The sequence below is a fragment of the Pseudomonas sp. NEEL19 genome (assembly GCF_028751975.1).
Classification (GTDB): domain Bacteria; phylum Pseudomonadota; class Gammaproteobacteria; order Pseudomonadales; family Pseudomonadaceae; genus Aquipseudomonas; species Aquipseudomonas juntendi.
Map to the genome: position 1 here is coordinate 4,387,380 of NZ_CP081491.1, position 57,671 is coordinate 4,445,050.

Sequence of the window (57,671 nt, forward strand, 5' to 3'; positions counted from 1 at the left end):
CCAGCCAGCGAGCACTGGCAGGGCCCGTTCGACCGGGTGCTGCTGCGCGTGCCTAAAACCCTGGCCCTGCTCGAAGAGCAACTGATTCGCCTGCAGGGGCAGCTGGCACCCGCTGCGCAGGTGATTGCCGGGGCAATGGTCAAGCACTTGCCACGCGCGGCCGGTGACCTGTTGGAGAAATACATCGGCCCGGTGCAGGCTTCGCTGGCGCAAAAGAAGGCCCGCCTGCTCACCGCGACGCTGGCAGAGCGGCCCCTGGCCCGCTCGCCCTACCCTAGCCGTTACCGCCTGGACACGCCGGCGCTGGAATTGCTCAACCATGCCAACGTGTTCTGCCGTGAGGGCCTGGATATCGGCACACGGGCGTTCCTGCCGCACCTGCCACGCAATCTCGGCCGCGCGCGGGTAGCAGACCTGGGCTGTGGCAACGGGGTGCTGGCCATTGCCAGTGCCCTGGCCAACCCGGATGCCGAGTACAGCTTGGTCGACGAGTCGTACATGGCGGTGCAATCGGCACGGGAGAACTGGCGCGCCGCCTTGGGTGAGCGGCCGGCCACCTTCGAAGCAGCCGACGGTTTGGCCGGGGTCGAGAAACAGTCGCTGGATGTGGTGCTCTGCAACCCGCCGTTCCACCAGCAACAGGTGGTTGGCGATTTTCTTGCCTGGCGCATGTTCCAGCAGGCACGCGAAGCGTTGGTGGTGGGCGGGGCCCTGTACATCGTGGGCAACCGCCACCTGGGCTATCACAGCAAGCTGGCGCGGTTGTTCCGTGGGGTCGAGCAGGTAGCGGCTACGCCCAAGTTTGTAATCCTCAAAGCGCGCAAGTAAGCCTGTACCGGCCCTATCGCCGGCAAGCCGGCTCCCACAGGTACTGCACAAGGCGCGATGCAGATGCGACCCTGTGGGAGCTGGCTTGCCGGCGATAGGGCCAAAGCAGGCTTACCTCAATGGGTGGTCAGGCCCGCAGCCCCCATGAACAAGCGCATCACCCAGGCCGCCACACCCAGTGCGGCCACGCTCAACGCCCAGATCAGCACCAGCCAACCCAGCCGCTGCCACAGCGGTTTCTTCTCTTCCAGGCCATGCTTGCCAGCCATCATGCGGGCCTCCTAGTGATAGCCGTCGTCATGGGTCACCTTGCCGCGGAACACGTAGTAGCTCCAGAAGGTATACCCGAGGATGAACGGCAGGATGAACAGGGTGCCAACCAGCATGAAGCCCTGGCTTTGTGCTGGCGCTGCGGCATCCCAGATCGAGATCGACGGCGGGATGATGTTCGGCCACAGGCTGATGCCCAAGCCGCTGTAGCCAAGGAATATCAGCACCAGCGTGAGCAGGAACGGCGTGTAGTGCGCGTTGCGGGCCACGGCCTTGAGCAAGCCATAGAACGTTACCAGCACCAGCAACGGCACCGGCATGAACCACAGCAGGTTAGGCATGCTGAACCAGCGGTCGGCGATCTGCGGGTAGGCAATCGGCGTCCACAGGCTGACGATACCAATCACCACCAGTAGCACCAGCGCCAAGGGCCGGGCGATTTCGTGCATTTTCTGCTGCAGCGGCCCTTCGGTTTTCATGATCAACCAGGTGCAACCCAGCAGCGTGTATGCCACGATCAGCCCCACCCCGCAGAACAGGCTGAACGGGGTCAACCAGTCGAGGGTGCCCCCGGCAAAATGCCGATCGACCACCTTGAACCCTTCCAGGAACGCGCCCAGCGCCACACCCTGGAAGAAGGTGGCGATCAGCGAACCCCAGATGAATGCCTTGTCCCAGATGTGCCGCTTGCGGGCGGTGGCCTTGAAGCGGAATTCAAAGGCCACCCCCCGGAAGATCAAGCCGATCAGCATCAGGATCAACGGCAAGTACAACGCTTCCAGCACCACCGAGTAGGCCATCGGGAAGGCCCCGAACAGCCCGGCCCCCCCGAGCACCAGCCAGGTTTCGTTGCCGTCCCACACCGGGGCGACGGTGTTCATCATCACATCACGGTCATGCTCGCCCTTCACGAACGGGAAAAGCATGCCGATGCCCAGGTCGAAACCATCCATCACTACGTACATCATCACGCCGAAGATGATGATCACCGCCCAGATCAGCGGAAGGTCGATACCCATGGCTCAGTTCCCCTTGTTCAGGCTGGCGGTGTTGGCCTCGTGGCCATCATCGGCGGCGGACAGCGGCCGCGCCGGGGTGCGTTTGGTGCCGGGGCCACCTGGGTTGATTTCATCACCCTCACCGGTCTGCGGGCCCTTGCGCACCAGGCGCAGCATGTAGCCAAGGCCGGTGCCGAACAGGGCGAAATACACCACCACGAACGCCACCAGGGTAAAGCCAAGCTGCGCATAGCTGTGGTTGGACACCCCGTCTGCGGTGCGCAGCAAGCCGTACACCACCCAGGGCTGACGGCCAATTTCAGTGGTGAACCAGCCGGCCAGCAGCGCCACCAGGCCGGAGGGCCCCATCCACACTGCCATGTGCAGGAACGGCCGCGAGGTGTACAGCGTGCCCCGCTTGCGTAGCCAGAGGCTCCACAGGCCAACGAAGATCATCAGCAAGCCCAGGCCGACCATGATGCGGAACGACCAGAACACAATGGTCGAGTTGGGCCGGTCTTCTGGCGGGAAGTCCTTCATCGCCGGCACCTGCTTGTCCAGGCTGTGGGTCAGGATCAGGCTGCCAAGCGCCGGGATCTCAAGCTTGAAGCGGGTGGTTTCGGCCTGCATGTCAGGAATGCCGAAAAGGATCAGCGGCGTCGGCTCACCGGGCACGTTCTCCCAGTGGCCTTCGATCGCGGCGATCTTCACCGGTTGGTGCTTGAGCGTGTTGAGGCCGTGGAAGTCGCCGATCACCGCCTGGATCGGGGCGACGATCAGTGCCATCCACATGGCCATCGACAGCATCTTGCGCACCGCCGGGTTGTCCCGCCCGCGCAGCAGGTGCCAGGCGGCCGAGGCGCCGACGAAGAACGCGGTGGACACGAACGCGGCCGTGGCCATGTGCATCAGGCGGTACGGGAACGAGGGGTTGAACACCACGGCCAGCCAGTCTACCGGCACTACCCGGCCATCGATGATCTCGTGGCCTTGCGGGGTTTGCATCCAGCTGTTGGAGGCCAGGATCCAGAACGTGGACACCAGCGTACCCAGTGCCACCATCAGCGTGGAGAAGAAGTGCAGCCCTCTGCCCACACGATTCCAGCCGAACAGCATGACCCCGAGGAAACCGGCCTCGAGGAAGAAGGCGGTGAGCACCTCGTAGGTGAGCAGTGGGCCGGTAACCGCGCCGGCGAAGTCGGAGAAGCGGCTCCAGTTGGTACCGAACTGGTAAGCCATGACCAACCCCGAGACCACCCCCATGCCGAAGTTCACTGCGAAGATCTTCGACCAGAAATGGTAGAGGTCGCGGTAGACCTGGTTGTGGGTGCGCAACCACAGGCCTTCGAGCACCGCCAGGTAGCTGGCCAGGCCAATGGTAATGGCCGGGAACAGGATGTGGAACGACACGGTAAAGGCGAACTGCATTCGGGCGAGCTCTAAGGCTTCTATTCCGAACATGGTGCTTCCTCTTCAGATAATCCGGCGTACGGGCTCGTGGCACCGTCGCCCACTGCCCCCACTGGGTCGAGTACGGCGCGTTGGAATTGTTCTGTTCGATCGCAGGGATTCCGGCCCATCGGGCCCATTCGTTAGTTCTGGAACGATTGATCCAGATCAACGACTGCTAGGAAGCATAGTCCTGAATGCACGGTTGGGCCGTGCGGTGGATTGCCGCGTGACCGGTTGCCCCACCGGCTTTCATGACGCGTGAAAAAGTGCCCACCCGGGCAAACAGTAACTGTTTGTTACAAACAGATGATACGCTGCGCCCCCCTCCACTGCGCCGAGGCTCCAGGGTTCCGATGTCCGATTCCGCACCGCAGTTGTTGCGCCAGCACCGCCCGTTTCTGGCCTTCTGGCTGGCCCGTGTATTCACCGCCAGTGGCTTCCAGATGCTCACCGTGGCCATTGGCTGGCACCTCTACCAATTGACCGGCAATGTTCTGGACCTGGGCCTGGTAGGCCTGGTCGAATTCGCCCCTCGGGTGCTGTTCATGCTGCACACCGGGCATGTCGCCGACCGCTATGACAGGCGCAAGGTCGCAGCGCTGTGCCAGAGCCTGCAGGGGCTGATTGCCCTGGCGCTGGCCGTGGGCAGCGCCACCGACAACGTTACCCGGGAACTGATTTTTGCCCTGGCCTTCCTGCTGGGCGCCACGCGCTCGTTCGAAATGCCAGCCACCCAGGCGCTGCTACCCAACGTGGTACCGCCAGGGCTGTTCCCACGGGCGGTGGCCGCTTCGGCCTCGGCCACCCAGTCGGCGACCATCGTCGCCCCGGCGGTGGGCGGTTTTCTGTACGCCTTTGGCAGCATCTGGGTGTATGGCCCGACGGTGGCCCTGTACGCCATCGCCTGCATCCTGACCCTGAGCCTGCAGGCACGCGGCCAGGTTACCCAGCGTGGGCGTGCGAGCATCGAGTCGCTGCTGGCAGGGATCCGCTTCATTCGTAGCCGCCCGGACATTCTTGGGGCCATTTCGCTGGACCTGTTCGCTGTGCTGCTGGGCGGTGCCACGGCGCTGCTGCCGGTGTTCGCCAAGGACATACTGCTCACTGGCCCACTGGGCCTGGGCCTGTTGCGCTCGGCGCCAGCGGTGGGGGCGTTGCTGATGTCGCTGTGGCTCGCGCGTTTTCCATTCGAGCGCAATGTCGGGCGGACCATGTTCACCGCAGTGGGTATTTTTGGCGTGGCCACCATTGCCTTCGGCCTGTCCACCTCGTTCTGGTTTTCGCTGGCGGTGCTGGTGGTACTGGGCGCGGCAGACATGATCAGCATGGTCATCCGCAGTTCGTTCGTGCAACTGGAAACCCCCGATGAGATGCGCGGGCGGGTGAGCGCGGTGAACGGGCTGTTCATTGGTGCCTCAAATCAGCTCGGCGAGTTCGAGTCGGGGGTGACGGCGCACTGGTTTGGCACAGTGCCGGCAGTGGTGATGGGTGGGGTGGGCACGTTGCTGGTGACCGGGGTATGGATAAAACTGTTCCCTACACTGGCCAAGCGGGATCGGTTGCACAGCGGTTGATGGGTTGCCGGCCACAGGGCCAATACAGGCTACAGCGAACCCATTCCCCAACGGCCATAGGCCACCGCCGAGCATGCTGGTATGATGCGCGGCTTTTTTCCGCCCCACACAAAACCACGGCAAGCGGTACGGTCTGTGCTTTGCTGTTGGGGTCGATATATTCGTGGCGCCGGGCGCCTTGGGAGCGGGAATGCTGGAAAGGCTGTTTCAACTAAAAGCACACAACACCAACGTGCGCACCGAGATTCTTGCGGGCGTCACCACCTTCCTGGCCATGGCCTACATCCTGTTCGTCAACCCGAGCATCCTCGGCGAGACCGGCATGGACAAGGGGGCGATCTTTGTCGCCACCTGCCTGGCAGCCGCCATCGGCTCCACCACCATGGGCCTGATCGCCAACTACCCGATCGCCCTGGCCCCGGGCATGGGCCTGAACGCGTTCTTCACCTATACCGTGGTGCTGCACATGGGCCACACCTGGCAGGTGGCATTGGGTGCAGTTTTCCTGTCGGCAGTGATGTTCTTCCTGCTGTCGATCTTCCGTATCCGTGAATGGATCGTGAACAGCATCCCACTGCCGCTGCGCTCAGCGATTGCTGCCGGTATCGGCCTGTTCCTGGCGCTGATCGCCCTGCATAATGCCGGCATCGTCGTCGATAACCCGGCAACCCTGGTGGGCTTGGGTGACCTCAAGCAACCGGCCCCGATTCTCGCCACGCTGGGCTTCTTCCTGATTGTCGGCCTGGAAGCACTGAAAGTGCGCGGCGCCGTGCTGATCGGCATCCTGGCGGTGACCGTCGCGGCGATCGTGATGGGCGTGACGCCGTTCGGCGGCATCGTCTCCATGCCGCCATCGCTGGCCCCGACCTTCCTGCAGCTGGATATCGCCGGCGCGCTGGATGTGGGCCTGGTAAGCGTGATCTTCGCCTTCCTGTTCGTCGATCTGTTCGACAACTCCGGCACCCTGATTGGCGTGGCCAAGCGCGCCGGGCTGATGGGCAAGGACGGCCACATGCCGAAAATGGGCCGTGCGCTGATCGCTGACAGCACCGCGGCCATGGCCGGTTCGCTGCTGGGCACCTCGACCACCACCAGCTACATCGAATCCGCTGCCGGCGTCAGCGCCGGTGGCCGTACCGGCCTGACGGCCATCGTGGTCGCCGTACTGTTCCTGCTGGCGCTGTTCTTCGCACCGTTGGCCGGCAGCGTGCCGGCCTTCGCCACGGCCCCGGCGCTGTTGTTCGTTGCGGTGCTGATGGCCTCGGGCCTGGCGGAGATAAACTGGGACGACGTTACCGAAGCCGCACCGGTGGTGGTGACTGCCCTGGCCATGCCGCTGACCTACTCGATTGCCAACGGTATTGCCTTCGGCTTCATCGCCTGGACTGCAGTCAAGCTGATTTCCGGCCGCTACCGCGACCTGAACCCGGCGCTGGTGATCCTTTCCATCCTGTTCGTCATCAAGCTGGGCTGGTTCAACGCATGAGTGCTGCTTTCGACCCCTCCTCCTACGCCACCCAGCTGGACGCCAAGGTCGCCCGGCTGCGCGAGCTGCTGGCACCGTTCGGCGCACCAGAGCCGGCTGTTTTCGACTCGCCACGCGAGCACTACCGCCTGCGCGCCGAGTTTCGCCTGTGGCGCGAGGATGGCCAGCGCCACTACGCCATGTTCGCCCCGGGCGAGAAGCACAAGGCGATCCTGATCGACGACTTCCCGATTGCCAGCCTGCGCATCAACGAACTGATGCCGCGCCTGAAGGCAGCCTGGCAGGCCAGCGAAGCGCTGGGCAACCGCCTGTTCCAAGTGGAGTTCCTTACCACCCTGGCTGGCGACGCCATGATTACCCTGTGCTACCACCGCCCGCTGGATGAGGCCTGGGAAGTGGCTGCACGGCAGCTGTCCGAGGCGCTGGGCGTGAGCGTGATTGGCCGCTCCAAAGGCAAGCGCCTGGTGATCGGCCGCGACTACGCGGTGGAAAAACTCGACGTGGCTGGCCGTGTGTTCAGCTACCGCCAGCCAGAAGGCGCGTTCACCCAGCCTAACGGTGCCGTGAACCAGAAGATGCTGAGCTGGGCGTTCGAGGCAATGGGCGAGCGTGAGGACGACCTGCTGGAGCTGTATTGCGGCAACGGCAATTTCACCCTGCCACTGGCCACCCGCGTGCGCCAGGTGCTGGCCACCGAGATCAGCAAGACGTCGGTCAATGCCGCGTTGAGCAACCTCGACGAAAACGCTGTGGATAACGTGCGGCTGGTGCGCTTGTCGGCTGAAGAGCTGACCCAGGCGCTGAACGAGGTGCGGCCGTTCCGCCGGCTGGAAGGCATTGACCTGAAAGCCTATGACTTCGGTACGGTGTTCGTCGACCCGCCGCGTGCGGGTATGGACCCGGATACCTGCGAGTTGACCCGGCGTTTCGAGCGGATCCTGTACATCTCGTGCAACCCGGAAACGCTGGCGCAGAACATCGCTCAGCTGCAAGATACCCACCGTATCGAACGCTGCGCGCTGTTCGATCAATTCCCGTACACGCACCATATGGAAAGCGGCGTGCTGCTGGTCCGGCGCTGATCTGCGCTGCACTGGGGCCTGGCTGGCCCCAGCGCAGCTTGCCAGGAGAGTGATGCCGATGGACCAGTTCAGTGCCATGCAGTCTTTCCGCCGGGTGGTCGATCTCGGCAGTTTCAGCGCCGCTGCCAGTCAGGCGGGGGTCTCGCATACCGTCCTGTCACGCCAGGTAAAGCAGCTTGAACGCCACCTCGGCGCGCAATTGCTCACCAGAACCACGCGCCGGTTGCACCTCACCGAAGCCGGCGCATTGTTCTATCGCCATTGCGTGCAGATTCTCGAACAGATGCAGGCGATGAGCCTGGAATTGTCGGAGCATCAGCAACAGCCCACTGGCACCTTGCGCCTGGGCGTGGCCACAGCCTTTGGTGAATTGGAGCTGGGTCGCTGGCTACCGGATTTCGTCGAGCGCCATCCCCTGTTGCAGATCGAGCTGCACTGCAGCGACCGCTTCGTCGACCTTCTCGAGGCGGAAATTGATGTCTGCTTGCGGGTCACCGACCAGTTACCGAACTCCAGCCTGGTGGCGCGCCGGCTGACGGGCAGCGAGGTGTTGCTGGTAGCAGCCCCGGGTTATCTGCAGCGACACGGCACACCGGCTACGCCCGACGAACTCACTGGCCACCCCCTGCTCGGCTATAGCCAGCTACCGCACCCACAGCGCCTGCAACTGACCAACACCCAAGGCGAACAGCGCGACATACTCATGCCCCGACGCCTGAGTGCGAATTCGCCGATGGCCCTGCGCGCTGCCGCCATAGGCGCCCTCGGCATCGCCAGCTTCGACCGCTTCATCGTCCACGATGCCCTGCTGAACGGTCGGCTGGTACCGGTGCTGGAAGGCTGGAAACTGCCAGCACGCACGCTTTACGCGGTTTATCCACAGAACCGCTACCTGCCGCCAAAGGTGCGAGCATTGCTGGATTACGTACAGGCGTACTATTCACAAGCGAGGTGGGAATATTGATTTGTGCGCGATTGACACAAGTCATGGCTGGTTCTGCCCGTATTTGTGCCCTGAACGGTGAGTTAGCCTTTTGTTGATCATCACTCAACAAAGGTATTCCAGTATGAAAGCAGTGCAGGCATTCATCGCAGCGTTGGCACTCGGCACCTTGGCAGTTGGCGCCAACGGGGCACAACCACTCGTTTCAGTCACCGACCACACGGCCTTGAACTGGCAGGACGTGCCCAATACCAATGGCGCTGTCAGCTTCGCCAACGTTGAAGGCGATATCTTCGGCAAGGGGCCCTACTCGGCCTATGTGAAATTCAGCAAAGGCACCGACAACGGCCTGCACCAGCACAGCCAGGCACTGCCGACGGTCGTGCTGAAGGGGACCTTCTATGCGGTGATCGACGGCAAGCGCATCGAGTATCCGGCAGGCGCCTATTACAATCTGCCGGCCGGGTTGATACATGAAAGTGGCTGCACGGCGGCTGCCGATTGCCTGCTGTTTCAACATCAGGCCGGTGCGTTCGACCTCAAACCCGTTGCAGGCTGAGGCATCGGGGCCGCTTGGCGGCCCCGACGTCTACATCAAAAGTCGAAGAACACCGTCTCGCCTTCCCCCTGAATACGGATATCAAAGCGATACGCCGTTTTCCCGTCCACTTCGCAACGCTTGGCAATCAGCGTCTCGCGGCGCTGCGGCTGCTCGATCAGGTTGAGCACCGGGCACTTGGCATTGAGCGGCGCTTCATCATCGAAATACAGGCGCGTGTGCAGGTGGATGTTGATGCCACGGGCAAACAGGCTGATGTTGATGTGCGGCGCCATCGGTACGCCAGCGGCATTGTTCACCACGCCGGGCTTGACCGTGTACAGCGTCCACTCACCGGCGTCGAAGGTGGTGGCGGTGCGGCCGAAGCTGTTGAACGCGTTTTCCAGGTTGTAGGCATCCTGGTACTCGCCGTTGGCATCGGCTTGCCACACTTCCAGGAACGAGTCGCGCACCAGGTGGCCGTTGCCGTCGTAGACATGGCCGATCAGCTGAATGTGCTCACCCGGGGCGTCGGGCTTGGCCAGGCGGTTCCAGATTTCCTGGTCACGGGTAGGGTTGCCGGCCGCTTCCAGGGCCAGGCCGATGTGCACGTAGGGGCCGGCGGTCTGCGAAGGGGTTTCCGGCAGCAGTTCGATTGGCATGGCGGGGTCCTCAGCAGTTTTCGAAGTGGGTCTTGCGCTGGCCGCGCAGCACGATGTCGAAGCGGTAGGCCAGGCAGTCCATCGGGTTGGCGTTGCTCATGTCGAGCTTGGCAATCAACTGCTGCACGGCTTGCGGGTTGGCGATCGACTTGACGATCGGGCACATCGGGATCAGCGGGTCGCCTTCGAAGTACAGCTGGGTGATCAGCTTGGTGGCGATCGACGGGCCGCTGATGGCGAAGTGGATGTGCGCCGGGCGCCAGTCGTTCGGGCCGTTGCGCCACGGGTACGGGCCCGGCTTGATGGTGCGGAAGCTGTAGTAGCCGTCACGGTCGGTCAGGCAGCGGCCGACACCGCCGAAGTTGGGGTCCAGCGGTGCCAGGTAGCGGTCGTTCTTGTGGCGGTAGCGGCCACCGGCGTTGGCTTGCCACATTTCCACCAGGGTATTGGGCACAGGCTTGCCGTACTGGTCCACAACGCGGCCGGCAACGATGATGCGCTCACCGATCGGCAGGCCACCGTTGTTGAAATTCAGCAGCAGGTCATGGTCATGGGCACCAAAGCCCAGGTGGGAAAAATCCGGGCCGGTGGTTTCGCTGATCGACTGCGGAATGCTGACCAGCGCCTGGCGCGGCGAGCGGGCAACGGAGGTCTTGTAGTCGGGGGTGAGGGCTTTGGGGTGCCAGTTGCGATCACGGATCACGAAGCGGCTGTTGTCCTGGGCGGGCATGCCGGTTTCCTCTCTTGGAATTATGGAGATGCACAGGCGGGCTTATTGAACCCTTCGCGGGCAAGCCCGCTCCTACATACAGTTTCCGGCATGTCGCGCGCGGTGAATATTGAAATGAGACACCTCAAACATATCCATTTGGTTATGCATGAGCACCTGGACCTGACACCAACCGCGGTCGTGAACTAATCTTTTACTTCTTGTTTCACGCTCGGGAGAGCACTCATGGAATGGCGAAAAGGCCGACGCAGCGACAACGTGGTCGATGCCCGGGGCGAAGGTGGCGGTGGGGGCGGCATGCGCTTTGGCGGCGGCAAGGGCCTGGGCCTGGGGGCGATCCTGCTGATCGTCGGCATCGGCTGGTTGACCGGGCAGGACCCGCTGCAGATCCTCGGCCAGTTGGCCGGCCAGGTGGAGCAGCAGCAGACCCAGACCGCGCCAAGCGGTGCTGGCGCCAAGGCGCCACCGGCCAACGACGAACAGGCCCAGTTCGTGGCCTCGATCCTGGGCGATACCGAGGACACCTGGAAGGCATTGTTCGCCGAAGCAGGCAAACAGTACCGCGACCCCAAGCTGGTGCTGTTCAGTGGCCAGGTCAATTCGGCCTGCGGCGCTGCCTCTGCGGCCGTGGGGCCGTTCTATTGCCCGGCCGACCAGCGCGTGTACCTGGACATGTCGTTCTTCCGCGAAATGGAAACCCGTTTCGCCGCGGCCGGCGACTTTGCCCAGGCCTACGTCATCGCCCACGAAATTGGCCACCACGTGCAGACCTTGCTGGGGGTTTCGGCCAAGGTCGACGCCGCCCGCCGCAGTGGCCAGCGCATGGAGGGCGACAATGGGTTGCTGGTACGCCAGGAACTGCAGGCGGACTGCCTGGCGGGTGTCTGGGCCTACCAGGCACAGAAGCGCCTGAACTGGCTGGAGCCGGGCGATGTAGAGGAGGCGCTGAACGCCGCCAACGCCATTGGCGATGACCGCCTGCAACAGCAAGGGCGCGGCCGTGTGGTGCCGGACTCCTTTACCCATGGCACCTCGGCCCAGCGCGTACGCTGGTTCAAGACCGGGTTTGCCGAAGGTGAAGTGGACCGCTGCGACACCTTCAGTGCCCGTAGCCTCTGACACCTCGCCAACAGGCTGATGCGTCACCGCTGGAACCCTGGGGCCGCTTCGCGGCCCTTTCCGACCGGTCCGGCGCACCGGCAAGGCCGCGCCTACAAAAACCCGCACGCTGTTTTTGCTGAAAAAGCGTTTCAGCTTCCCGCAGCATTGCCGATAACCCCTGCATGAATCAGCGGGCATCCAGAACAATAACGCCTGGCGATCGAACATCAAAAGAGCGAAAACTATTTCTGGAGTGCGTGCATGAACAGCTGGTTTGCCAACATCAGCGTCAACCTCAAACTCGGCCTGGGCTTCGGCCTGGTGCTTGTCCTCACCGGCCTGCTGGCCCTGACTGGCTGGACCAGCCTGGGCAGCCTGATCGACCGTAGCAACTGGATGAGCGACATCGGCCAGTTGAACAAAGACCTGACCGACCTGCGCGTGGCCCGCCTGCAGTACATGATCGCCAATGGCGACGATGCCGCGGCCGCCAACACCCAGGCCAAGCTGAACGCCTTCAGCAAGCAGCAGGCCTACCTGGCCAGTACCTTCAAAAGCCCCGAGAACGTCAAGCTGCTGGGGGAGCTGGGGGAAACCATCAGCGCCTACAAGCTGTCGCTGAACAAGATGCGCCAAGGCTACGACGCCACGCGCGCAGCGCGTAGCACCATGGACAGCTCGGCCGCCGGCGCCGACCAGGCCATGGACCTGCTCAGCCAGGAAGTCATGGCCCGCCCGGAAGCCGACAGCGTGCGCCTGGCCCAGTACCAACTGATCAGCCAGGCGCGCCAGCAGTTGCTGCAGGTGCGCATCGACGTGCGCGGCTACATTGCCGACAACAGTGCCAGCAACGAGCAGGCCGCCCTGCGCCAGCTGGATGCGGCACTGGCCAATGTCGACAACCTCAAAGGCCAGATGCCGGGTGAAAGCACACGCCTGCAGCAACTGGAAAGCGCGGTACGGGCCTACCGTGATGCCGTACGCCAGTTCCGCGATGCGGTCGCCAGCATCACCACCGCGCGTGCGGAAATGACCGTACAGGGTGCCGATATCGTCAAGCGCAGCGATGCGCTGTACCAGATCCAGCTGCAGCGTCGCGACGTCGAAAGCAGCCAGGCACGCAGCCTGCAGGCCATCGCCACGCTGCTGGCGTTGCTGGTCGGCGTGCTGGGCGCGGTGTTGATCACCCGGCAGATCACCCGCCCGTTGCGCGAAACGCTGCTGGCGGTGGAAAAGATCGCCAGTGGCGACCTGACCCAGCAACTGCGCGTCACCCGCCGCGACGAATTGGGCGTGCTGCAGCAAGGCATCGCGCGCATGGGTACCACCTTGCGCGAGCTGATCAGCGGCATCCGCGACGGCGTGACCCAGATCGCCAGCGCTGCCGAAGAACTTTCGGCAGTGACCGAACAGACCAGCGCCGGGGCCAATAGCCAGAAGGTCGAAACCGACCAGGTGGCCACCGCCATGCACGAAATGGCCGCCACCGTGCAAGAAGTGGCGCGCAATGCCGAACAGGCTTCGCACGCCGCCACCGGTGCCGACGAACAAGCCCGCGCCGGCGACCGTGTGGTCGGTGAAGCGATCGGCCAGATCGAGCGCCTGGCCCAGGACATGCACCGCTCCACTGAAGCCATGAGCCTGCTGCAACAGGAAAGCCAGAAAATCGGCAGCGTGATGGACGTGATCAAGTCGGTGGCAGAACAGACCAACCTGCTGGCGCTGAACGCGGCGATCGAGGCGGCGCGGGCGGGTGAAGCCGGGCGCGGCTTCGCCGTAGTGGCCGATGAAGTCCGCGGCCTGGCGCAGCGTACGCAAAAGTCCACCGAAGAAATCGAAGAGCTGATTGCTGGCCTGCAGCAGGGTACCCAGCAAGTGGCCAGCGCCATGCAAGGCAGCCGCACCCTGACCGACAGCAGCGTGGAACTGGCGCGCAAGGCCGGGGCCTCGCTGGAGAGCATTACCAGCACGGTGTCGGGCATTCAGTCGATGAACCAGCAGATTGCCGCGGCCGCAGAGCAGCAGAGTGCGGTGGCCGAGGAGATCAGCCGCAGCATCCTCAATGTGCGCGATGTGTCTGAGCAGACGGCGGCGGCCAGCAATGAAACGGCAGCGTCCAGCGTCGAACTGGCGCGCCTGGGTGGGCAGTTGCAGACGCTGGTCAGCCAGTTCCGCGTCTGACTGCAAGCCCTGGGGCCGCTGAGCGGCCCAGCGCCGGCAAGCCAGGCTGCCACAGCAACGGTGCAGGATCAGAAACAGCGCCGTACCTGTGGGAGCTGACTTGCCGGCGATCTGGCCAACACAGGCGACAGCCTATTTGACGATCATGCCCACCCCACGCCCCCGTGGATCAGAGGCCGTCTCCAGCTTTGCCCCTTCCACCCGGATCGCCTGGATATCACCCATCTCCCAGCCCTGGGCTTCCAGCACATATCCCATCTTCTTCAGGCCGTCAGCCACAGGCCCGGTCAACGGTGCATAGCTGTCGAAGTAGATGGTGTCCTTGGGCAGCAACTGATGGTGCACACGCTGGGCCGCCACCGCTTTGTCCAATGGCATGCCGTAGTCATACAGGTTGTTCATCACCTGGAAGATCGAGGTAAAGATCCGCGAACCACCCGGGGTGCCGATCACCAGCTCGACCTTGCCGTCACGGGTCATCAGGCTGGGGCTCATCGACGACAGCATGCGCTTGCCCGGCTCGATCGCGTTGGCATCACCGCCGACTACGCCAAAGGCATTGGCCGCCCCCGGCTTGGCGCTGAAATCGTCCATCTCGTCGTTCAGCAGGAAACCCGCCCCTTTCACCACCACGCCGCTGCCGTAGTCGAGGTTGAGGGTGTAGGTGTTGCTGACCGCGTTGCCGTGCTTGTCGACGATGGAAAAGTGCGTGGTCTGGTGCGGTTCCAGCCCGGGCTTGACCTTGTCAGTGTCGGAAATGGCTTTCGGGTTGACCTGCGCAGCGCGCTTGGCCAGGTAGTCCTTGGCCACCAGTTTATCCACCGGCACTTGGGTAAAGGCCGGGTCACCGAGATAGTCGGCGCGGTCGGCGAACACGCGTTTCTCGATCTCGGCCAGCAGGTGGATGTACTGCGCGGAGTTGTGCGCCACCCCCTTGAAGTCCGCCGCGCGGTCTTCCTTGATGCCCAGCAACTGAGCCAGGGCTACACCGCCGGAGCTGGGTGGTGGCGCGGTATACACCACGTTGCCACGCCAGCTGACGGCCATCGGCTCACGCCATACGGCCTTGTAATCCTGCAGGTCTTGCTTGGTGATCAGGCCCTTGTCGGCCTGCATCTGCGCCACCAGCAAATCGGCAGTCTTGCCCTGGTAGAACTCGCTGACGCCTTTATCGGCGATACGCTCCAGGGTCTGGGCCAGTTCGGGCTGCCTGAACAGCTCGCCAACCTTCATGTTGCCGAAGTAATCGTTGAAGTTGGTCGCAGTCTTGAACATGCCCTGTGCATCGTTGCGGTACTGGTACTGCTTTTCCGCGACCTTGAAGCCATTTTTCGCATAGCCGATGGCCGGGGTCAGCAGCTCGCTCCAGGGCAGCTTGCCAAACTTGCGATGCGCCTCCCACAAGCCCATCACCGTGCCGGGTACGCCAGCGGCGCGCACCCCGACCAGGCTGAGGTTCTCGATGACCTCGCCCTTGTCGTCCAGGTACATGTTGCGCGTGGCGGCCTTGGGCGCCACTTCGCGGTAGTCGAGGAAATACGGCTTGCCGTCGACGAACAGGGTCATGAAACCGCCGCCGCCGATATTGCCGGCCTCGGGGTAGGTCACCGCCAGGGTGAAGGCCGTGGCCACGGCGGCATCGACTGCGTTGCCGCCCTTTTTCAGGATATCGGCGGCGACCTGTGCACCATATTGATCGGGGGCAGCCACTGCACCGCCTTCCAGATCCGCAGCGTAAACCGAGGAACAGCTCAGGATCGCGGCTGCGAGAGCCAGGTACTGAAACGGGACAATACGCATGACACTTCCTTGGTGTTGTTTTTGTCGAGCAGTCAGTAAGGCCGATGCGCCTGGACTGTGCAATCAACCGCAGGGCGTTTCGCCGCCCGTGGGAAGGCTTTGTCGCGTTCAGGCAAATCAGCAGGCGTACATGGCCAGCTTGCGCTGGATGAAATCCAGAAAGCACTGAATACGCAGGGCCAGCTGCGTGTTGCGGTAGTACACCGCGTGAATCGGTTGCCGGTAACCGTTGTTGGCTTCACCCAACAGCACCTGCAAGCGCCCGCTGCGAATGTCTTCGTGGGTCATGAAATGCGACAGGCTGACGATGCCCTCCCCGGCCAGCGCCAGCTGGCGCAGGGTCTCGCCGCTGGAAGCGAGCAACGCGGGGCGGATGCCGAAGCGGTCACCCTGGGCATGGCGCAGCGGCCACTGGTTGAGCGAGTCGGGCTGGCTGAAGCCAAGCAGGCAGTGGTTGACCAGGTCCTCGACACGCTGGGGCGTCCCATGCTGCGCCAGGTAGGCGGGGCTTGCCAGCACCTGCACCGGGCTACAGCCAAGGCTGCGTGCATGCAGGCTGGAGTCGGCCAGTTCACCGATGCGAATCGCCACATCGGTGCTGTGCTCCAGCAGGTCGATGATCAGGTCGTCGGTATTCAGCTCCAGCTCTATGCCCGGGTACTGGCGGCGGAACTCGCCGATCCACGGCACGATGGCATGCAGCATGAAAGGGGCGGCAGCGTTGATGCGCAGGCGCCCGGTAGGGGTCTGGCGGTTCATCGACAGGCGCTCTTCCATGTCGTCCATCTGCTGCAGGATCAACCGCGCGCGGTCGAGGAAAAAACGCCCTTCTTCGGTGAGGTCCATACGCCGGGTGGTGCGATTGACCAGAGTGGTGCCCAGCTTGCCCTCCAGGCGCGACAACGTGCGGCTGACGGCGGACGGGGTCTGGCCCATCTGCTCGGCAGCGGCGGAGATCGAGCCGCAGTCGATGACGGCGACGAATACCTGGAGTTCTTCGGATCGGGTTTTCACATTCGGGCCTGTGATAGGTCTGTGCAAGGATCAGATAATCGCATGTCCAGGCCAAGTGCGGCTGCTCCCACCTCACCCGTGGGAGCAGGCCAGCCCGCGAAGAGGCCAGTACAGGCAACCCATCACGCTGCCTTGCCGAACACCTTGTCCAGATGGGCTTCATAAGCTGCCAGCGCCGCCGGCACATCCGGGCGCTTCATCACATCCGTTGCCAGGAAAGTCGGCAGGCCGGCCATGCCAAGGAACTGGTTGGCCTTGTGGAATGGGAAGTACACCGCATCCACGCCTTTGCCTTCGAAGAAATCGCTCGGGTCATCGAAGGCCTGCTGCGGCGCGTTCCAGGTCAGCGACAGCATGTACTGCTTGCCGTGCACCAGGCCACCGCTGCCGTACTTCTGCGTGTGATCCGAGCGGGTGCGGCCATCGTTGGCGTAGAGGCTGCCATGGCCTGCGGTGAACACTTCATCGATGTACTTCTTCACCGTCCACGGCGCGCCCATCCACCAGCCCGGCATCTGGTAGATGATCACATCGGCCCAGAGAAACTTCTCGACCTCGGCCTGCACGTCGTAGCCACCGTCGATGAAGGTCTGCTGTACATCGAAACCGGCGCGGTCCAGGTGGGCGATGGCCGCTTCGTGCAAGGTCGTGTTGAGGCGGCCATCAGAGTGAGCGAACTGTTTACCACCATTGAGCAGAAGAATCTTTTTCATGCTGGCCTCCCCGGCCGAGTCAAAATTTGATGTCGGCAGGTTAGAGGTTCGCTGGGGCGGGATACAGAAGTCACCGGGCAAAATACAATTGACCAGAAGTCACGAATCAACATCACATTATTGCCGTAGAATCGGTTCACCACCCCTCACCGAGTAGCGCCCCATGACTGAGCAGATCGCCTTCATTCTCAAAGCCAAGACCCGCCCGGAAATGGCCGATGCGTTCGAAAACCTTTTCCGCCCTTATGTCGAGCCAAGCCGCCAGGAGTCAGGTTGCATCGAGTACCACATGCTGCGCGACCAGCAGGACCCGAGCCTGTTCGTGTTTTTCGAAGTGTGGGCCGACCAGGCCGCGCTGGATGTGCATTCGGCCCTGCCGCACATGGCCGCCTTCTTCGAAAAACGCATGGACTACCTTGAGCGCGATTTCGATATCCAGCAGGTCGACATGCTCAGCGCATCCAGCGCTAACCGTTGATCAGCAAGTGGCCGCCCAGTGCGGCCAGGCCGATGAAGAAACAACGCTTGAACAGCAACGCGCTGATGCGCTGACGCAACCACTGCCCGGCCAGCATGCCGAGCAAGGCTGGCGCCAGCATCAGCAGTGAAGCACCCAAGGCCTGGCCACCGAGGGCATCCTGCCCGGCCAGGCCAACAGCCAGTGCCAGGGTCGAAACCGTGAACGACAGGCCCAGCGCCTGGATCATCTGCTCGCGGCTCAGGCCCAGGCTCTGCAAGTAGGGCACCGCAGGTATCACGAATACCCCGGTTGCCGCCGTGATTACCCCCGTCACCAGCCCGCACGCAGGCCCCAGCCAACGCTCGTGCGCCGCTGCCAAGCGCAAGCCCGGCCCAACCAGCCCGTACACCGCGTACGCCAGCAAGGCCGCACCCAACGCATGCGCGGCCCATGGCCCGCTGTCGATGCCCAGCCAGGCACTGCCCAGCAAGGTGCCAATGAAGATCAGCGCCAGCATCGGGCCCAGCCGCGCCAGCAACGCTCGCAGGTGCCCGCCGCTGGCCAACTGCCAAAGGTTGGTAAGGGTCGACGGCACGATCAGCAGTGCTGCAGCCTGCGCCGGAGGCATAGCCAGGCCCAGCAGGCCCATCGCGATGGTGGGCAGCCCCAGGCCGATCACGCCTTTCACTGCGCCGGCCAGCAGGAACGTCAGCACCACCAGCAGCGACAGAGCGGGGCCCATGTTGTGGTAGAAAGCGAGCAAGGTATTCATGGGCCGATAATGGCCCGTGGCGGGCAGGCTGAAAATCTGCCATACCCTTAGCCAGACTCTTGCGCAGACAGAGGCACATGCATTTTGACCTGATCGACCTCAAGCTCTTCCAGCACACCCTGGAGTGCGGCAACATCACCGCCGGTGCCAGCCGCAGCCATCTGTCGCTGCCGGCAGCCAGTGCGCGCATCCGGGCCATGGAAGCGTCGCTGGGCATCCCTTTACTGCAGCGTAACCGCCGCGGTGTTCAGCCGACCCCGGCCGGCCAGGCGCTGTTGCAGCATGCCCGCCTGATTGCCCAGCAGGTCGAACGCCTGCAGTTCGACCTGGGCCAGTACGCGCAGGGGCAGCACGGCCAAGTGCGCCTGCTGTGCAATACCGCAGCACTTACGGAGTACCTGCCCGAACTTGTGGCCGGTTACCTGGCTGAAAACCCCGGCGTCAGCGTGGACATACAGGAACTGCCGAGCCTGCGCATCGTGCAGGCGATTACGCAAGGCATGGCAGACCTTGGCATTGTTTCATCAGCCGCGCCTTTCGGGCACCTGCAAACCCGGCCGTTTCGTGACGACCCACTGGTGCTGGTAACGCCGCCTGGCCATCCGCTGGCCAGCGAGGTTGCCCCCAGCTTCATCGACAGCCTGGCGCATGGTCATGTCGGGCTTGGAGCAGGCAGTGCATTGGCGTTGTACCTGGAGGAACAGGCATTGCGGGAAGGGCGGCGCATGCAGGTGAGAGTGCGGGCCGAAGGGTTTGATGGCGTGATCCGCATGGTTGCAGGCGGGGCTGGGGTCGGGGTGGTGCCACTGGCGGCGGTGAAGCGTTGGCAAGGGCTGTTGCCGCTGCACTGGGTAGCCCTGGCGGAACCCTGGGCCAACCGCCGGTTGCTGGTGTGCGCGCGGGACTTTGCGGCGTTGCCAGGGTATGCGTCGGGGTTGGTTGACCGGCTGGTGGGAGCAACTGTCTTGCTCAATTACTAAAAGCTGGCGCGGTCCCTGTAGGAGCGGGCGCGCCCGCGAACACCGGCGCAGCCGGTGCCATGCACTGCGTTGGATTCTTCGCGGGTAAACCCGCTCCCACAGTGCCCAGCATCAGTGCTATGCACGACAGCGCAGCCTGAAGGGCTGGGAGACTTGCCAGTTGACGCTATACCTGTGGGAGCGGGTTTACCCGCGAAGAAGGCTCACACACAATGGCGCCATGACGCCCCACTAAAAAGGACTGTCCAGTGGCCTCGATCTACCAGCTCAAACCACGCTTCCAGGCTTTGTTGCGCCCGGCCGTGCAACGCCTTTACGACCGAGGCGTCACCGCCAACCAGGTCACAGTCACCGCTGCCGTGGTATCGCTCCTGGTGGGCCTGCTGCTGGCCGCCCTGCCGCACATCACCTGGCTGTTCATCCTGGTACCGATCTGGATGCTGCTGCGCATGGCGCTGAATGCCGTCGACGGCATGCTGGCCCGGGAGTTCGGCCAGCAATCAACCCTCGGTGCTTATCTCAACGAACTCTGTGACGTGATTGCCGATGCAGCGCTGTACCTGCCCTTCGCCTTGTTGGCCGGGGTGTCGCCTGCGCTGGTGGTGCTGGTGGTGCTGTGCGCCACCTTCAGCGAGTACGCCGGTGTCATGGGCCCGCTGGCAGGCGCCGCGCGGCGCTACGACGGGCCTATGGGCAAGAGCGACAGGGCCTTCGCCTTCGGCGTGCTGGGCACCGGCGTCGCCTTTGGCCTGCTCGATGGCGCCTGGATCAACGGCCTGTTGCTGGTCATCCTCGCGCTCTCGCTCTATACCCTCTACAACCGGGTTCGCCAGGGCCTGGCCGAAACCCGCTGAGCCTATCGTCGTCGCAAAAGGACGTTGACCATGCGCCAAGCGCAAGCGCTGCACTTCCCCACCCATGACGGTGTAGAGCTGCATTACCGTCATTGGCCTGCCACCCGCAACGAACACCAGCCACGCCGCGCCGTGGTGATGTTCCACCGGGGCCATGAGCACGGCGGGCGCATGGCCCACCTGGCCGATGAGCTGGATATGCCGGGCTACGACTTCTTCGCCTGGGATGCCCGCGGCCACGGCCGCTCGCCAGGCGCGCGTGGCGACAGCCCGGGGTTCGCCACCAGTGTGCGCGACGTGCAAACCTTCATCGAACACATCCAGGCCCACCACGGCATCGCCGAACAGGACCTGGTGGTACTGGCACAAAGCGTCGGCGCCGTGCTGATCGCCACCTGGGCCCACGACTACGCGCCCAAGGTGCGCTGCCTGGTGTTGGCCTCGCCAGCGTTCAAGGTCAAGCTGTACGTGCCGTTTGCCCGCCCAGGCCTGAAGCTGCTGAAGGCCTTGCGCGGCAATTTCTTCGTGAATAGCTACGTCAAGCCGCGCCTGCTCACCCACGACCCTGAGCGGGTGATGTCGTACGTGGCCGACCCGCTGATCAGCCGGCCCATTTCGGTAACCATGCTGTTGGGCCTGTACGAGGCCGCCGACCGCGTGGTGGCCGACGCCCAGGCCATCCAGGTGCCGACCCAGTTGCTGGTGTCCGGGGCTGATTTCGTGGTCGAGCGCCAACCGCAAGAACGGTTTTTCGACCGGCTCGGCAGCACACGAAAGGAGATGCACATACTGCCCGGGTTCTTCCACGACACCTTGGGTGAACGTGATCGGGCCCATGCCCTGAGGCGCATCGAACGGTTTGTCGACCATTGCTTCGCCAGCCCCGCCGCGTTGCCCTCACTGCTGGATGCCGACAAGACCGGGGCCAGTTGCGCCGAGGCAGAAAGCCTGGCTGCGCCGCTGCCGCGCAACTCGCCCCGCGACCTTTACTGGCGCGCCACCCGCGCTGGCTTGAGCTTGGGCAAGGGGCTGTCTGCGGGGGTGAAGCTCGGGTTTGACACCGGCTTCGATTCTGGCAGCACCCTCGACTACGTGTACCGCAACCAGCCGACCGGCAAGGGCAAACTGGGGCGCCTGATCGACCAGAACTACCTCGACGCCATCGGTTGGCGTGGCATACGCCAACGCAAGCTGCACGTCGAGCAATTGCTGCGCCTGGCCATCGCCCGCCTGCGTGAACAGCAACGGCCCGTGCACATTGTCGATATCGCCGCCGGCCATGGCCGCTATATCCTCGAAGCCCTTCAAGGCCTTGAGCAGTTGCCAGATTCGATCCTGCTGCGCGATTACAGCGAATTGAACGTTCAGCAAGGCAGCGCGCTGATCCGCGAGAAGGGCCTGGCCGACATCGCCCGCTTCGTCCAGGGCGACGCCTTCGATCGCCAGAGCCTGGCCGCACTTGAACAGCCCCCAACGCTGGCCGTGGTTTCGGGGCTGTACGAGCTCTTCCCCAGTAACCAACTGGTGGGCAATTCCCTGGCCGGGCTGGCCGACGCCATAGAGGATGGCGGCTACCTGGTCTACACCGGCCAGCCATGGCACCCGCAACTGGAGATGATTGCCCGCGCCCTCACCAGCCACCGCGGTGGCGAGGCTTGGGTAATGCGCCGGCGCAGCCAGGCCGAGATGGACCAGCTGGTTGAGGCCGCGGGCTTCCGCAAGCTGGCCCAGCGCATCGATGAATGGGGCATTTTCAGCGTCAGCCTGGCACAGCGGGTGCGCTGAGTGAGCCCGCCACGCGAGCACGGGCTGATTCGCCGGGGCGTGTTCTGGCTTCTGCTACTGGGGCCGTTGTTCTTCCTCAGCTATGGGCTGGCGAACAATTACACGGCTGGGCGCAGTGATGTCGGCAGCCTGGTGTTCGGCTGGGAGCACGGCATGCCGCTGTGGCCCTGGACGATCATCCCGTACTGGTCGATCGACCTGCTGTACGGGTTGTCCTTCCTGCTGCCGCGCACACGCCAGGAAATGGACCGCCACGCGCTGGCGTTACTCAGCGCACAGGTGATCAGCGTCTGCTGTTTTCTGCTGTGGCCGCTGCGGTTCACCTTCGAGCGGCCCGACCTGGACGGGCTGTTCGGCTGGCTGTTCGATGTGTTGATGGGCTTCGACAAGCCATTCAACCAGGCGCCTTCGCTGCACATCGCTTTGCTGGTGATCATCTGGGCGATGTTTGCCCGGCATGTGCAACGCCAGCCCTGGCGTTGGCTGATGCATGGCTGGATGGCACTGATCGGGGTGTCGGTGCTGACCACCTGGCAGCACCATTTCATCGATGTGCCCACGGGGGCGCTGGCGGGGTTTGCCTGCCTGTGGCTGTGGCCGCAGCAAGGGCGCCTGCCCTTTCAGGCGGCCCGTCTTGCTCAGGATGCCAAGCGCTGGAAGGTTGCCGCTTGTTATGCCTTGGGCGCGCTGCTGTGTGTACTCCCTGCCGCTGCGATGGGCGGGACTTGGCTGTGGTTGAGTTGGCCGGCGGTGTCGTTGGGGCTGGTGGCGCTGAACTACGCCGTGTTCGGGGCGGGTGGTTTTCAGAAGGGTGATGACGGGCGCTTGTCGCCTGCAAGCCGGTGGCTGCTAGCACCCTATCTGGCGGGCGCCTGGCTCAATTCGCGGCTGTGGACCCGGCGCCATCCACAGGCCGACGAGGTGTGCGATGGTGTGTACCTGGGGAGAATCCCAGGGCGCGACACGCAGTTCGCTGCAATTGTTGATTTATGCGCCGAGCTACCTTACATCGACCGTTGTGGGAGCGGCCTTGTGTCGCGAAAGGGCTGCGGAGCAGCCCCGACAGTTTCGGCTGCGAAGCTGAAAACCCGGGGCTGCTCCGCAGCCCTTTCGCGACACAAGGCCGCTCCTACGACGGTCGCGTCAGCTGTTGCCTATGAGTGTTTCCCGACCCTCGATCTGTTAACGCCAGACGTTGCGCTGTTACAACAAGCCGCCAGCGCTATCGAGCACCTGCGCGCTCAGGGTCCCGTGCTGGTGTGCTGCGCTTTGGGTTATTCACGCAGCGCCAGCGCCGTGGCAGCCTGGCTGATGGTGACCGGCCGGTGCGTTGACGCCCAGCAGGCAGAATCCCTTATCCGCAAAGCCCGCCCCGGCATCGTATTGCACAGTGCCCACCGCCATGTGCTCCAGCAACTGGGAGCACAGCCATGAACCTGCGCGTGGCCGCCAGCCTGCTGGGCCGAGGCAAACAGCTGGAGCGCCTGTCCGACGGCCTCACCTTGCTGGCCCTGGCGTATGGCCTTTCACCGCTGCTCAATACCCCACTGCATCCGCTGGCGAGCCTGCTGTGCAGCGTGCTGCTGGTGCTCGGCGTGCTCCACAAATACTGGGCCATCCGCGTGGCTATCGATGCCGAACTATTTGCCCACCTGGCCAATAGCGCAGACCTGCCGGCTGACACCCAGGCCCTGGACCGCGCCCTGTTCGAACTGAAACTCAAACCACAGGCCACCGACGGCCGCGCCTGGCCTGCCCGCAGCCAAGCCGCACTGGGCCTGTTGCGCCGTCAGGCCGTATGCCTGGGCCTGCAGCTGTCGCTAGCCTTGGCTACCCTGCTGACACTGCCTTTTAAGGGATGACCACCTGCCTATGCTCGCCAACCTGACTGCTTACGTCATCACCTCGGCCGCCCGCCTGATTACCGGTGCCCGCGCCCTCTGGCTGGGTTGCTCGGCGCTGCCGGTGCAGCGCCTGTATTTCGCCAACCACAGCAGCCACGGCGACTTCGTGCTGCTGTGGGCCTCGCTGCCGCAAGGGCTGCGCCAACGCACGCGCCCGGTGGCCGGCGCAGACTACTGGGCCAGGCCGGGCATCCGCGACTTTCTTATCCGCAAGGTCTTCAACGGGGTACTGATCGAGCGCCAGCGCAGCGAAGGGCAAGGCAACCCTTTGCAGCCGGTGCTGGACGCGGTGGCCCAGGGCGACTCGCTGATCTTCTTCCCGGAGGGCACGCGCAACCTTGGCGACGAACCGCTACTGCCCTTCAGAAGCGGGCTGTATCACCTGGCAGCCGCCCACCCGCAGGTCGAACTGGTGCCGGTATGGATCGCCAACCTCAACCGGGTGATGCCCAAAGGGCGCGCCTTGCCATTGCCGTTGCTGTGCACCCTGAGCTTTGGCGAACCGCTGCACCTGCACGCCGATGAAAGCAAGCAGGCGTTTCTCGAGCGGGCCAGCCAGGCCCTGCTGAACCTGGCCCCCAAGGATGCCTGACATGGACAACAACACCCTTTCCCTGTTTGCCGGCATCGGCGCCCTGCTGCTGCTGGCCAGCGTGGTCGGCCGCCTGCTCAAATGGCGCGCCGGCCCGGCGCCGCACGCCGTGATCGACAACCTCAACGCCCGCATCAATGCCTGGTGGGTGATGGTGGTGGTGATCGGCATTGCCTTTGTGTTCGGCAAGTACGGTGTGATCGTGCTGTTCTACGGTGTGTCGTTCTATGCCCTGCGCGAATTCATGACCCTCACCCCTACCCGACGCAGCGACTACCCGGCACTGGTAGCAGCCTTCTACGTGGCACTTCCGGTGCAGTACGTGCTGATCGCCGTGGACTGGTACGGCCTGTTCAGCATCTTCATCCCGGTGTACCTGTTCTTGCTGCTGCCGATCCTGGCCAGCCTGGGCGGTGATACCACACGTTTCCTCGAGCGTGCGTCAAAAGTGCAATGGGGCTTGATGATCGCCGTGTACTGCGTGTCGTCGGTGCCGGCCCTGATGACCCTGGACATCCCCGGCTACGAGGGCCGCAACCTGCTGCTGATCGCCTGGCTGATTCTGGTGGTGCAACTCAGCGACGTGCTGCAGTACGTGTGCGGGAAGCTGTTCGGCAAACACAAGGTGGCGCCCAACCTGTCCCCCTCCAAGACCGTCGAAGGCCTGGCCGGCGGCGTAGCGCTGGCCACCTTGATCGGCGCCCTGCTGTGCTGGATCACGCCCTTCAGCTTCTGGCAGGCCGCGCTGATGGCCTTGGCCGTGAACGCCATGGGCTTCTTCGGCGGGCTGGTGATGTCGGCTATAAAACGCGACCGTGGGGTGAAAGACTGGGGGCACATGATCGAAGGCCACGGCGGCATGCTCGACCGCATGGATTCGGTGTGCTTTGCGGCGCCAGTGTTCTTCCACTTTGTGCGGTATTGGTGGGCATAGCGCGACCAGACAGCTGGACGTCGAGCCCAGGCAACTGCGGCTCGGCCGATGGCCCTATGGTGACCAGTCATTCAGCCAGTCACCAGGAGTTGTGCCATGTCCGATTTCATCACCGTCCTGCGCGAAACCTGCCCCACGCCGGTCGTGGACGCCACCAAGTGGAAGCGCATCGGCGGCGATCCGCACACCGTCAACCTCAACGCCTACCTGTCGGCCGACGGCAGCAAGATCATGGGCACCTGGATCTGCACCCCGGGCAAGTTCGAGGTCAATTACGAGAAGTGGGAGTTCTGCCACTTCCTCGCTTAGTTAAACCAAAAATATCCCAAAACCACCAAAAATACGTTATCAACTTGTTTTTCTTGAGCTTTTTTTGGGAAGAATTCTAGGATACCCAAACGTCCTTTTCCTAAATCGAAGCCACCGGTAAGGCCCTTTGCTACTCTCCCCTCTCCAAGGTCAACACTTTTTCAATCGCATCTCTGAATCCCGGTTTTTGAATGATGCGGCCCTTGGAGTCCGAAACCTCGCCACGAGGCCCGATTATCTGTCCCATCTGACGCAGATTATCCTCATCGATTGCAAACCTCAGCGCCGATATTTCAACCTCCCTCAGCCGAAAGTATGTTTCAGGTGTTTTTCCTTCAACCGCACCTAAAAAAATGGGCGTCATGCCACTAGAAAGCTGTCGACGCATCTTTGATTTTAACGCCTTCAACTCCTTTACCAGCAAAGAAACATTTAACTTCAGCACCGGATCTTCGATACTCAAGACCCAAGATAATGCATCAGAGAATTGATGCGTTGGAGCTGGCATCGATGCTTGTTTCCAAGCATGGATTAGCAATCTGTAATGTTCCCCTGTCGGATTCACAATCGATTTTTCACTGGGTACTGCCAACCCGCGAGCTTGTCCCATAGCCAGCAGAGCTCTGTATGAGAAGTCCTTTACCTCAAGGCTCGCAGCAATCTTACAAGCTTCGTTGATCGCCTCCAGACTTCGACGACGTCGAGAGTCACTTGCTTCGAATATCAACCTTTCAAATACCACTTCTGGAAGCTCACTCGTCATTCTCGTCTCCATGCGCACCAGAGGTAAGCGATACGTAATTCGAAAAAATCGCCTTGATTTCGGATGTTATGGGAGTCAAACCAGCTTGATATTCATCAACATCCAATATCATTAACTTCCCTGAGATCAAATTATCGATTCTTTCCCAAGAATGCAGACGACTCATCAGCAACGAATTTAACTGATTGCATGCAGCAAGCTTTTGCGCATTTGTAAGCTTATACATTGCTGGCCGCAACCCGTTATTAGCTGCCATCCTGTCGATCATTTCTGAAATCAATGGTAAGGCACGAGATGGGTTCGCAGATCTGTAAATAGTTGCATTTTGACAGATTTCGGATAGCAGATGGTAGGTCGACTCTGAGGCCCTGAAGCTCATCTCCTTCAGGTCTTCCGAGACAACTAACTTAAGCTCTGCCTCACTATTTTCTGACTCAGTGTGATCTATTGCTTTTACGCAATCCATTACGTAGCGATTAACAGCCCCATAGTCACGTAACAACACTTCGAGCTTTGCTGCACTTTGTTGCTGTTGAGCGACTGAACGTTTACGGTCCAGCTCCCGATCAAAAGATAGATCTTTGATGCTCGCATCGTACCAGGCGCTTTCCAACTCATCCAGTTCAGCTGTATAAGCTTGATATCTACCGCTTTCATCATGAATTTCAAGAGCCATCTCATTCGCCAATGAAACCAATCCTCCTAAGAATGCTATCCCTGAAACAAAGAAACGGCAACGAGGACAATTTTTCTGTCCTAAATACCCAGCTTCAACTGCGGCATATACATTCTCAATGAGATCACCACCTATATTGCAGGCGGCAGCCGACATCGGGCATATTCCCCAATCAAAAATTACGTTTGCAGATTTTGTCGATGATTTTTCGAAAAAAATTCTATTCCCGTCAGTTGCAATCAAATTCCTAGCTTGCGATTGCAAGCCATTGGCAAGCACGTTTCGCACCAAATCATCACAGGCGGTATATTCAGCACGCTTCTCGGCCTCTTGCATAGGCCTCCGCATTTGGTGTTCCTTAAGACTCACATAGTGAATGGTCATGACGAGCGCTGCATGCCCAACCAGCTTCGACACTATATGTATCGGCGCATCCCCGTCCGCTATATAGGCGGTGATGAGGCTAACCCTCAAGCAGTGAGGAGTGTAGTCACTTAGGTAACGAGGTCCGTACTGACTGTTTTTCCTGGCTAGATCTTCCCCACCCCGTTGAATGAGATAAAGTAGCTTAGGCAATGTGGTCTGGAAGGCCGTTGCCGTTGTAATAGGCTGACCCGTTTTATCTTGTCGAAAAAGAAAGCATTGGCTACCCCGAGATTTCAAAATCTCACTATTGACCTCTGTGTGTGTTTTTATCGAAGTCCATGGCGTTGGGTAATCAAGCGGTGCATATCTTTCCTGCCAGTCCCTCAATACCAACAACCAATACGCCAAATCCTCTGGAATCCATTCGACTTCGTATCCTTTATCACGAGCACCAGTTTTATTGGTTGTGCAATAGAACTTCGGATATCCATTTACTCCTTTTTGAACTGCCGCCTGAGGTGTACTGTTCCTGGTGCCACGCGAAGCAAGATGCCCAGTATTCTTCCTCCACTCAATTGTACCAGTTTCCATGTCAACAACTCCTACCTCTCGGTCAGCCTCTCCGCTATCCAGCCACAGAATCTGTTGCCCCCGTAAGGGAAACCTTAGCAAGGTATAAAGCGCTACAAATCGAACCGGAGACCATACCTGATACACAACTACTCTACGCCGTTTCCCATCAACAACCCGCTCAATTCGCTCAAGCTTTCGCCATACCGTATGAGGATCATCGACATCAATTTTCGAAAATTGGACATCAAGCCAATCTCCGCGGCTATCGAAGAACTCTTGGAGATGCTCTAACTGGCTTAGGGACACGCGTCGTGATAGGGACATCTCATAATCAGGAACGAGGTAGTTTCTAGCTCTCAAAATATACTCGTAACCAAGCGAGGGTTTATTCGTCTGACCTAGTTTAGAATAGCCCAAACCTTTGGCAAATCCGGCTAGGATGCTAGAAAACGGATTTCTGAAGTCGTTTAGTACGACGCTCTCATACCCATCGACATCTGTACATTCTTCGTCGAGAACCCACTGAAAAAATGTCGAAATTGACGTGTGTATCTGCTGCCTCAGCGACTCTGCCTGAGACTCAATCAATGATATATACAGCGCAGCATTAAACTTATTAGCCCTTAATAATAAAAATTTTGGATCATCAGGTAAATTTAATTCGTGGAAATATCCGTTTATCAGCACCCTCAACGCCATGCGACGTATTGCATAATTTGTTTGAAATCTCAAATATTTCTCATATACATCGCACAAGCATGGGTAGCTATCTGAATAATCAGGAGCTATTTCCAGCGAAAGAAAGTCTTGTATACTGATCCAGCCTTTGTGCTTGAAGGCTCGATAGGGAGCACTCGGCAGCCGAGGATCCTGCTTATATCCGTCTCTATACTCGGCATATGACTTAAATCCAAAATTTGCGACAGCTTTTTTTGCTTCTTCATATGTTTTGTAATTCCTGTCGCGCTCAACCCCAAGGAAATTTGGCCATCCTGGCCATGGAAGAAAGTGACTCTTAGGATCGCACGGAAGACGAGTATCCAGTTTATATTTAGCTCTATAGTCAGACGCACTTATTATCCCCAACCGCTTAGCAGCGGCGCTAGCCTCGGCCAAATCACTATAAAAAAGCGGCTTAAAGAAACGAAACAAAAACTTCCAACTGACCCAGCCTTTAGAAGCGTACTCCGACCAAGGCGCACAGGGTAATTTTTTGTCTTCCTTACGCCTAACCAAATACTCTTTTTTACTCGTAATTCCCAATTTATGCACCGCCTGCTCCATCTCTGAATAGGTCGGATAAAATTTAGACTTCTGCCTATCAAAAAAATCATACCAATTAGTCCAGCCGCGGCCAGAATAAGCCTTTTCAGGGCTAGATGGGAGCCGGGGATCTTCGTAATATCTTTTCCGATAATCCGGAACACTCACAATCCCCAGCTTTTTTGTCGCTTGCTTAGCCTCTTCATAGCTCGCGTATATAGCAACCAGCTCATCTGAAAGGAACGCCCCCCACCCTTCCCAACCTGTTTTCGCGTAGACTTCATTTGGATTACACCTCAGTTTTTTATCGGCTAAGTAACGGTTTTTATATTCTTTCCTGTTGTGTACGCCTAGCCTTCTAGCTGCGCTTTTTGCTTCTTCATAGGTTGGATAAGCTTTCTCATAATCGTCCTGGAAGAAATGCCTCCAAGATTTGCATTCATCGTAATACCGTACGGGATCTGAAGGCAGGCGTGAGTCTTCCTTATAACGAGCCACGTATTCTTGCTGAGTTGAAACACCTAGAAACCTCGCTGCAGCCTGAGCTTGCGACAACGATTCGTATAAGTCTGGCTTTGCCTTATTCAGAAACACATACCAACAATCCCATCCTTTCCCCGCAAAGAAAACTGGGGGATTTGATGGCAATCCCGGATGCTCCTTGTATCGACTCCTATATTGACCGGCAGTACATATGTCAAGCGCGGCAATTATTTGACAAGCCTCATCATAGCTACAATAAGATTCTTTTGGCATCTTTACTCTCATGCACTTTAGTTTATTGCGGCGGCGAACGTAAAGCGTAGTTCAATATATCGCCACTTTCCACCACTCTCAGACCATTTGTAAATGGCAGGCTAGAAACATCGACCATCTGAGCTGATAACCAGATAAAAATACAGCTTAATGTTCACCTTCATTTGGATAGCCCCAGACAGAGATTCGCAAACAGGCATATTAATGTCGGGCACAGACATCTCTCATCTGACGTATTTTGTGATGCTACTAAAACATCATCACCACACGAACATATTCTATGAAAGACCTAATCGTTGTACTGCGCGACACCTCCCCTTTACCAGTTCTTGACGCATGCACCTGGGAACGGCTATCAGGCGAACCTCACACTGTCAATCTGAACTCGTACACATCGGAAGATGGATCGAAGATAATGGGCACATGGATATGCACGCCCGGTAAATGGCGCGTGGCCTATACCAAATGGGAGTACTGCGACTTCCAAGAAGGTTATTGCGTGATTACCCCCGATGGTAAGCAGCCACTTCACCTCAAAGCAGGCGACAAATTTATTATTGAGCCTGGCTTTTCCGGAACTTGGGAAGTAGTAGAGACCGTACGCAAATATTTTGTATTCTCTTAAATGTCAAATGGCAGCGCCGCGCCATCGCGTCGGCGCATGACCATGATCGCGGATCTGAAGGACGAACAGACGTCACGCCTTCGAATTCTGCCAAGCGGGACATAGATGCGGAAGACTTTGTGCGGTGCAACCTCACGACTGGCTCAGTGTTGAGTGAAGATGGCCCGGGAGGAACAGGGCGATCTTCTGGAGCTGACTCAAGCCTGAGGAGGCCTGTTGTAAACCACTTTTTTTCACTGTAAACCACAGTGGTTTACAGTGAAAAAAAGTGGTTTACAACGTAGCTACGACACGCGCTCTGGCGACTCCCCAGGCCAACGCGCTCGTCATTGATTCGTTCGGCCGGGTGTCGAACGCTTCCTCATACAGCGCGGTTCCCGACGGCGCGTACACACCGATAAACAGCTGCGTTGCGCCTATCCGCGAAAGCCTTACCTGCACGTCGAGATAAGATCCGTCATTCAGGATCTCTTCGTGGGTCCGGTGATGAAGCGTAGGATCTGCCCAGCTCCAATAAACATCTCCGCGCAAACGCATGCAGCCCCCTGCAACCGATGGATAGCGATGGATAGCGATGGATTCCAAGCTAGCCAAAGCGAGGCGGCAATCAAGCCGATCTAAGCTGTTTGTGAGTCGCGCCCGACAAGTGACCACCTTGGAGTGACTTCGAACAGCCCCAATCGATTACGCAAAGCAGAAGACTCACGACGCGGTCCGATTGATCAGCGAGACGGTCGGGAGGGTTTGCACACAGCCAAAAAAAAGCAGCTCCCGAGAGCTGCTTTTTTCTTACTCCCCCTTTTTGTGCTTGTGGGGTTTCAGGTCCGGATGGTCCTTCTGCTTTTCAGGGGTGACTCGCTGCCTTTTGTCCGGAGTGCCATCTTCATTGGTGCGCTTTGGGCCTGGCTTGATGCTCATGCAAAACTTCCTTTTCCGCTTGGGTTGTTGAATGCAGCTATGTAATTAGTCCAGCTTCTCTCAGCTGTCAAAGCAGGCTGGTGCAGAACCGCCTGGCCGATGATCCGGTCCACATCGAACATTCAGAGGCCAGAATAAGAGCCTCCGACAACGGGCTTGCAAGGGGCTGTGAAATCCAGCGCTGAGCGATACGAAGACGTCTGGACGTTCATCATGCCGAGCACGGTGTGGAACAGGTTGTCGTGGCTCAGCGGTGACGTGGTTTGAGCTTTCAAACAACCCACGTTGACCTTTTCGCTCTTCGCGAGCGAGTCAGACATCCAAAGTACCAACGGCACCTTTGTTTGCTCGTCAGGAGCCATCGCGTAAGGCAGCCCGTGCAGATAGAGCCCACCCTCCCCCAGCGATTCGCCATGGTCCGAAACGTACATCAGCGCAGTGTCGAACTTGGTGTTGGCCGCCAGGATATCGATGAGATTTGCAGTCACATAATCGGTGTAGAGGATTGAGTTGTCGTAGGCATTGACCACCTCCTCCTGCTTACATTTGTCGAGCTCGTTGGTCTCGCACACCGGTGCGAATTTCTTGAATTGCGAGGGGTAGCGCTTGTAGTAGGCCGGGCCGTGACTGCCTTTGTAGTGGAGCACCAGGACAGCATCGCCTTCCTGGCGCTTGATGAAGTCTTGCATCTCCGTGAGCAGCACCCCGTCCTTACACTCCTCGCTGGTGCACAGTTGGGAATCCGCGTGAGAGGCAGCCTTGTGGTTGGGAACCCTGTCGCAGACCCCTTTGCACCCCGAGTTGTTGTCAGTCCACATGACACTGATGCCAGCGCGTTGAAGCACGTCGAGCAGCCCTTCTCGGCTCTTGGCCAAGCCATCTTTGTACTGGGCCTTACCCACGTCCAGGAACATGCATGGCAGCGAGACCGCGGTAGCGGTACCGCAGGAGCTCACGTTCGTGAAGCTAATGACATTTCGCTTTTCTAGTTCCGGATTCGTTTCACGGGAGTAGCCGTTGAGGGAGAAGTTGGCGGAGCGAGCGGTCTCTCCTACTGCCAGTACCAGCAGCCTGGGTTTACGAGCCGCACCCTGTCGATTAACTACCGCATCAGTACCAATGGCCGTCAGCGTTTTAGGTGAGGCCAGCTGACGCTTCAGGTATCCATGGCCAGCCGCAAACAAGTTGGTAGGTACCAGGATCAGCCGGATCTCCCGATTATTGCGCAGCAAGGAGGCATACGACTGGTACTGACTCAACGCGATGCCAGATAAGGTCAACAGAGCGAGCGACAGAGCAATGAACCTGCTGACCAAAGCTTTGGCCCAAGACTTGCGCCGGAGGGGAACCCGGGCGATCAGGTAGACGGGCAACACCCCAACCATTGCGACCCAAAGACCGAGCTTCCAATTCAGCAGCTCGGTTGCCTCAGCGACGTCGGTCTCCACAACGTTGGTGAACATTGTGTAATCGATCACGATGCCGTAGGCATTCATGAAGTAACTCGCGAAAGACGCGCTGATCAGTACCAGACACAGCAAGGGTTTGGCCAGCCGCCCCCATGACAGCAAGCTCAGCACGGAAAACACCCACGCGAACACTATGACTGGGAGGCTAGCCGCTAGCAGCCAGTTCACTTCGTCGGTTTTGAATACCAGCTTCCAGAGCACATTCCAGAGCTCAGCATTCGCGAATAGCAGTAACCAAAAAGTTACCAGGCCGATTAGCAGATTAGTACTGATTCCTTCCTGCCGGGCATTGCGAATAGCAAAGATCCATTTGCTTAACAGGGTGTAAACAATGGATTTTGAATGTGTCATTATCAAACTCTGAGAGGCTGCTTATCCATGGCGTTCGCTATGGAGTTAGCGGGAGCAGCTATGCAAACCATCGACAGATGCTGAGCGATTGCGCAATGTGCGGAGCGCCAGAGGCCTTAGGTCCCTTGGCGTTGGAGACGCTTAGAATGTGTGAGGCATAGGGATAAAAGAGAAATAAATCTTGCTGAGCGCATTATTTCTGGCACTTGATAACGACACGATGACCTCGTGATTACAATGCTGACAGAAATACAATAACTGCTGTTTTGATTGCCATGATTCGCGCTATGATCAAAATTAGGGGAGCACTGCCCATTCAGCGCAGAGCACCGCTCAGCTAGATAAATTTAACTTCACAAACAAAACGGCTTTGTTTTGTCGTAGGCTAATTCTGAACTTTCACTTGAACTTATAAGTCTTTCTTGCGAGCAGAACATTATTTTCAACTTTTGCTCGTTAATATGTCACCCATCAATGAGGGGCGAATACCATGAGCTTTTTCAAAAATTTCCTGGGCGGACACCATGGCCGTGGAAACCACGGCGGAGGCAAGCACCACAGCGGAGGACATGGGGCCGAGCAATATGACCGCCATGGCCGGCAGCAGGGCTGCGACGGCGGCAACCAGGTGTATGACGGCGGGCGCCCTGCCACTCCAGCCCCCATTAAAGATCTGCAGGCCTGCAGACAGTGCCGGACGGCCAACGATGCGTCAGCACGCTTTTGTCTAAACTGCGGAACACCACTATCGAGTGGTTGCACCGCCTGCGGCTCGTTGCTGAGTGCAGGAGCAAGATTTTGCAGCCAGTGTGGCCAAGCGACGCTCTGAGGCTAGGCAGACAGGAAGGCCAACGAGACCACAACCCTGCGCAAGGAGAAATACGTGGGTTCAAATCATGACCATGGCAGCGCTGCAGTACGCGAGGGGCATCAGAAGAAGCTAATCATGGCGCTCGCCTTGACTGGCAGCTTCATGATTGCAGAAGTGATCGGTGCGTGGATTACCGGCAGCCTGGCGCTGCTGTCGGACGCATCTCACATGTTCACAGATACTGCCGCCTTGGCGATATCACTGATTGCACTTCAGATAGCCAAGCGGCCGGCGGATCAAAAAAGAACCTTCGGCTATGCGCGTCTGGAGATTCTGGCTTCGACGTTCAATGCCGTGCTGCTCTTTCTCGTGGCGATGTACATCTTGTACGAGGCCTACCAGCGCTTCTTCATGCCGGCGGAGATCGCTACCGGAGCGATGATGTGGATCGCAATCGCCGGCCTGATCATCAACCTAATCTCGATGCGCCTTCTGGCATCAGCGAGCAACGAAAGCCTCAACGTCAAAGGAGCCTACCTCGAAGTTTGGAGCGACATGCTCGGCTCGCTAGGCGTAATCATCGCGGCGCTCATCATCCGCTTCACCGGCTGGACCTGGGTCGACACGATTGTCGCTGTGGCAATCGGCCTTTGGGTACTGCCGCGGACGTGGCAGCTGCTTCGCGAAAGCCTGGAAATCCTCATGGAGGGTGTGCCGAGGGGGCTCGACGTTACGGCAATCGAGGCCACGATCCTCGGGGTAGATGGCGTCACGGACGTACATGACTTGCACGTCTGGGCCGTCAGCAGTGGCAGCAACGTGATGACGTCGCACGTTGTAATACGGGATTCTGCAGATGGGGATGCTGTGTTGGCGGCCGTCGTGGAAGCTGTCAGCGATGCATTTGAAATCCATCACTGCACCATCCAGATCGAGCGGGCAGCTTTCCACGAGAGCGTTCCCTCGCCTTCGCACTGATCGATCGGTAAACACCATGCAAACACATCACCCTCCTGGCTGAGGGTGATGCTGCAATAGAAATGCGGTGAGGGATGGCGTAAACGGCAGGAGCGCTTCGAGAGGGGTTGGTGAATGGCTTCGCCTGCCCCCTTCCACAACCTCCAGAAGGCTCAGCGATGGCTTGGATCATCACGAAGTACCTACTCACTGCCGGTATAGTGATTCTCGTATCAGAGCTGGCGAAACGCAGTGACAAGCTGGGCGGCCTGGTCGCCGCCCTACCCTTGGTCACGGTGTTGACGCTGGTCTGGCTCTATTTGGAGAACCAGAGCATGGAGAAGATCTCCAACCATGCCTGGTACACGTTCTGGTACGTGCTTCCGACCCTGCCGATGTTTATCGCTTTTCCGTTGCTGCTACCTAAGCTCGGCTTTTGGCCGACACTGATCAGCAGCATCCTCATCACAATGGCCAGCTTCGGGGGCTTCGTCATACTGCTGCGCCGGTTCGGCATTGAGCTTCTATGATCCGGTGGCCGTAGGGATCATCTTGATGAGTCTTAACGGCTATTAACGCACTCGCCCTTCACCAGGTAGCGAACCATGTGCAGTTCGCCTTTCGAGTCTTCGTAGGTCATCATGCTTCTTACATTCCCGCAGTACCGCACGCTGGGTGATACATACACCAACTTACCAACGTCCAGGTCCATGCCGTAGGCGTAGTCTTCTAGTTGAGGCATGGGCTTTTTTACGCGTTGAGCATAATCCGCAGTAGCCTCTCTAGCAGAACGCTCTATGCGTTGATTGATCTCCATACCGCTTTGGGCATTGGCTGTTAGTGATGTTAAGAGCATAAACACGGCGATCGCTGATACAGTAGTGTTCATAAGAAGTCCCTTAATAAAAAAGCGCCCGTAGGGGGGCGCTAAAATTCACCTACCAAAGGAGCGTATGGTTTACAGGTGAATGCACTGGCGCGAACAACTGCTCGATGCTCTTGCCAAGCTGCTTTGAAATGAGACATTTTCCAAAGCAGCGATGCCTCTTCCGCTCCCCTTAAACTAGCAAAGGAGGCTAACACCAAGATGATCGCGCAATTACAATTTGGACATGTAATAGATTGTAAGATAATTATTCGAGAGAATATCGAATCGCCACGTGAACTAATTTGCAGAAAGGCGCTGCGGTTTGCGGCCGTGCATGGGGTCTGCCTGCGTGGCGCCCTCGACCCAAGGCCAGTACCAGTCCTTGTAAGCTAACGACCGAAATGCTGCCTGTCCTGGCCGATCCCACCTGCCAGGCGAATCTGTCATACACCGCCGCAGGCCCCAGAATCCGCTATGCTTAGGGGTGGAGCCTGCATGACTGTCAGAAATCTTGCGGCTACATTACAAATTTGTAGGATTTCGCCGCGGCCAGCTTCTTCGCGTTAAGATTCAAGCGTCTTCAGGTGACCCGGCGTATGGACAGAGGTAGCGACTACCACATGCCATACCCTCAGCCAAACTTTCGAACAGCCTGCAACCATAATCTTGGCGGATTAGGCCAACTCCTTCCTCACACCTTGAGATAAGTTATGCGCGTTCTAGTTGTGGAAGACGAAATTAAAACTGCCGAATATCTTCAGCAGGGCCTATCCGAAAGCGGGTATGTCGTAGATATCGTGCACAACGGTGTAGATGCCCTGCACTTGTTCAACACTAATGTCTATTCGTTGGTCCTCCTGGACGTGAACCTCCCGGGTATCGACGGTTGGGACCTGCTGGAAACCATCAGGAAAACCAGCCGGGTTCGCATCATCATGCTGACCGCCCGCGGTCGCATCAATGACAAGCTCAAGGGCTTGGACGGCGGCGCGGATGACTACCTCGTGAAGCCCTTCGAATTTCCAGAGTTGCTTGCTCGCATCCGCTCGCTGCAGCGCCGTGGCGATGAATTAGTCGAGAAGAGCTCACTTAAAATTGCAGACCTGGAACTCGACTCGGTGCGCCACCGGGTCTTCCGCGGCGGCACTCGCATCGATCTCACTACCAAGGAGTTTGCGCTCCTGCACCTGCTCATGAGCAGAACGGGCGAAGCGCTGACTCGTTCCCAAATCATCTCGTTGGTGTGGGATATGAATTTCGACTGCGACACCAATGTCATCGATGTCGCCATCCGGCGCTTGCGCTCGAAAATCGATGACCCGTTTGAAACCAAGCTCATTCACACGCTTCGTGGCGTTGGGTACGTTTTTGAGGAACGCGCATGAGGCCATTCAGCCTGGCTGCAAAGCTGGGGTTAAAAGTTGGGTTGATGAGCGCAGCATTGCTGCTTCTGTTCGCCACCTTCGGCTATCTGATGGTTGGCAAGGCTCTGGAAAGAAATGCCAGAGCGGATCTGGAAGTAAAGATGGCGGGGATGGCGCACAACCTGTCCACCATCCCGGACATCTCCGGCGTCAACGCGGATGCGCATCAGCTTGTCGATTTGGTCATGGGCCACAACAACCTGTATGTGAGCATATTCGACACCTCACAGAATCAGACTCCCCTGCTCTCGATTGGCTCGAAACAGGTCAATCTGGAGGTGCACAAGTTTCAGCCGGCAGCCCAGCCCAAAGAGCACGAATGGCGGGATACGCAGGACCGTCCTTTGCTAAGTGCTTCTCGGATCATGCGCTTGGGAGATGGAACAGAGGTCAGCGTCTATATGACCATGGACCAGTCATCCAGTGAGGCACTGCTTGATGCGTTGCTGACTTGGGCCTTGATGATGTCTCCCGTCATCCTCGCGCTGATCCTGGCCATTGGCTGGTGGACTGTGCGCAGAGGCCTGCTGCCGCTGACCAAGTTCCTCAAGATCGCGTCGAAGATCTCAACCGAGAGCCTCGACCATCGCCTTCCAACTGATGGGATGCCGGCAGAACTCAAAATGCTCGCCGACGGGATTAACATCATGCTGGCTCGCCTGGATGATGGGGTTCAGCAGCTATCGCAGTTCTCTGACGACCTCGCTCACGAACTACGGGCACCGCTCTCCAACCTGATGGGCAAGGCCCAGGTTGCCTTGACCAGAGAGCGATCACTTTCCGAGTACCGGGAGGTTCTGGAGTCGTGCACAGAAGAGTTGGACCGCATGAGCCGCATGGTTTCCGACATGCTGTTCTTGGCCCAGGTCAGTCACCCAGCATCCATGGTGGAATTCGAACCCGTGTCCCTGGTCGACGAGGTTCAGCGCGTGTGCGACCTCTTCAGCATTTCGGCAGAGGAAGGCGAGATCCAGTTGCAGATCTCTGGTAGTGATGATGTGGTACGCGGGAACCGTCTGATGGTTCAACGGGCCGTCTCGAACCTCGTGTCGAATGCGATCCGCTACTGCCCTCGCGGCCGCACGGTCTACGTGAAGGTACAGCATAGTGCGAGCGGTACGACGTTGAGTGTTGGAAACCCCGGCCGCGGGATCGCCAAGGAACACCATGCGCACTTGTTTGAGCGGTTCTACCGCGTGGACAAGAGCCGAGCACGGAGCGAAGGCGGTACCGGTCTTGGCTTGGCCATCGTGCAGTCGATCATGAGCCTGCACCAAGGGTCGGCGAGCGTGGAGGTGACCGAAGAAAACTTCACCTGGTTCCACCTTCACTTTCCTGCAGCCCAGTTGATGCAGCCGGCAATGAACGCTGCTTAAACCGCGCAGACATGAATAGGCCCGTCCATCGACGGGCCTTTTTGTTTGCCTCAATGCATCAGTGCCGGAGGACCACAGGGTCCATGGGCGACCGCAGAATCACCGACTTGATGATCTTCTGCTCGTCAGGATTGGCATTCTTCCACAGGTGGGAGAAGTACTGAGCATTCACTTTCTCTTGAGCACTTACGCTGCCGGCGGCATCGATCAGGCGCATGGTCGAGTAGACACAGATCAGCGCGAGAATGAAGAACGCCGTGGCGACCACCATCACATAACGCTTGGCCAGCACCGGAGCACGCTTGAGCTCCTGGATAGAGGCATCCGCAGCCTTTGTCGCTGCTGTAAGCTCCGAGATCAGTGGCTGGATGGCGGTGTCGACTCCCCGGCATGCAGCTGAATACGCTGAAGCAGCGGCGCGCAAGGCAACCTCTTCCGCGTTCGACCAAGCCTTCTCCGCCTTTCGCACCTCCTCCTGAATCTGCCGGCCGACAGCGCCCACCTGCTCCACCAGTTCGTTCGACCTCTCCAGAACAGCGCTGGAGGTGCGCGTCTGCGAGGTCAGCTCATCGAGCTGGACAGTGAGTTTTTCAGTGCAGCGGCGAAAGTCACCGATAGCAACTGCCCAGGGCTCTATGTCATTCATGGCTATCTCCTAGGGCGGCCAACAACGCCGCGCTGAATTAACGCGCTAGATATCAAAATTGTAATTTAAGATAAAATTCGAAGTCGCCCTCGACAGTGCCGAGATAGACATGATCCTTCCAGATTTGAGGATTTAACGCATCCTATCTGCAGCCAAAATTACGGAATTGTAATTATTGACTCACCTTGTCGTTAGCTTCGCGTTCCTAAACTACAAACCAACAAAGGCCGCTATTCAGGCAGGCCTAGTATGAACCGAGGTTCACAATGAAATTTGTCAAATCTATCGCTATTGGCAGCCTGCTGCTGGGTCTCATGGGTACCGCTTACGCTGAAGGCGGCTTCGAGCGAGCGAAACAGTTCAACGAGAACTTCCGAACCGAACAGGCTCGCCTATGGAGCGATGACTCTTCGGACCAGAACAAACAACAAGTCGCTCAAGAGCAAAAGAAAGAAAGCAAGGATGGTAAGGAACAAGCCGACAATTAATCGGCGGTTAAATAGGACTTCAAATGACGAAAGTAATCGACAAAAAAGCCAGGGTAAAACCTGGTTTTTTTGTGCATGGAATTTAGCCTTCGTTCTTGCGAGGCGTTCCCACATTGCTTTCTCCAGCCAGACCCTCGGCACCTTGTTCGGTGCGTTTCCAATGGCACAGCAGGAGCTGGCTAGCGTTCGCTTCCGTGATCGCTGTGCAAGCCAGATCAGCAGGCATTCCATCCTTGCTATCTCTCAAGCGCCTGGACAGGTAGAACGAGCCATCCCGCGGCCACTTGGCAGAATCCTTGAGGTTCTCGGACTTCCCGCTGCTGTAAAACTCCGACGAATAAGAGCGGCGGCCAGGATAGATCAAGGGAGCGGAATGAGCAGACTGCACATTGAGCCAAGCTTGAACGACATCTCGCTGATTCTGAGGGCGCTCCTCTAGTACCCCGGCGTAGATGATGCCCGCACCGCTGATTGGCAACACCAATGCGCTCGCAGCGGCAGCCCAGGTGGTCTTCGGGCCAACTTCGCTGACCCGTGCAGACAGCAGCAATGCCCACGCTGGCAGCGCGGGTAGCAGGTAGGTCCACAGAATGTTGCCTGCAAATGTGAAGAAGACTGGTGTCGCCAAGGCCCACAGCCAGAGGTAGGCTTCGAAGCGCTGCATCGATCCACGCTTGCGGATCAACAGTGGTAGAAACAAGGCCCATGGCAGTAGCGACAATCCGAGCTGGATCCAGATGCTGCCGTACGGCTTGGCATGTGCACTACCATAGAGGTCCCCTGCCCAGTTACTGACGACGTAGCGGCTCCAGTGCTCACCAACGAAGAAGTACTCCATGAAGCCGGGCGTTTTCATCTCGGCCGCGACATACCATGGCACGGATATCCCGACACTTTGGTTGGTACTGATAGTCACACCACCATGATCAACGGTATCGGCGTTCTAGGTTGGGGCGTTGGCGGCATCGAGGCCGAGGCCGGCATGCTCGGCCAGCCCGTGTACATGCTGATGCCTGACGTTGTGGGGGTCGAGCTCAAGGGACAGCTGCGCCCTGGCGTAACCGCTACGGATGCGGTGTTGCTGATTACCCAGACGCTGCGCGGCGCAAAGGTAGTCGGTAAGTTGGTTGAGTTCTATGGTGAAGGTGCTTGCTCGCTGAGCGCTACCGACCGTGCAACGATTGCCAACATGGCTCCTGAGTACGGAGCGACTACCGGCTTCTTCCCCGTCGACGAGAAGACGCTCGACTACTACGCCCAGACTGGGCGTAGTGATAAGCAAATCGAGCTCATAGGTAGTTACTTCAAGGCGCAAGGGCTGTTCGGGTCACCAGCGAACGGCTCGATCGACTACTCCCAGGTCATCGTAATTGACCTAGACGGTATTCAACCTTGTGTTTCTGGGCCTAAACGACCGCAGGATCGGATCGATCTTGGCGCGCTTGGCAACCGCTTTGACGAAGTAATGCAGCAGGATGCGAAAAGCGGTGGCTATGCAAAGAGCGCTGATCAGCTTCAGGAGCGTTATTCGGTACGTGCTCATGATGCAGCAGGCATCGCCCACGACTATGAGATCGGGCATGATGACGTATTGGTGGCTGCGATCACTTCCTGCACCAATACCTCCAATCCAGAACTTCTGATCGCCGCGGGCTTACTGGCTCGCAAGGCTGTACGCCGCGGCCTTAAGGCCAAGCCCTGGGTCAAAACGCTCTTCACGCCTGGCTCTCGTGTGGTAACCGCCTACCTCCAGGATGCAGGCTTGATTGAGCCGTTGAGCCAGCTCGGCTTCGACATCGCCGCTTACGGCTGCGGCGCATGCGTTGGAAACATTGGCCCGCTTGACCCAGCACTGGAGAAGGTCGTGGTTGGCCAGGATCTTGTGTGCAGTGCCGTGCTATCCGGAAACCGAAACTTCGAGGCACGGATCCACGGCAACCTACGTGCAAACTTCTTGGCTAGCCCGCCTTTGGTGATCGCCTTTGCATTGGTAGGGAGCACGCGCCGCGACCTGATGAGCGAGCCATTAGGCTTCGATCCAGATGGCATTCCGGTGATGCTTCACGAGCTATGGCCGAGCAACGATGAAATCAAAGCGCTGTCGGTCAAAGCCGCCAATCCGCATCTGTACAAGGAATGGTACGCGGACCTCACTCGCGACCACGACTTGTGGAATGACATCGTCTCCGCCACCGGTGACGTCTATGACTGGCCTACTTCGACCTACGCTGCTGAGCCAGACTTCTTCGATACCCGTCTCGCCGGCACGCCCATCCGCAACGCTCGCGCCTTGGCGATTCTGGGAGACTCCATTACCACGGATCACATCAGTCCGGCCGGATCTATTACTGAGGATTCCAGCGCCGGTCGCTGGCTCGCCGAGCATGGTGTGAAGCCTCAGGACTTCAATACCTACGGCGCCCGACGTGGTCACTTTGAGGTGATGGTGCGCGGCACCTTCGCCAATGTGCGCCTGAAGAATTTGATGCTGTCAGTCAAGGCTGACGGCGGTGCTGATGAGGGTCCATACACATTGCTGCAACCGACTGGCGAGCGGACCACACTGTTCGATGCCTCTCGTCATTACTTGGAACAGGACGTACCAACACTGATTTTCGCCGGCGAGGAATATGGTACCGGCTCCAGTCGCGACTGGGCTGCGAAGGGCACCCGACTGTTGGGCGTACGCGCCGTAATCGCTAAGAGCTTCGAGCGTATTCATCGCAACAACCTGGCAGGCCTAGGAGTGCTGCCGTTGCAATTCCGTGCTGGTGACGACGCCCGCAGCTTGCACTTGGATGGCACGGAGACGTTCGATCTGCTGAAGATTGAGCAAGGTGTTAAGCCGGGACAGGACGTGATTCTGCGCATCACTCGTCGCGATGGCAGCCAACAGAATGTGTCGCTACTGGCTCGCATCGATACAGCCATTGAGGCCGTCTACTTCCAAAATGGCGGCATCCTGCCTTATGTACTCGACAGCCTGACCGGGCTTGCCTCCACTAATTTGTACAAGAGCAGTGCGATCCAACCACCCCAATAACAGCTGGTGGCAGCTTCAAACTAAAGTCCGAGTTCGGCCAAGCTTCTGCCGAGCTCGGTTGGGCACCAACGTCTCCAATGCGTATCAATTCAGGTGTTTCAGCACTGAGCGCTGCTGCAGCTTCCCTGCCACAGACTCATTTCAAAACCCAGTGATCAGGCGACTTTACGGTAGGCCAACAGGCGCAAGGCGTTGAATACGACCAAAAGCGTGGAGCCCTCATGGATGGCAACGGCGGCACCAATGCTCAAACCCATGATGGTTGACGGAACCAAGATGGCCACAATCCCCAAGCTGACGAACAGGTTCTGGCGGATGATCGACCGCGTGTGACGGCTCAGCCCCACCGCAAAGGGGAGTTGCCTGATGTCGTCAGCCATGAGGGCGATATCAGCCGTTTCCAGAGCCACATCGGATCCGGCAGCTCCCATTGCAATGCCCACGCTTGAGTTGGCCATTGCAGGGGCATCATTCACGCCGTCACCCACCATAGCGACACTGGAGCTAAGGCGGAGGTTCTTGATGGCTTTGACCTTGTCCTCCGGCATCAGGTCTCCCCACGCTTCATCCAAGCCAACTTGTCTTGCTACCGCTTCCGCAACCCGGTTGTGGTCACCAGAAATCATGACCATACGGCCGATGCCCATCTCTCTGAGTTTTTGGAGCGCCTCTTTGGCTCCCTCTCGGGGGGTATCCAATAACCCGATAGCGCCCAGATCCTTGTCGGCGCGACGTACCACCATGGTAGTGCGGCCCGACTGACGCAGACGCTCTGCAGCCTCCAAGGCTGCTTTGCTCAGCGCGGGAACACCATCAGTACCGAACATCTCGACCTTGCCAATCCATACGAACTGCCCATCAAGCTCAGCACGCACGCCGCGACCAATCATGTTGCTCATGTTCTTGGCTTGGAATCGGCGCCGTGTGCCAATCATTTCTTCACCGTCACGCACAATTGCCGCAGCCAGCGGGTGGTCGCTCATCGACTCCACAGCGATGGCGACGTTTAGTAAATCCTCAATCTGCGTACCGCCCACGGGTATTACATCGGTGATGCGTGGGCGCCCTTCGGTCAGGGTACCGGTCTTGTCGAATGCCATGGCATTCAAGGAACCAAGCTCTTCAAGCGGCGCACCGCCCTTGATCAATACCCCACCACGGGCTGCCCTGGCGATGCCCGATAGAATGGCGCTTGGTGTTGCGATCGCAAGCGCGCAGGGGCTGGCTGCAACCAGTACGGCCATCGCCCGGTAGAACGAGTCACGGAACGGCTCGTCAAGGAAAATGCCGGCAAACATCAGCCCCACCACCAGCAGCAGAACTAACGGGACGAATACACGTTGGAAGCGGTCCGTGAATCGCTGAGTCGGTGATTTCCTGACTTCAGCTTCACTGACCATCTTGATGACCCGCGCCAGGGTACTTTCCGTGGAGCGCCGTGTTACCTCAACCTCGATGAGCGTTTCGCCATTGATGGTACCGGCGAAGACTTTCGAGGTAGCCTCCACGGCATCTGGTTTGCTGCGGGCGAGTTCGGCATCAGCGACAGGCTGCTTGTCCACGGGGACGCTCTCACCGGTCACTGGCGCCTGGTTGATGCTTGAGGAGCCTACGACTACAAAACCATCGGCCGGCAGGCGATCATTGGGGCGCACGATGACAACGTCACCGGGAACCAGCAGCTCCACGGGTATTTCCGCAGTGCCATTTGCTCTGCGTACGATCGCGGTGGCCGGTGCGAGCTTGGACAGTGCCTCAATCGCTTTCTTGGCCCGCCCCATCGCGTAGCTTTCCAGGGAATGCCCCAGACTGAACAGGAACAGCAGCAGAGCCCCCTCCGCCCAGGCGCCAATGCTTGCAGCACCGGCTGCGGCGAGAAGCATCAGCGAGTCGATCTCGAAGCGTTTCTTGCGGATGTTGTTGATCGCTTCTTTGGTGGTGAACCATCCACCGAACACGTAGGCCGACACATACAGAATCAGGGGCAGACGATCAGTCAGGCCAAGTTTTCCAGCAAGGGCTCCGGCACCCAGGAGAGCACCACAGATCAGCGCGAAAATCAGCTCGGTGTTCATGCCAAAAATGCCGCCATGCTCATGGCTATGACCTTCATGCCCGGCTTGGTCATCAGGGCGTTCAAGCAAACTCTTCATAACTCGTCCCTTCTGGAGTCAAGGCTTCCAATTGCCCTCTGCAGTTGGGAGCCGTCGCTGTTGGTTAGCTAAGATTTATTGCACGGCTTGCCTGGGCCTAGGCGTTAACATTTCGAACCTATGGAGGCATCGGGCGTAATAAAAAATGCCAGGCACTGCCTGGCATTTAGGAATTCTCTAATTGTTCTGTTCAAATCGATTACTACTTGTTGCTGATACATTGCGAATACATTGAGTAACGAACAGTCTTGAGCGTGCCCTGGGAGTCCTCGAAGGTCATCAACCGTGGGTAAACCTGGCAGGTACGGGGGTCCTGCGACTGACGTACGAACTTGGCAACGTCTATCTTCATGCCATATTTGTAATCCTGGATCTCTGGCATTGGCTTGCCATTTTTCTCCGCGTATTTGGCCACTGCGGTCTGGTGTTCCTTAGTGTATTGCAGCTGCTTGCTCTCGGAAAAAGTGTTGGCCTGCGAAGCCACCGAGAAAACAACAAGTGCAGCAGCGATAATTAGCTTTTTCATAAAAACCTCTCAAATTCAAATCTTCTCGGGCGTAACCTTAGCAATGCATAGGCATCACCGGCATGACGAGAAACTTACAATTTTGAAAGGTAAGTGCACCTACTTCACTCTAAACAAAAAAGCCCACAACACGTGTTGTGGGCTTCTCTTTAGCGGAGGCTGTTAGCTAACCACTTCGGCCTCGTCGCCGTCTTCATCTTTGCGGTGTGCCCAGTGATACAGGGCAGGCAATACCAGCAAGGTCAGTGCGGTGGAGGACAGGATCCCGCCAATCACCACCGTTGCCAATGGACGCTGAACTTCTGCACCGGTACCGGTGGCCAAGGCCATCGGGATGAAGCCCAGGGACGCTACCAAGGCTGTCATCAAAACAGGTCGCAGACGGGTCAATGCGCCTTCATCGACTGCCTGCCTGAGCGTTCGTCCCTCCTCCCTTAGCCCACGGATGAAGGCAATCATCACCAGGCCGTTCAGTACTGCAACGCCGGATAGTGCGATGAAGCCAACACCTGCCGAGATCGACAGTGGGATATCCCGCAGCCAGAGCGCCACGACACCACCGGTGAGTGCGAATGGAATACCGGTGAAGACCAGCATGCCGTCCTTCAGGTTGTTGAACATCAGGAACAACAAGGTCATGACCAGCAGCAAGGCGACTGGAACAACGATCTGCAGGCGTTTGGCTGCCGATTGCAGCTGCTCGAACTGGCCACCCCAGGTCGTCCAGTAGCCCGCAGGGATTTGCACCTTCTTATCCAGCGAAGCGGTCGCCTCCTGAACGAAGGACCCCAGGTCGCGGCCTCGAACGTTGGCACTAACGATGACCAGACGTTTGCCGTTTTCGCGGCTGATTTGGTTCGGGCCCAGTTGCAGATCCAGATTAGCGACCTGGGACAGTGGGATGAAACCAATCTGATTGGCACCCTGAGCCGCATTGGCAGGTACCGGGATCAGCAAGCTGGACATTCCCGCTACGTCGGTGCGAACGGTCTCTGGCAGGCGTACTACCATGTCGAACCGACGGTCGCCCTCATACAGCGTGCCGGCCTGGCGGCCACCCACGGCGATAGCGATCGAATTCTGAACATCCGCGATGTTCAGACCGTAGCGTGCTGCTTTTTCGCGGTCGATGTTGATAGTCAGCACCGGCAGGCCGGATGTCTGTTCAACTTTCACTTCCGACGAGCCCGGTACCGCTTTGAGCGCTGCCGCGATCTTGTTGGCGGTGTTGTTAAGCACGTCCATGTCATCGCCGAAGACCTTCACAGCGACGTCACTACGTACGCCCGAAATCAGCTCGTTGAAACGCAACTGGATTGGCTGCGACAACTCATAGTTGCTTCCTGGAACACCCGCAGCGGCCTTCTGCACCTCAGCAATCAGCTCATCGCGTGGCTTCTTGGGGTTAGGCCACTGATCCTGAGGCTTGAGCATGATGTAGGCGTCAGAGGCGTTTGGCGGCATTGGGTCAGACGCAATTTCTGCGGTACCCGAGCGTGCAAACATCCGCTCAACTTCAGGCACCTGCGCTATAACCGCTTTCTCCAGACGCTGCTGCATCTCGACGGACTGAGTGAGGCTCGTTCCAGGCACACGCATGGCCTGAAGCGCAAAGTCGCCCTCACTGAGGCTTGGGATGAACTCGCTACCCATACGACTTGCCAGTACACCGCTGAGCACGACCAAGGCTACTGCGGCCGAGAAAGCGATGTTCCGGTGTCCCAGCACCCATTGAAGAACCGGCTCATAGCGCAGTCGAGCTGTGCGCATGACCACGCCTTCCTCTTCCTTCACCTTGCCAGTGACGAACATGGCAATAGCTGCAGGAACAAAGGTAACGGACAGGATCATTGCACCCAGCAGCGCCATCACGACGGTGAAGGCCATCGGGTGGAACATTTTGCCTTCGACGCCGGTGAGGGCGAAGATCGGCAGGTACACCACCATGATGATCAGCTGGCCGAAGATCAGCGGCCGGCGAGCTTCTCGTGCCGCGGCAAAGACCTCGTGGAAGCGTTCGGTTTTGGTGAGCATGCGGCCATGCTTATGTTGCGCATGAGCCAGTCGACGGATCGCGTTTTCTACAATAACCACGGCACCGTCGACGATGATGCCGAAGTCGAGTGCCCCCAAACTCATTAAGTTGGCACTGACCTTGTTGTTGAACATGCCTGTGAAGGTGAACAGCATGGACAGCGGAATCACCATCGCGGTGATCAGAGCCGCACGAATGTTGCCGAGGAACAGGAACAGAATGGCGATAACCAGGATCGCGCCTTCCACCAGGTTCTTCTTCACCGTCGCGATGGCTTTTTCAACCAGGTTGGTACGGTCGTAAACAGTCACAGCCACCACGCCCTTTGGCAGGGTGCGGTTGATGTCCGCCAATTTGGCGGCGACAGCTTGAGATACGGTGCGGCTGTTTTCACCAATCAGCATGAACACGGTACCGAGCACGACTTCGCGGCCGTTCTCAGTAGCAGCACCTGTACGGAGCTCTTTACCGATGCTGACGTCAGCAACGCTGCTGATGCGAATCGGTGCACCATCCACACTGGTGATCACGATGTTGGCGATGTCTTCGATATTGCCTACCTGACCCGGTGCACGGATGAGCAACTGTTCACCATTACGCTCGATGTAGCCGGCGCCGACGTTGGCGTTGTTACTTTCCAACGCTGCGACCAGGTCATTGAGTGTCAGCTTGTAGGTAGCCAGGCGCTTTGGATCCGGCGCAACCAGGAACTGCTTGGCATAACCGCCGATGGTATTGATCTCGGCCACACCCGGGACGTTACGCAGCTGAGGCTTGATGATCCAGTCCTGGATCACGCGCAGGTCGGTCGGGGTGTACGGCGTACCGTCCTCTTTGACCGCGCCATCTTCGGCTTCAACAGTCCACAGGAAGATCTCGCCGAGGCCGGTAGATACCGGCCCCATGACGGCCTCTACACCTTCTGGCAGCTGTTCCTTCGCAACCTGCAGCCGCTCGTTGATCAACTGGCGGGCAAAGAAGATGTCAGTGCCATCCTTGAAGATCACGGTGACCTGAGACAGGCCAGAGCGAGACAGGGAACGGGTCTGCTGAAGGCCCGGGAGACCGGCCATGGCCGTTTCAACTGGAAACGTGATCCGTTGTTCGGTTTCCAAGGGCGAGTAACCAGGCGCTGCAGTGTTGATCTGCACCTGGACGTTGGTGATATCGGGTACCGCATCGATGGGCAGCTTTTGATAGCTGTAGATACCGATACCCGCCATGATCAGAACAGCGATCATTACTACGATGCGCTGCTCGATGGCGAATCTGATGATACGTTCAAACATGAGAAATCATCCTGTCAGTTCGCATCAGTGACCGTGTTCGGCAGAAGCTTTGCCGAGCTCGGACTTGAGTGTGAAGCTGCCACTGGTTGCTACCTGGGCGCCGGCTTCAATACCGTCGATGATTTCCACGTACCCATTGTCGCGGCGACCCAGTTTTACCGGGCGGGTGTCAAAGCCATCTGGGGTGCGTACGAATACCGAAGGTTTGTCTTCAACGGTCTGCACTGCGTGCTCAGGGACCGCTACGGCAACTCGATCGGTCTGGGAAGTGACCGCAATGTTCACGAACAGGCCTGGACGCCAGGCGCCGTTGGGGTTGGTCAAGGTGACGCGGACAGTAGCTGCACGGTTTTGCTCGCCCAGCAGGCTGCCGACATAACCCACCTTCCCTTCGACCTCGACGTTCATGTCAGGCGAAGAGACTTTCACCGCACGACCAGTCGTGACCTTGCCCAGATCTGTAGGCGGGACGGCGAAGGTTGCCCAAACCTGGTTCAGGTCGGAAAGGATGAAGGCGTTGGTCGCCTCGCTTACGACTTCGCCAACGGTCAGGTGTTTCTCCACTACCACGGCGTCGAAGGGAGCTCGGAGCTCGTATCGATTACCGCCAACGGAGTTAACCGAGGCACCGATCGCGCCGACCTTCTGCTTGGCGTTGGCCAAGGAGATCTCCGCTTCTTGCAACGCTTGGCGTGCTTGGAGGTAGTCTTGCTCTGCAGAGATTTTGTCCTGCCACAGCTCTTTCTCACGCTGGAAGGTCACACGCGCCAGTTCGACGCGACGCTGTGCGGCCTGTTGTTCGCTGCGCAGGTCAGAGATCTGCTGGCTGGCGATTACAGCGAGGACCTGACCCTTTTTGACCGTCTCACCCAGGTCGGCCTGGACAGCCTCAACAACCCCAGGAACACGAGGAACCACGTGGGCAGTACGGTCTTCATCGAAGCGAATTTCGCCCGGGAAGCTCACGACTGTACCCAAGTCACGCGGCGCTGCAGCTTCCAGGGCAACGCCGGCTGCCTTGATCTGTTCGGCGCTGAGCGTCAGCTTGCCTTCTTCTTCACCGCCCTCTTCGCTGTGGCCTTCTTCGCCATGGCCCTCATCACCTTCCTCTTTGGCGGAAGATGCGGCTTTCTTTTCGTCGCCATGGCCATCGTTAGCGCCATGTTCGGCGGTACTGGCGGCCTGCTGTCCTGAACTGTTGTTCCAGGCAAGGCTGCCAAATCCGAGGGCTGCCACAGCGGCTACCGCGAGGGCGATCTTGCGTTTGTTATCCATTGCTACTCCTGCTGATCGTAGGCACCGGCTTGTTCAAGGCTGGGTGCCGAAGAAAATGTTTGGCCCGTTCAGCGAGCGCCGGCAGTTGAGCCGACTTCGCCATAAACCCTTTCCACCTGCGCACGTGCATTGGTTGCCGCTGCCAACGATTCGAGGTATTGGCCACGAGCGACGATCAAGGTGCGCTGGGCATCCAGCACTTCGATGAAGCCGAATTTGCCCATCTCGAAGCCGCGGGTTGCGGTCTCTACGGCTTGTTGGGCTGACGGCAGAATGGTCTTGTCGTATGACTCGACCTCCTGCATGGCGGTGGACCACTGGTTCAACGCGGTTTGGGTTTCGGTACGCAGGCGCAGCTCCACAGCATTGCGCTGGTCTCGGGCCTGATCTGCACGGCGAGAAGCGGAAAGAATGTTGCCCTGGTTACGATCGAACAGCGGCAGCGGCATGGACAGGCCCACAGTGTTGACCCGCTCGCGCACAGAGCGGTCGTACTGGCTACCTACGCTGACAGTAAGGTTCGGGATACGCTGAGCTTTCTCTGAACCGAGCGAGGCATCGCTCTTGTCGATCTGCACCACGGCCTGGCGCATTTCTGCGGTCTGATCCAGCTTTGCCAGCAGCTCTTCAGTCTGCGGAGGAAGTCCCGGGGAGAGGGTTGGCGATTCAAGGCGATCAAAGACGGTCACCGAGCTCCCGGTAATTTGAGCGAGCTGCTGATAAGCGGTTGTCTTTTCCGTTTCGGCACGTCGAACTTGCAGCTTGGCTTCGGCCAGCTGTACCTGGGCGCGGGTCGCCTCTACTGGGGACGACTTACCAGCACGAACACGGCCATCAACGATGCGAAGACCGCGCTCAGTCAGCTCGAGAGATTGCTTCGCCAAGTCGAGGCCAGTCTGGGCACGCAACGCGGCGTAGAAGGCTTGCACGACATCAGCACGCAGACCGTTCACGCGACGGTCCAACTCCAGCTGTGCGGCGGTCTGCCCGTATGTGGCGACGTCAACACGAGCCCCCCGCTTACCACCCAGTTCAAGGGTCTGGCTGAGAGAGACAGTCGTCTGGCTGGTGTTACGGCGGGTGTCTTCCACGTCATACGAGATTGTGGGGTTGGGGATAAGCCCGGCCTGCTTGCGAGCACCATCAGCGATCCCAATCTCTTGCCTGGCTGCGGCCAGGTTGGGGTTGGCATCCATGGCCGTCGAAAGCGCTTGGGGCAAGCTGATGCTTTGGGCAAGGGCTGCAGGTGCCATCAATCCAGAGATGACTGCACAAAGTGCTGCGATCTTCCAGGGCGAGATGGAGGTCTTGGATAAGACATTGCGGTTATACCGGGGCACTTTGATGGTCCTCGTGCACAAACTTCGATAAAGCTTGGCGAGAACGCCGAAACAGCTGCCAAGCCCCACTTGATTAGGTGATGGCACTCTAATGAGCGGTAGCTATCAGAGGGGTGGCTAGAAAATTACAATTTCGTAAGAAAGCCCTGTAATGCCCGTAAATACTGGGAATCCCAAGCCGGCTCTATGATTTCGTTACAAGCAACGGAGATGGCAAACACGCGGTGCGAAGGTGCCGAATAACAGACAGATGACGAAATTGTAATTGTCCTATCACCCTCCCGTTATCTTTGGCCTGCAAATATGAGCTCGCGCTACGCTAGGCGCGCCGCCGGGTCAGAACAACTAACGACACCCGCGCCGGTAAACATAATAAAAACTGCCGTGAATCAAAGGAGCATCGGATGAAAATCAAAGTACCACTGTATTTGGCGGCAGTTTCTGCGCTGTCTGGAAGCTATGCTATTTCGGCACAAGCTGAAGACAAGCCAGAAGGCTTCATTGAAGGCAGCAGCCTTACAGTGCTGAACCGCAACTTCTATTTCAACCGTGATAACCGCGACAGCACCGCTCCCACTTACAACAGTGGCAAGGGCAATACCAACGGCTACTCCGAAGCCTGGGCGCACGCGATCATCAGCAAATTCAACTCTGGGTTTACCCAGGGTACCGTTGGCTTCGGCGTTGACGCCTTCGCCATGATCGGCCTCAAGCTCGACACCGGTGATGGGCGCAACGGCGGCCGTAGCTCCTTCGACGTGCTGCCCGTTGATAACAAGGGTGAAGCTCGCGACGAATACACCAAGGTCGGCGGCGCAGCCAAAGTCCGCTTGTTCGATACCATCGTGAAAGTGGGTGATGTTTTCCCATCGACTCCGGTCGTTGCATCCGGCGACTCACGCCTGCTGCCAGAAAGCTTCCGCGGCGTGACCGTTGAGAACACCAGCATCCAAGGCCTCACCCTTCAGGGTGGTCGACTGCACGCCATGAGCCAACCGGTCTCTAGCAACCTGAACGACAACTTCGTGACCTTCTATGGCGGCCCGGTCAACTCGCCATGGATCGGTTACGGTGGTGGTGACTACTCGATCAACGATAACTGGACTGTGAGCGTCTACGCCAGCCAGCTGAAAGACGTCTGGAATCAGTACTACGCCGGCACCAGCGTTGTTTACCCACTGAACGACGATCTGGCGCTGATCGGTGGCTTCAACTACTACAAAGCTGTAGATGAAGGTAAAAAGCGCCTGGGTGAATTCGACAACAACATCTGGAGTGCCAAGGTCGGCGTGCGTTACGGTGCCCACACCCTGGCCCTGTCGCACCAACGCAACAACGGCGACGACGATTTCGACTACCTGCGTCAGTCGGACTCGATTTTCGTCGACAACTCCATCCAGTACAGCGACTTCAACTCGCCGAAAGAGCGTTCCTGGATGCTGCGCTATGACCTGAACTTCACCAGCTACGGCATTCCAGGCCTGACGTTCATGACCCGCTACGCCAGAGGCTCGGGCGCGGATTACTCGAACGCTAACCAGTTCTACATGCGCACCGACGACAACGGCAACCCGCTCGACAACCAGAAGCGTTGGGAGCGTGACGTCGAAGTCAAATACGTTGTGCAAACCGGTCCGGCAAAAGACTTGTCCTTCCGGTTGCGCCAGGCAACCACGCGTGCCACTGCTTTCGAATCGGATCTGGATGAAACTCGTGTAATCATCGAGTACCCGCTTTCGATTCTGTAATTCGCTAACTGGACCAGTTAATCATTGGCTGGTCCTATTAGTAAAACGAGCATTACGCATTCACCTTGAGTGGCTTAAGTGCTCCTTTGGTAAAAGGTGGATATTTGGCGCCCATTGGGCGCCTTTTTTTTGCCTAGAATTCAAGTAGGCGTTCGATTGTACGCATCGCATGCCGGTGAAGTTCATGACTACACCAATGACCAGTCTCCTCAATGTGAGCGACCTCGCCGTCATCTGAGCGGAACGAAGCCAGCACGAAGAAGAAAATAACCCAATACTTCATAAGGTCAAATCACCTGCTGGAGAGAGGGCCGCAACTGTCAAACCCAAACCGCGACAAGATATACCGCCAGACTATCAACTGTATTACCTAGAAATTACAAATCCGTCATTTGACCCCCGGCACGCTCATTTTGATTTACCATCCCTTTCAATAATGCCGGCGCGCGTGCGCGGTTAATTGCTCAGTGATATCGAGACAAAATCCCATGCGAATTCTGGTAATTGAGGATGAAGTAAAAACTGCGGAGTATGTGCGTCAGGGTCTCACGGAATGTGGCTATGTCGTAGATTGCGTCCACACCGGCTCAGATGGATTATTCTTGGCCAAGCAGCACGAATACGAGCTGATTATTCTTGATATAAACCTGCCAGAGATGGACGGTTGGCAGGTTCTTGAGTTGTTGCGCCGTAAAAATTGCCCTTCCCGCATCATGATGCTGACGGCGAGAAGCCGGCTGGCGGATAAGGTCAGGGGGCTGGAGAACGGCGCAGATGACTACCTGATCAAGCCATTTGAGTTCCCTGAGCTGTTGGCTCGGGTGCGCGCCTTGATGCGTAGGTCAGATCACCCCGCATCCGTAGAGGTCATTCGCGTCGCTGACCTGGAGCTTGATCAGAGCCGGCACAGGGCGTTCAGGGACGGTCAGCGTATTGATTTGACCACCAAAGAATTCGCGTTATTGCACTACTTGATGCGTAACACCGGGGTGGTACTGAGCCGTACGCAGATTATCTCTCAGGTTTGGGATATGAATTTTGACTGCGACACGAACGTTGTTGAGGTGTCGATTCGAAGACTCAGAGCCAAGATAGATGACCCTTTCGAGACCAAGTTGATACATACGCTTCGGGGCGTAGGGTATGTGCTTGAAAAGCGATAATTGCGAAGCTCTCTAATACCGAAAATGGGCTAAATACTCTCGTCGCATGCGCGCTTGGGGTTTCTGTTTGCGATCCGCAGCACTGATTCCTCACCCAACAAATGAGGTAGGCAATCAAGCACGCGGATGCTCGCCTTCTTCATAAAGTCGAAGGCGAGCCTGGCCATTAATGGCTACGTATGCATGGGTAAGAGTTCAGCTGATCGAGCGTCTACTGAGCGCCAGAGGCGGAATAGTCACAGCCTAGTGGTTGAACGCGGTACTGCTGGTGTACGCAGAGCTGGACTCATTGTTTTTTGAATGGCGCATTGCAGCACATAGAAATATAAAATCCCGGAAGAAAATACGATTGCGGACAGGGAAACCATTTCTGAATCTAAAACCCCAGAAATCATATACTGCTTAATCGTGACAGATCCCAGGATGATTCCAGTGCAGTACATGACCCCTGTGAACTGGTTTCCCAAAAAACTCAGGATACCGCTGAAAGCATTATTCGCACTCAGTAGAACTGCTTTCAGAATTGTCCACCCAAGAAGTGGCAGAAAAGCCTTAATCATGAAGGCGAATAACATCGATGATGCGAATAGTTTTATCGGCGTTTCTGCCCACGGCTTGATGGTACCGTCTATTTCAACGCCGGTATACAAGATCACATTCAGAACAAGTGCCATGACGGTGCATATGCCGAGGCGTATCATTTCCCGCTTTAGTGGGGCCATCATTATCACGGCGTGAATCTTGCGTCCGATGAATCGGTTTAGTCCTTGGGTCGACATTTCTCTTCCTATGCTTTCGAGGATGACACTTTTGTAACGTTGTAAGAAGGTCACTCTTTTACCCGAAGAGAGCTGACGCTTCAACGGTTGTGGATTGCGCAGGGGGCTCATGTCCTTCCCTTACTGGGTAGCTTGCTGAGTAATCCTCATCTACCTGCGTGGCAAAGATGCATCCACCCCGTCGCCGTCAGAGCTCGGGAGGACTGGCTGCTGTCAGTAACTCATCAAGTGACGGAACCTTAGCGTTAGCACTCAGGACGAGTGTCCTGGATCGGAGTATTGATACATCATAGAAAGATTCGCACTCGACTCTTCCATTCACTTCTCTCCAGTGGGTGACTTCTGGTATCAGCTCGTTAGGCACCGGATGTAATGCCATAGGGTTATGGAAGACCTCCACTTCAGCAGACCACGGCTCGTAGCCATACTGCGGCCAGAGCTGACCGTAATCGCTGGACGCTACATCCAACAAAAATGGGATACCTCGTGATGCACCTGGAGAACGGTCGAAAAACTCACCAAACCGCAAGTATCGGTACCCGTCTAGATGAGCTCCACCTGAAATCGGCACTCGGCTGAGCTTTGGGACTGTGCAGGCATTGGTGAAAATGACCGCTGAAAGATGGGCATTTTCCCTTAGCGTAAATAGGCCGTTGGGGCGCCCTGATAGCAGAGATGTCTCTTCCTCCACAGTTATCAGCTGCATTCCACGATGCGCAGATGAGTGAACTGAAAAGCCATAGAGATAGCTGATGAGCGACTCCCTGCTCCACAGCATTGAACTGGGTGCATGGAAATCGGCTAAGGCCAGAATGAGCGGCTTACCCTCCACGTGCGGTAGGGATTCGTAACGCTTGTCCAATTTGTTTTGCATGGTCCTCGCAAACCTTTCTGCAGCCGCTCCAAAGAAGCGCTCATGTCGGTCAGCTGGTGGGGGGACCGGCGAGGCGCCAAAATGCTCATACCGCTCTTCCGGGTTGGCTGTCACTGCTTCAACCCAGGCCTCACCTCCCAGCCTATTCTCGATATGAAAATCGGGTGATTCTTTAGGCTGGGTGACCAAGAGTCCCTGCTCACGAAAAATCGCTAATAGGTGGGCCTCCCAAAGGCGGGTGTGAAAATTCTCAGTCTGGCAATCGGGAACCCAATTTCTGTCTGGAGATGGCAGTGCGAGATACAGTTGATTGAGCGCCCACGCCCCAATACGGCGGCTTGGATCAAATAGTGATTTGAACACCACGCTTGGTGTGCGCTTACCCATTCTGCTTAAAGGAGCACGTCGTCGTTCGCCTGAGGGGAGTGGAAGCGGATGGGCTTGGGTATTGAGAAAATGGCTAATTGAGGCGCGGGCTTCGGACTCGCGAGCGGTGCACTCACCATGGCTGAGGAGCACCCACACGCTATCGACACGACGCCGTAAGGTGACTACTCCGAAGCTGCCGGACTGGATATTTCGGGTTAGAGCGGCACAAGAAAGTCCGTCCTCACTAAGCCATGCCCCTACTGGCGGGCTGTCTCCAAACCCCAACCCTCGTGGAAGCGACAAAGCGATTAGATCGAACATCGGCGCAGCAATTTCTTTCATTCACTGATCTCGGCAGCCGTGAAATGCATTCCTTCAATGCCTCGGAGCGTGCCCGCCGGCGATGGCATCGGTGGAGGTACCTATTGAAGGAGGGGGCTTTGCTCCACCAGGACGTCTCGGTTGGTGAAGATGGTCTCAATGGTTGCAGCCTCGGCAGCCACATGAGTCTTGCGCGTAATCTCTTCGAGGGCCAGCTCGAGCCGGTAGTCTTGGAAATACTCGTACAGCTTTTCAGAGCTCTCGGATATCTCCTCCCCACCATTCTTTGCGAACAAGATGTGGATGATCGCTGCGAGTGGGAGGGAGATGTCGAGATCCTTCTCTTCTGCATCCGACTCCGAGTTCAAACCGTCGAAATACCTCTCCAGATGATTCTGGAGCTCCTCAAGCCAGAACTGAGATAGGTTGCTAGGTAGGGTGCTTTCAGGCCCAGCCAAAAGGAC

Annotated in this window: 50 protein-coding genes and 2 pseudogenes (2 of these 52 cut by a window edge); 27 read left to right on the forward strand and 25 right to left on the reverse strand. The window is 58.3% G+C overall.

Going from position 1 to position 57,671, the window contains the following annotated elements:
* Positions 1 to 828, forward strand: the 3' portion of a protein-coding gene (locus tag K4A76_RS19535; protein WP_274410969.1) for a methyltransferase. Its footprint begins 297 nt before the window's first position; only the last 828 of its 1,125 coding nucleotides appear in the window; its start codon lies beyond the left edge, outside the window; it ends in the stop codon at positions 826 to 828.
* Between the two features lie 116 nt (positions 829 to 944).
* Here the strand turns inward: K4A76_RS19535 and K4A76_RS19540 are convergent, their stop codons facing one another.
* From K4A76_RS19540 to K4A76_RS19550, 3 genes are read right to left on the reverse strand one after another with little or no spacing between them, the layout of a single operon-like run.
* Complete coding sequence (locus K4A76_RS19540; protein WP_054912344.1) at positions 945 to 1,100, reverse strand: DUF2474 domain-containing protein; 156 nt, start codon at positions 1,098 to 1,100, stop codon at positions 945 to 947.
* Between the two features lie 9 nt (positions 1,101 to 1,109).
* Positions 1,110 to 2,117: a cytochrome d ubiquinol oxidase subunit II gene (gene cydB, locus K4A76_RS19545; RefSeq protein WP_009682263.1), complete on the reverse strand. Its 1,008-nt coding sequence runs from the start codon at positions 2,115 to 2,117 to the stop codon at positions 1,110 to 1,112.
* 3 nt (positions 2,118 to 2,120) lie between these two features.
* On the reverse strand, positions 2,121 to 3,557 hold the full coding sequence (locus tag K4A76_RS19550) for a cytochrome ubiquinol oxidase subunit I (RefSeq protein ID WP_009682262.1): 1,437 nt from the start codon (positions 3,555 to 3,557) through the stop codon (positions 2,121 to 2,123).
* A 344-nt stretch (positions 3,558 to 3,901) separates the two neighbouring features.
* On the opposite strand from K4A76_RS19550, the gene K4A76_RS19555 reads away from it, so the two are divergent.
* From K4A76_RS19555 to K4A76_RS19575, 5 genes are all read left to right on the forward strand, one after another.
* A complete protein-coding gene (locus K4A76_RS19555) occupies positions 3,902 to 5,122 on the forward strand; it encodes an MFS transporter (RefSeq protein WP_054912342.1) in 1,221 nt (406 codons plus the stop codon).
* A 190-nt stretch (positions 5,123 to 5,312) separates the two neighbouring features.
* A complete protein-coding gene (locus tag K4A76_RS19560) occupies positions 5,313 to 6,608 on the forward strand; it encodes an NCS2 family permease (protein WP_009682260.1) in 1,296 nt (431 codons plus the stop codon).
* Positions 6,605 to 7,690, forward strand: a complete 1,086-nt coding sequence (gene trmA, locus K4A76_RS19565; protein WP_054912341.1) for a tRNA (uridine(54)-C5)-methyltransferase TrmA — start codon at positions 6,605 to 6,607, stop codon at positions 7,688 to 7,690. The genes K4A76_RS19560 and trmA overlap by 4 nt, the downstream gene beginning before the upstream one ends.
* Positions 7,691 to 7,748: 58 nt before the next feature.
* The gene (locus K4A76_RS19570; RefSeq protein WP_274410970.1) at positions 7,749 to 8,654 is read left to right on the forward strand and encodes a LysR family transcriptional regulator; all 906 of its coding nucleotides are present in this window, start codon (positions 7,749 to 7,751) and stop codon (positions 8,652 to 8,654) included.
* Positions 8,655 to 8,757: 103 nt separating this feature from the next.
* A complete protein-coding gene (locus K4A76_RS19575) occupies positions 8,758 to 9,192 on the forward strand; it encodes a cupin domain-containing protein (RefSeq protein WP_274412315.1) in 435 nt (144 codons plus the stop codon).
* 35 nt (positions 9,193 to 9,227) lie between these two features.
* Here the strand turns inward: K4A76_RS19575 and pcaG are convergent, their stop codons facing one another.
* Both pcaG and pcaH read right to left on the reverse strand, forming a co-directional pair.
* Positions 9,228 to 9,833 (reverse strand): protocatechuate 3,4-dioxygenase subunit alpha, encoded by a 606-nt coding sequence (pcaG, locus tag K4A76_RS19580; RefSeq protein ID WP_009682256.1) that lies wholly within the window; start codon positions 9,831 to 9,833, stop codon positions 9,228 to 9,230.
* A 10-nt stretch (positions 9,834 to 9,843) separates the two neighbouring features.
* Positions 9,844 to 10,563 (reverse strand): protocatechuate 3,4-dioxygenase subunit beta, encoded by a 720-nt coding sequence (pcaH, locus tag K4A76_RS19585; protein ID WP_009682255.1) that lies wholly within the window; start codon positions 10,561 to 10,563, stop codon positions 9,844 to 9,846.
* A 225-nt stretch (positions 10,564 to 10,788) separates the two neighbouring features.
* Between pcaH and ypfJ the strand changes: the two genes are divergently transcribed.
* Both ypfJ and K4A76_RS19595 read left to right on the forward strand, forming a co-directional pair.
* Positions 10,789 to 11,682 (forward strand): KPN_02809 family neutral zinc metallopeptidase, encoded by an 894-nt coding sequence (gene ypfJ, locus K4A76_RS19590; protein ID WP_009682254.1) that lies wholly within the window; start codon positions 10,789 to 10,791, stop codon positions 11,680 to 11,682.
* A 243-nt stretch (positions 11,683 to 11,925) separates the two neighbouring features.
* Positions 11,926 to 13,845, forward strand: coding sequence for a methyl-accepting chemotaxis protein (locus K4A76_RS19595; RefSeq protein WP_054882058.1), 1,920 nt, complete (start codon positions 11,926 to 11,928; stop codon positions 13,843 to 13,845).
* Positions 13,846 to 13,977: 132 nt separating this feature from the next.
* Here K4A76_RS19595 and ggt read toward each other — a convergent pair whose 3' ends face one another.
* From ggt to K4A76_RS19610, 3 genes are all read right to left on the reverse strand, one after another.
* Positions 13,978 to 15,645 (reverse strand): gamma-glutamyltransferase, encoded by a 1,668-nt coding sequence (gene ggt, locus K4A76_RS19600; RefSeq protein WP_274410971.1) that lies wholly within the window; start codon positions 15,643 to 15,645, stop codon positions 13,978 to 13,980.
* Positions 15,646 to 15,762: 117 nt separating this feature from the next.
* A complete protein-coding gene (locus K4A76_RS19605; RefSeq protein ID WP_173891065.1) occupies positions 15,763 to 16,659 on the reverse strand; it encodes a LysR family transcriptional regulator in 897 nt (298 codons plus the stop codon).
* Positions 16,660 to 16,781: 122 nt separating this feature from the next.
* On the reverse strand, positions 16,782 to 17,372 hold the full coding sequence (locus tag K4A76_RS19610) for an NAD(P)H-dependent oxidoreductase (RefSeq protein ID WP_274410972.1): 591 nt from the start codon (positions 17,370 to 17,372) through the stop codon (positions 16,782 to 16,784).
* A 163-nt stretch (positions 17,373 to 17,535) separates the two neighbouring features.
* Between K4A76_RS19610 and K4A76_RS19615 the strand changes: the two genes are divergently transcribed.
* A complete protein-coding gene (locus K4A76_RS19615; RefSeq protein ID WP_274410973.1) occupies positions 17,536 to 17,850 on the forward strand; it encodes a putative quinol monooxygenase in 315 nt (104 codons plus the stop codon).
* Here the strand turns inward: K4A76_RS19615 and K4A76_RS19620 are convergent.
* Entirely contained in the window at positions 17,840 to 18,604 is a 765-nt protein-coding gene (locus K4A76_RS19620; protein ID WP_274410974.1) for a sulfite exporter TauE/SafE family protein, read from the reverse strand. The two genes, K4A76_RS19615 and K4A76_RS19620, sit on opposite strands and share 11 nt — an antisense overlap.
* Positions 18,605 to 18,681: 77 nt before the next feature.
* Between K4A76_RS19620 and K4A76_RS19625 the strand changes: the two genes are divergently transcribed.
* The 8 genes and pseudogenes from K4A76_RS19625 to K4A76_RS19660 all read left to right on the forward strand — a co-directional run.
* Positions 18,682 to 19,584, forward strand: coding sequence for a LysR substrate-binding domain-containing protein (locus K4A76_RS19625; protein WP_274410975.1), 903 nt, complete (start codon positions 18,682 to 18,684; stop codon positions 19,582 to 19,584).
* A gap of 248 nt (positions 19,585 to 19,832) precedes the next feature.
* Positions 19,833 to 20,438 carry a CDP-alcohol phosphatidyltransferase family protein gene (locus K4A76_RS19630; RefSeq protein ID WP_274410976.1) on the forward strand — a complete coding sequence of 202 codons (606 nt, stop codon included), beginning with the start codon at positions 19,833 to 19,835 and terminating at the stop codon, positions 20,436 to 20,438.
* A 30-nt stretch (positions 20,439 to 20,468) separates the two neighbouring features.
* Positions 20,469 to 22,223, forward strand: a complete 1,755-nt coding sequence (locus K4A76_RS19635) for a bifunctional alpha/beta hydrolase/class I SAM-dependent methyltransferase (protein WP_274410977.1) — start codon at positions 20,469 to 20,471, stop codon at positions 22,221 to 22,223.
* Positions 22,224 to 23,657, forward strand: a complete 1,434-nt coding sequence (locus K4A76_RS19640) for a dual specificity protein phosphatase family protein (protein ID WP_274410978.1) — start codon at positions 22,224 to 22,226, stop codon at positions 23,655 to 23,657.
* Positions 23,654 to 24,085 carry a hypothetical protein gene (locus K4A76_RS19645; protein WP_274410979.1) on the forward strand — a complete coding sequence of 144 codons (432 nt, stop codon included), beginning with the start codon at positions 23,654 to 23,656 and terminating at the stop codon, positions 24,083 to 24,085. The genes K4A76_RS19640 and K4A76_RS19645 overlap by 4 nt, the downstream gene beginning before the upstream one ends.
* Before the next feature lie 10 nt (positions 24,086 to 24,095).
* Positions 24,096 to 24,719, forward strand: a complete 624-nt coding sequence (locus K4A76_RS19650) for a lysophospholipid acyltransferase family protein (RefSeq protein WP_009683877.1) — start codon at positions 24,096 to 24,098, stop codon at positions 24,717 to 24,719.
* Position 24,720: 1 nt separating this feature from the next.
* A complete protein-coding gene (locus K4A76_RS19655) occupies positions 24,721 to 25,653 on the forward strand; it encodes a phosphatidate cytidylyltransferase (RefSeq protein ID WP_274410980.1) in 933 nt (310 codons plus the stop codon).
* 96 nt (positions 25,654 to 25,749) lie between these two features.
* Positions 25,750 to 25,956, forward strand: a pseudogene (locus K4A76_RS19660) (cupin domain-containing protein); the annotation flags it as partial.
* 136 nt (positions 25,957 to 26,092) lie between these two features.
* Here the strand turns inward: K4A76_RS19660 and gmtX are convergent.
* Together gmtX and K4A76_RS19670 are read right to left on the reverse strand one after the other, a co-directional pair.
* Positions 26,093 to 26,725, reverse strand: coding sequence for a gamma-mobile-trio protein GmtX (gene gmtX, locus K4A76_RS19665; RefSeq protein WP_049696531.1), 633 nt, complete (start codon positions 26,723 to 26,725; stop codon positions 26,093 to 26,095).
* Positions 26,715 to 30,359 carry a VPA1269 family protein gene (locus tag K4A76_RS19670; protein WP_159971676.1) on the reverse strand — a complete coding sequence of 1,215 codons (3,645 nt, stop codon included), beginning with the start codon at positions 30,357 to 30,359 and terminating at the stop codon, positions 26,715 to 26,717. Before K4A76_RS19670 ends, gmtX begins: the two co-directional genes overlap by 11 nt.
* Before the next feature lie 280 nt (positions 30,360 to 30,639).
* On the opposite strand from K4A76_RS19670, the gene K4A76_RS19675 reads away from it, so the two are divergent.
* Positions 30,640 to 30,984: a cupin domain-containing protein gene (locus K4A76_RS19675; RefSeq protein ID WP_080992906.1), complete on the forward strand. Its 345-nt coding sequence runs from the start codon at positions 30,640 to 30,642 to the stop codon at positions 30,982 to 30,984.
* A 273-nt stretch (positions 30,985 to 31,257) separates the two neighbouring features.
* Here K4A76_RS19675 and K4A76_RS19680 read toward each other — a convergent pair whose 3' ends face one another.
* From K4A76_RS19680 to K4A76_RS19690, 3 genes are all read right to left on the reverse strand, one after another.
* Complete coding sequence (locus K4A76_RS19680) at positions 31,258 to 31,521, reverse strand: hypothetical protein (protein ID WP_049696532.1); 264 nt, start codon at positions 31,519 to 31,521, stop codon at positions 31,258 to 31,260.
* A gap of 252 nt (positions 31,522 to 31,773) precedes the next feature.
* Positions 31,774 to 31,902, reverse strand: a complete 129-nt coding sequence (locus K4A76_RS19685; RefSeq protein WP_003253468.1) for a hypothetical protein — start codon at positions 31,900 to 31,902, stop codon at positions 31,774 to 31,776.
* A 122-nt stretch (positions 31,903 to 32,024) separates the two neighbouring features.
* A complete protein-coding gene (locus K4A76_RS19690; protein ID WP_049696533.1) occupies positions 32,025 to 33,722 on the reverse strand; it encodes a phosphoethanolamine transferase in 1,698 nt (565 codons plus the stop codon).
* Between the two features lie 490 nt (positions 33,723 to 34,212).
* On the opposite strand from K4A76_RS19690, the gene K4A76_RS19695 reads away from it, so the two are divergent.
* From K4A76_RS19695 to K4A76_RS19705, 3 genes are all read left to right on the forward strand, one after another.
* Positions 34,213 to 34,551: a zinc ribbon domain-containing protein gene (locus K4A76_RS19695; protein ID WP_080992907.1), complete on the forward strand. Its 339-nt coding sequence runs from the start codon at positions 34,213 to 34,215 to the stop codon at positions 34,549 to 34,551.
* Positions 34,552 to 34,605: 54 nt separating this feature from the next.
* Positions 34,606 to 35,511 carry a cation diffusion facilitator family transporter gene (locus K4A76_RS19700; RefSeq protein ID WP_049696535.1) on the forward strand — a complete coding sequence of 302 codons (906 nt, stop codon included), beginning with the start codon at positions 34,606 to 34,608 and terminating at the stop codon, positions 35,509 to 35,511.
* Positions 35,512 to 35,669: 158 nt separating this feature from the next.
* Positions 35,670 to 36,020 (forward strand): DUF3147 family protein, encoded by a 351-nt coding sequence (locus K4A76_RS19705; RefSeq protein WP_049696536.1) that lies wholly within the window; start codon positions 35,670 to 35,672, stop codon positions 36,018 to 36,020.
* A 32-nt stretch (positions 36,021 to 36,052) separates the two neighbouring features.
* Here the strand turns inward: K4A76_RS19705 and K4A76_RS19710 are convergent, their stop codons facing one another.
* A complete protein-coding gene (locus K4A76_RS19710; protein ID WP_049696537.1) occupies positions 36,053 to 36,379 on the reverse strand; it encodes a DUF2790 domain-containing protein in 327 nt (108 codons plus the stop codon).
* Between the two features lie 689 nt (positions 36,380 to 37,068).
* Between K4A76_RS19710 and K4A76_RS19715 the strand changes: the two genes are divergently transcribed.
* Entirely contained in the window at positions 37,069 to 37,743 is a 675-nt protein-coding gene (locus K4A76_RS19715) for a heavy metal response regulator transcription factor (RefSeq protein WP_003253457.1), read from the forward strand.
* A complete protein-coding gene (locus K4A76_RS19720; RefSeq protein ID WP_049696538.1) occupies positions 37,740 to 39,158 on the forward strand; it encodes a heavy metal sensor histidine kinase in 1,419 nt (472 codons plus the stop codon). Before K4A76_RS19715 ends, K4A76_RS19720 begins: the two co-directional genes overlap by 4 nt.
* A gap of 58 nt (positions 39,159 to 39,216) precedes the next feature.
* On the opposite strand, the gene K4A76_RS19725 is transcribed toward K4A76_RS19720, so the two are convergent.
* On the reverse strand, positions 39,217 to 39,804 hold the full coding sequence (locus K4A76_RS19725) for a hypothetical protein (protein ID WP_049696539.1): 588 nt from the start codon (positions 39,802 to 39,804) through the stop codon (positions 39,217 to 39,219).
* A gap of 266 nt (positions 39,805 to 40,070) precedes the next feature.
* Here K4A76_RS19725 and K4A76_RS19730 point away from each other — a divergent pair, with 266 nt between their 5' ends.
* Positions 40,071 to 40,292 carry a hypothetical protein gene (locus K4A76_RS19730; protein ID WP_003253450.1) on the forward strand — a complete coding sequence of 74 codons (222 nt, stop codon included), beginning with the start codon at positions 40,071 to 40,073 and terminating at the stop codon, positions 40,290 to 40,292.
* A gap of 82 nt (positions 40,293 to 40,374) precedes the next feature.
* Here K4A76_RS19730 and K4A76_RS19735 read toward each other — a convergent pair.
* Positions 40,375 to 41,181: pseudogene (locus K4A76_RS19735) on the reverse strand (phospholipid carrier-dependent glycosyltransferase); the annotation flags it as partial.
* Positions 41,182 to 41,214: 33 nt separating this feature from the next.
* On the opposite strand from K4A76_RS19735, the gene K4A76_RS19740 reads away from it, so the two are divergent.
* Positions 41,215 to 43,335, forward strand: coding sequence for an aconitate hydratase (locus K4A76_RS19740; RefSeq protein ID WP_230382524.1), 2,121 nt, complete (start codon positions 41,215 to 41,217; stop codon positions 43,333 to 43,335).
* A 155-nt stretch (positions 43,336 to 43,490) separates the two neighbouring features.
* Here K4A76_RS19740 and K4A76_RS19745 read toward each other — a convergent pair whose 3' ends face one another.
* From K4A76_RS19745 to K4A76_RS19765, 5 genes are all read right to left on the reverse strand, one after another.
* Positions 43,491 to 45,488, reverse strand: coding sequence for a heavy metal translocating P-type ATPase (locus K4A76_RS19745; protein ID WP_049696540.1), 1,998 nt, complete (start codon positions 45,486 to 45,488; stop codon positions 43,491 to 43,493).
* A 202-nt stretch (positions 45,489 to 45,690) separates the two neighbouring features.
* Positions 45,691 to 46,014: a DUF2790 domain-containing protein gene (locus K4A76_RS19750; protein ID WP_049696541.1), complete on the reverse strand. Its 324-nt coding sequence runs from the start codon at positions 46,012 to 46,014 to the stop codon at positions 45,691 to 45,693.
* Positions 46,015 to 46,176: 162 nt separating this feature from the next.
* On the reverse strand, positions 46,177 to 49,338 hold the full coding sequence (locus K4A76_RS19755; protein WP_049696542.1) for a CusA/CzcA family heavy metal efflux RND transporter: 3,162 nt from the start codon (positions 49,336 to 49,338) through the stop codon (positions 46,177 to 46,179).
* Positions 49,339 to 49,362: 24 nt separating this feature from the next.
* Positions 49,363 to 50,613, reverse strand: a complete 1,251-nt coding sequence (locus K4A76_RS19760) for an efflux RND transporter periplasmic adaptor subunit (RefSeq protein WP_049696543.1) — start codon at positions 50,611 to 50,613, stop codon at positions 49,363 to 49,365.
* Positions 50,614 to 50,681: 68 nt separating this feature from the next.
* On the reverse strand, positions 50,682 to 51,953 hold the full coding sequence (locus K4A76_RS19765; RefSeq protein WP_135199299.1) for a TolC family protein: 1,272 nt from the start codon (positions 51,951 to 51,953) through the stop codon (positions 50,682 to 50,684).
* A 404-nt stretch (positions 51,954 to 52,357) separates the two neighbouring features.
* Here K4A76_RS19765 and K4A76_RS19770 point away from each other — a divergent pair, with 404 nt between their 5' ends.
* Positions 52,358 to 53,701, forward strand: coding sequence for an OprD family porin (locus tag K4A76_RS19770; RefSeq protein ID WP_049696545.1), 1,344 nt, complete (start codon positions 52,358 to 52,360; stop codon positions 53,699 to 53,701).
* Positions 53,702 to 54,189: 488 nt separating this feature from the next.
* Complete coding sequence (locus K4A76_RS19775) at positions 54,190 to 54,864, forward strand: heavy metal response regulator transcription factor (protein ID WP_003253420.1); 675 nt, start codon at positions 54,190 to 54,192, stop codon at positions 54,862 to 54,864.
* A 236-nt stretch (positions 54,865 to 55,100) separates the two neighbouring features.
* Here the strand turns inward: K4A76_RS19775 and K4A76_RS19780 are convergent, their stop codons facing one another.
* From K4A76_RS19780 to K4A76_RS19790, 3 genes are all read right to left on the reverse strand, one after another.
* Positions 55,101 to 55,643: a hypothetical protein gene (locus tag K4A76_RS19780; protein WP_049696546.1), complete on the reverse strand. Its 543-nt coding sequence runs from the start codon at positions 55,641 to 55,643 to the stop codon at positions 55,101 to 55,103.
* A gap of 187 nt (positions 55,644 to 55,830) precedes the next feature.
* Positions 55,831 to 57,228 carry a hypothetical protein gene (locus K4A76_RS19785; RefSeq protein WP_165919289.1) on the reverse strand — a complete coding sequence of 466 codons (1,398 nt, stop codon included), beginning with the start codon at positions 57,226 to 57,228 and terminating at the stop codon, positions 55,831 to 55,833.
* A gap of 80 nt (positions 57,229 to 57,308) precedes the next feature.
* Positions 57,309 to 57,671: the 3' portion of a hypothetical protein gene (locus K4A76_RS19790; RefSeq protein ID WP_177413055.1), read on the reverse strand. It continues 39 nt past the right edge of the window; only the last 363 of its 402 coding nucleotides appear in the window; its start codon lies beyond the right edge, outside the window; the stop codon is at positions 57,309 to 57,311.

Coding starts and splice junctions, on each gene's coding strand:
- K4A76_RS19540 (WP_054912344.1), bottom strand. CDS start 1,100: ATGATGGCTGGCAAGCATGGCCTGGAAGAGAAGAAACCGCTGTGGCAG.
- cydB (WP_009682263.1), bottom strand. CDS start 2,117: ATGGGTATCGACCTTCCGCTGATCTGGGCGGTGATCATCATCTTCGGC.
- K4A76_RS19550 (WP_009682262.1), bottom strand. CDS start 3,557: ATGTTCGGAATAGAAGCCTTAGAGCTCGCCCGAATGCAGTTCGCCTTT.
- K4A76_RS19555 (WP_054912342.1), top strand. CDS start 3,902: ATGTCCGATTCCGCACCGCAGTTGTTGCGCCAGCACCGCCCGTTTCTG.
- K4A76_RS19560 (WP_009682260.1), top strand. CDS start 5,313: ATGCTGGAAAGGCTGTTTCAACTAAAAGCACACAACACCAACGTGCGC.
- trmA (WP_054912341.1), top strand. CDS start 6,605: ATGAGTGCTGCTTTCGACCCCTCCTCCTACGCCACCCAGCTGGACGCC.
- K4A76_RS19570 (WP_274410970.1), top strand. CDS start 7,749: ATGGACCAGTTCAGTGCCATGCAGTCTTTCCGCCGGGTGGTCGATCTC.
- K4A76_RS19575 (WP_274412315.1), top strand. CDS start 8,758: ATGAAAGCAGTGCAGGCATTCATCGCAGCGTTGGCACTCGGCACCTTG.
- pcaG (WP_009682256.1), bottom strand. CDS start 9,833: ATGCCAATCGAACTGCTGCCGGAAACCCCTTCGCAGACCGCCGGCCCC.
- pcaH (WP_009682255.1), bottom strand. CDS start 10,563: ATGCCCGCCCAGGACAACAGCCGCTTCGTGATCCGTGATCGCAACTGG.
- ypfJ (WP_009682254.1), top strand. CDS start 10,789: ATGGAATGGCGAAAAGGCCGACGCAGCGACAACGTGGTCGATGCCCGG.
- K4A76_RS19595 (WP_054882058.1), top strand. CDS start 11,926: ATGAACAGCTGGTTTGCCAACATCAGCGTCAACCTCAAACTCGGCCTG.
- ggt (WP_274410971.1), bottom strand. CDS start 15,645: ATGCGTATTGTCCCGTTTCAGTACCTGGCTCTCGCAGCCGCGATCCTG.
- K4A76_RS19610 (WP_274410972.1), bottom strand. CDS start 17,372: ATGAAAAAGATTCTTCTGCTCAATGGTGGTAAACAGTTCGCTCACTCT.
- K4A76_RS19615 (WP_274410973.1), top strand. CDS start 17,536: ATGACTGAGCAGATCGCCTTCATTCTCAAAGCCAAGACCCGCCCGGAA.
- K4A76_RS19620 (WP_274410974.1), bottom strand. CDS start 18,604: ATGAATACCTTGCTCGCTTTCTACCACAACATGGGCCCCGCTCTGTCG.
- K4A76_RS19625 (WP_274410975.1), top strand. CDS start 18,682: ATGCATTTTGACCTGATCGACCTCAAGCTCTTCCAGCACACCCTGGAG.
- K4A76_RS19635 (WP_274410977.1), top strand. CDS start 20,469: ATGCGCCAAGCGCAAGCGCTGCACTTCCCCACCCATGACGGTGTAGAG.
- K4A76_RS19645 (WP_274410979.1), top strand. CDS start 23,654: ATGAACCTGCGCGTGGCCGCCAGCCTGCTGGGCCGAGGCAAACAGCTG.
- K4A76_RS19650 (WP_009683877.1), top strand. CDS start 24,096: ATGCTCGCCAACCTGACTGCTTACGTCATCACCTCGGCCGCCCGCCTG.
- K4A76_RS19655 (WP_274410980.1), top strand. CDS start 24,721: ATGGACAACAACACCCTTTCCCTGTTTGCCGGCATCGGCGCCCTGCTG.
- gmtX (WP_049696531.1), bottom strand. CDS start 26,725: ATGACGAGTGAGCTTCCAGAAGTGGTATTTGAAAGGTTGATATTCGAA.
- K4A76_RS19670 (WP_159971676.1), bottom strand. CDS start 30,359: ATGCCAAAAGAATCTTATTGTAGCTATGATGAGGCTTGTCAAATAATT.
- K4A76_RS19675 (WP_080992906.1), top strand. CDS start 30,640: ATGAAAGACCTAATCGTTGTACTGCGCGACACCTCCCCTTTACCAGTT.
- K4A76_RS19680 (WP_049696532.1), bottom strand. CDS start 31,521: ATGCGTTTGCGCGGAGATGTTTATTGGAGCTGGGCAGATCCTACGCTT.
- K4A76_RS19685 (WP_003253468.1), bottom strand. CDS start 31,902: ATGAGCATCAAGCCAGGCCCAAAGCGCACCAATGAAGATGGCACTCCG.
- K4A76_RS19690 (WP_049696533.1), bottom strand. CDS start 33,722: ATGACACATTCAAAATCCATTGTTTACACCCTGTTAAGCAAATGGATC.
- K4A76_RS19695 (WP_080992907.1), top strand. CDS start 34,213: ATGAGCTTTTTCAAAAATTTCCTGGGCGGACACCATGGCCGTGGAAAC.
- K4A76_RS19705 (WP_049696536.1), top strand. CDS start 35,670: ATGGCTTGGATCATCACGAAGTACCTACTCACTGCCGGTATAGTGATT.
- K4A76_RS19710 (WP_049696537.1), bottom strand. CDS start 36,379: ATGAACACTACTGTATCAGCGATCGCCGTGTTTATGCTCTTAACATCA.
- K4A76_RS19715 (WP_003253457.1), top strand. CDS start 37,069: ATGCGCGTTCTAGTTGTGGAAGACGAAATTAAAACTGCCGAATATCTT.
- K4A76_RS19720 (WP_049696538.1), top strand. CDS start 37,740: ATGAGGCCATTCAGCCTGGCTGCAAAGCTGGGGTTAAAAGTTGGGTTG.
- K4A76_RS19725 (WP_049696539.1), bottom strand. CDS start 39,804: ATGAATGACATAGAGCCCTGGGCAGTTGCTATCGGTGACTTTCGCCGC.
- K4A76_RS19730 (WP_003253450.1), top strand. CDS start 40,071: ATGAAATTTGTCAAATCTATCGCTATTGGCAGCCTGCTGCTGGGTCTC.
- K4A76_RS19740 (WP_230382524.1), top strand. CDS start 41,215: ATGATCAACGGTATCGGCGTTCTAGGTTGGGGCGTTGGCGGCATCGAG.
- K4A76_RS19745 (WP_049696540.1), bottom strand. CDS start 45,488: ATGAAGAGTTTGCTTGAACGCCCTGATGACCAAGCCGGGCATGAAGGT.
- K4A76_RS19750 (WP_049696541.1), bottom strand. CDS start 46,014: ATGAAAAAGCTAATTATCGCTGCTGCACTTGTTGTTTTCTCGGTGGCT.
- K4A76_RS19755 (WP_049696542.1), bottom strand. CDS start 49,338: ATGTTTGAACGTATCATCAGATTCGCCATCGAGCAGCGCATCGTAGTA.
- K4A76_RS19760 (WP_049696543.1), bottom strand. CDS start 50,613: ATGGATAACAAACGCAAGATCGCCCTCGCGGTAGCCGCTGTGGCAGCC.
- K4A76_RS19770 (WP_049696545.1), top strand. CDS start 52,358: ATGAAAATCAAAGTACCACTGTATTTGGCGGCAGTTTCTGCGCTGTCT.
- K4A76_RS19775 (WP_003253420.1), top strand. CDS start 54,190: ATGCGAATTCTGGTAATTGAGGATGAAGTAAAAACTGCGGAGTATGTG.
- K4A76_RS19780 (WP_049696546.1), bottom strand. CDS start 55,643: ATGTCGACCCAAGGACTAAACCGATTCATCGGACGCAAGATTCACGCC.
- K4A76_RS19785 (WP_165919289.1), bottom strand. CDS start 57,228: ATGAAAGAAATTGCTGCGCCGATGTTCGATCTAATCGCTTTGTCGCTT.